52 protein-coding genes and 2 pseudogenes (1 of these 54 only partly in view) are annotated in these 56073 nt (G+C 71.8%); 24 read left to right on the top strand and 30 right to left on the bottom strand.

Features of this window, described 5'->3' with window-relative positions:
• Window positions 1-1615, bottom strand: partial view of an MFS transporter gene (locus ABD901_RS49210; RefSeq protein WP_345139835.1) — the 5' portion only. It extends 941 nt beyond the left edge of the window; 1615 of the gene's 2556 nt are visible here — the first part of the coding sequence; its start codon is at window positions 1613-1615; its stop codon lies beyond the left edge, outside the window.
• A gap of 1 nt (window position 1616) precedes the next feature.
• Window positions 1617-3014 carry an FAD-dependent oxidoreductase gene (locus tag ABD901_RS49205; protein ID WP_345139832.1) on the bottom strand — a complete coding sequence of 466 codons (1398 nt, stop codon included), beginning with the start codon at window positions 3012-3014 and terminating at the stop codon, window positions 1617-1619.
• Between the two features lie 94 nt (window positions 3015-3108).
• On the opposite strand from ABD901_RS49205, the gene ABD901_RS49200 reads away from it, so the two are divergent.
• The gene (locus tag ABD901_RS49200; protein ID WP_345139829.1) at window positions 3109-6102 is read left to right on the top strand and encodes an ATP-binding protein; all 2994 of its coding nucleotides are present in this window, start codon (window positions 3109-3111) and stop codon (window positions 6100-6102) included.
• On the opposite strand, the gene ABD901_RS49195 is transcribed toward ABD901_RS49200, so the two are convergent.
• Window positions 6073-6579: a Clp protease N-terminal domain-containing protein gene (locus tag ABD901_RS49195; RefSeq protein WP_345139827.1), complete on the bottom strand. Its 507-nt coding sequence runs from the start codon at window positions 6577-6579 to the stop codon at window positions 6073-6075. The two genes, ABD901_RS49200 and ABD901_RS49195, sit on opposite strands and share 30 nt — an antisense overlap.
• A 104-nt stretch (window positions 6580-6683) precedes the next feature.
• Between ABD901_RS49195 and ABD901_RS49190 the strand changes: the two genes are divergently transcribed.
• Complete coding sequence (locus ABD901_RS49190; RefSeq protein ID WP_345139822.1) at window positions 6684-7823, top strand: FAD-dependent monooxygenase; 1140 nt, start codon at window positions 6684-6686, stop codon at window positions 7821-7823.
• On the opposite strand, the gene ABD901_RS49185 is transcribed toward ABD901_RS49190, so the two are convergent.
• The 4 genes from ABD901_RS49185 to ABD901_RS49170 all read right to left on the bottom strand — a co-directional run bounded on the left by ABD901_RS49185 (window position 7820) and on the right by ABD901_RS49170 (window position 10884).
• Window positions 7820-8260 (bottom strand): TIGR03618 family F420-dependent PPOX class oxidoreductase, encoded by a 441-nt coding sequence (locus tag ABD901_RS49185; RefSeq protein WP_345139819.1) that lies wholly within the window; start codon window positions 8258-8260, stop codon window positions 7820-7822. The two genes, ABD901_RS49190 and ABD901_RS49185, sit on opposite strands and share 4 nt — an antisense overlap.
• Before the next feature lie 190 nt (window positions 8261-8450).
• Window positions 8451-8942 carry a GNAT family N-acetyltransferase gene (locus tag ABD901_RS49180; RefSeq protein ID WP_345139815.1) on the bottom strand — a complete coding sequence of 164 codons (492 nt, stop codon included), beginning with the start codon at window positions 8940-8942 and terminating at the stop codon, window positions 8451-8453.
• 221 nt (window positions 8943-9163) lie between these two features.
• Window positions 9164-10348 (bottom strand): hypothetical protein, encoded by a 1185-nt coding sequence (locus ABD901_RS49175; protein WP_345139813.1) that lies wholly within the window; start codon window positions 10346-10348, stop codon window positions 9164-9166.
• Complete coding sequence (locus ABD901_RS49170) at window positions 10345-10884, bottom strand: SigE family RNA polymerase sigma factor (protein ID WP_345139810.1); 540 nt, start codon at window positions 10882-10884, stop codon at window positions 10345-10347. Before ABD901_RS49170 ends, ABD901_RS49175 begins: the two co-directional genes overlap by 4 nt.
• 274 nt (window positions 10885-11158) lie before the next feature.
• Between ABD901_RS49170 and ABD901_RS49165 the strand changes: the two genes are divergently transcribed.
• The 4 genes from ABD901_RS49165 (at window position 11159) to ABD901_RS49150 (ending at window position 15233) form a co-directional block, all read left to right on the top strand.
• A complete protein-coding gene (locus tag ABD901_RS49165) occupies window positions 11159-12337 on the top strand; it encodes a flippase-like domain-containing protein (RefSeq protein WP_345139807.1) in 1179 nt (392 codons plus the stop codon).
• 462 nt (window positions 12338-12799) lie between these two features.
• The gene (locus ABD901_RS49160; RefSeq protein ID WP_345139804.1) at window positions 12800-13783 is read left to right on the top strand and encodes an RNA polymerase subunit sigma-70; all 984 of its coding nucleotides are present in this window, start codon (window positions 12800-12802) and stop codon (window positions 13781-13783) included.
• Window positions 13776-14474 (top strand): SDR family NAD(P)-dependent oxidoreductase, encoded by a 699-nt coding sequence (locus tag ABD901_RS49155; RefSeq protein ID WP_345139801.1) that lies wholly within the window; start codon window positions 13776-13778, stop codon window positions 14472-14474. The genes ABD901_RS49160 and ABD901_RS49155 overlap by 8 nt, the downstream gene beginning before the upstream one ends.
• A 165-nt stretch (window positions 14475-14639) precedes the next feature.
• Entirely contained in the window at window positions 14640-15233 is a 594-nt protein-coding gene (locus tag ABD901_RS49150; protein ID WP_345139798.1) for a hypothetical protein, read from the top strand.
• Window positions 15234-15346: 113 nt separating this feature from the next.
• Here ABD901_RS49150 and ABD901_RS49145 read toward each other — a convergent pair whose 3' ends face one another.
• On the bottom strand, window positions 15347-16744 hold the full coding sequence (locus ABD901_RS49145) for a DHA2 family efflux MFS transporter permease subunit (protein ID WP_345139796.1): 1398 nt from the start codon (window positions 16742-16744) through the stop codon (window positions 15347-15349).
• Window positions 16745-16803: 59 nt separating this feature from the next.
• On the opposite strand from ABD901_RS49145, the gene ABD901_RS49140 reads away from it, so the two are divergent.
• Window positions 16804-17787 carry an RNA polymerase subunit sigma-70 gene (locus ABD901_RS49140; protein WP_345139791.1) on the top strand — a complete coding sequence of 328 codons (984 nt, stop codon included), beginning with the start codon at window positions 16804-16806 and terminating at the stop codon, window positions 17785-17787.
• 453 nt (window positions 17788-18240) lie between these two features.
• On the opposite strand, the gene ABD901_RS49135 is transcribed toward ABD901_RS49140, so the two are convergent.
• From ABD901_RS49135 to ABD901_RS49110, 6 genes are read right to left on the bottom strand one after another with little or no spacing between them, the layout of a single operon-like run.
• Window positions 18241-19017 carry an alpha/beta fold hydrolase gene (locus ABD901_RS49135; protein WP_345139788.1) on the bottom strand — a complete coding sequence of 259 codons (777 nt, stop codon included), beginning with the start codon at window positions 19015-19017 and terminating at the stop codon, window positions 18241-18243.
• 39 nt (window positions 19018-19056) lie between these two features.
• Window positions 19057-19290 (bottom strand): sigma-70 family RNA polymerase sigma factor, encoded by a 234-nt coding sequence (locus tag ABD901_RS49130; RefSeq protein WP_345139785.1) that lies wholly within the window; start codon window positions 19288-19290, stop codon window positions 19057-19059.
• 53 nt (window positions 19291-19343) lie between these two features.
• Complete coding sequence (locus ABD901_RS49125; RefSeq protein ID WP_345139782.1) at window positions 19344-20519, bottom strand: RNA polymerase sigma factor; 1176 nt, start codon at window positions 20517-20519, stop codon at window positions 19344-19346.
• Between the two features lie 4 nt (window positions 20520-20523).
• Window positions 20524-20880, bottom strand: coding sequence for a YciI family protein (locus tag ABD901_RS49120; RefSeq protein WP_345139779.1), 357 nt, complete (start codon window positions 20878-20880; stop codon window positions 20524-20526).
• Between the two features lie 28 nt (window positions 20881-20908).
• The gene (locus ABD901_RS49115) at window positions 20909-22207 is read right to left on the bottom strand and encodes a condensation domain-containing protein (RefSeq protein WP_345139776.1); all 1299 of its coding nucleotides are present in this window, start codon (window positions 22205-22207) and stop codon (window positions 20909-20911) included.
• A 35-nt stretch (window positions 22208-22242) separates the two neighbouring features.
• Window positions 22243-22653 (bottom strand): DUF2000 family protein, encoded by a 411-nt coding sequence (locus ABD901_RS49110; RefSeq protein ID WP_345139773.1) that lies wholly within the window; start codon window positions 22651-22653, stop codon window positions 22243-22245.
• 48 nt (window positions 22654-22701) lie between these two features.
• On the opposite strand from ABD901_RS49110, the gene ABD901_RS49105 reads away from it, so the two are divergent.
• A complete protein-coding gene (locus ABD901_RS49105; protein ID WP_345139770.1) occupies window positions 22702-23526 on the top strand; it encodes a helix-turn-helix transcriptional regulator in 825 nt (274 codons plus the stop codon).
• Here ABD901_RS49105 and ABD901_RS49100 read toward each other — a convergent pair.
• Window positions 23481-23852: a cupin domain-containing protein gene (locus ABD901_RS49100; protein WP_345139765.1), complete on the bottom strand. Its 372-nt coding sequence runs from the start codon at window positions 23850-23852 to the stop codon at window positions 23481-23483. The genes ABD901_RS49105 and ABD901_RS49100 overlap by 46 nt on opposite strands.
• 80 nt (window positions 23853-23932) lie before the next feature.
• Here ABD901_RS49100 and ABD901_RS49095 point away from each other — a divergent pair, with 80 nt between their 5' ends.
• On the top strand, window positions 23933-24379 hold the full coding sequence (locus ABD901_RS49095) for a MarR family winged helix-turn-helix transcriptional regulator (protein WP_345139762.1): 447 nt from the start codon (window positions 23933-23935) through the stop codon (window positions 24377-24379).
• Between the two features lie 456 nt (window positions 24380-24835).
• Window positions 24836-25513, top strand: a complete 678-nt coding sequence (locus tag ABD901_RS49090; protein ID WP_345139759.1) for an HIT family protein — start codon at window positions 24836-24838, stop codon at window positions 25511-25513.
• Window positions 25514-25519: 6 nt separating this feature from the next.
• Here ABD901_RS49090 and ABD901_RS49085 read toward each other — a convergent pair whose 3' ends face one another.
• The 5 genes from ABD901_RS49085 to ABD901_RS49065 all read right to left on the bottom strand — a co-directional run bounded on the left by ABD901_RS49085 (window position 25520) and on the right by ABD901_RS49065 (window position 33158).
• Window positions 25520-26581: a thiamine-phosphate kinase gene (locus ABD901_RS49085; RefSeq protein ID WP_345139754.1), complete on the bottom strand. Its 1062-nt coding sequence runs from the start codon at window positions 26579-26581 to the stop codon at window positions 25520-25522.
• 87 nt (window positions 26582-26668) lie between these two features.
• Window positions 26669-27778 carry a hypothetical protein gene (locus ABD901_RS49080; protein WP_345139751.1) on the bottom strand — a complete coding sequence of 370 codons (1110 nt, stop codon included), beginning with the start codon at window positions 27776-27778 and terminating at the stop codon, window positions 26669-26671.
• Window positions 27771-31121 (bottom strand): P-loop NTPase fold protein, encoded by a 3351-nt coding sequence (locus ABD901_RS49075; RefSeq protein ID WP_345139748.1) that lies wholly within the window; start codon window positions 31119-31121, stop codon window positions 27771-27773. The genes ABD901_RS49080 and ABD901_RS49075 overlap by 8 nt, the downstream gene beginning before the upstream one ends.
• A 108-nt stretch (window positions 31122-31229) precedes the next feature.
• Window positions 31230-31565, bottom strand: a complete 336-nt coding sequence (locus tag ABD901_RS49070; protein WP_345139745.1) for a PadR family transcriptional regulator — start codon at window positions 31563-31565, stop codon at window positions 31230-31232.
• A 333-nt stretch (window positions 31566-31898) separates the two neighbouring features.
• A complete protein-coding gene (locus tag ABD901_RS49065; RefSeq protein ID WP_345139742.1) occupies window positions 31899-33158 on the bottom strand; it encodes an ArgE/DapE family deacylase in 1260 nt (419 codons plus the stop codon).
• Between the two features lie 66 nt (window positions 33159-33224).
• Between ABD901_RS49065 and ABD901_RS49060 the strand changes: the two are divergent.
• The 3 genes and pseudogenes from ABD901_RS49060 (at window position 33225) to ABD901_RS49050 (ending at window position 35485) form a co-directional block, all read left to right on the top strand.
• Window positions 33225-33693, top strand: a pseudogene (locus ABD901_RS49060) (IS607 family transposase).
• On the top strand, window positions 33690-34736 hold the full coding sequence (locus ABD901_RS49055; RefSeq protein ID WP_345139739.1) for a zinc ribbon domain-containing protein: 1047 nt from the start codon (window positions 33690-33692) through the stop codon (window positions 34734-34736). The pseudogene ABD901_RS49060 and the gene ABD901_RS49055 overlap by 4 nt, the downstream one beginning before the upstream one ends.
• Before the next feature lie 11 nt (window positions 34737-34747).
• Window positions 34748-35485, top strand: a complete 738-nt coding sequence (locus tag ABD901_RS49050) for an endonuclease/exonuclease/phosphatase family protein (protein WP_345139736.1) — start codon at window positions 34748-34750, stop codon at window positions 35483-35485.
• Here the strand turns inward: ABD901_RS49050 and ABD901_RS49045 are convergent.
• From ABD901_RS49045 to ABD901_RS49035, 3 genes are read right to left on the bottom strand one after another with little or no spacing between them, the layout of a single operon-like run.
• Window positions 35406-35840 (bottom strand): hypothetical protein, encoded by a 435-nt coding sequence (locus ABD901_RS49045; protein ID WP_345139731.1) that lies wholly within the window; start codon window positions 35838-35840, stop codon window positions 35406-35408. The genes ABD901_RS49050 and ABD901_RS49045 overlap by 80 nt on opposite strands.
• The gene (locus ABD901_RS49040; RefSeq protein ID WP_345139728.1) at window positions 35837-36040 is read right to left on the bottom strand and encodes a hypothetical protein; all 204 of its coding nucleotides are present in this window, start codon (window positions 36038-36040) and stop codon (window positions 35837-35839) included. Before ABD901_RS49040 ends, ABD901_RS49045 begins: the two co-directional genes overlap by 4 nt.
• Before the next feature lie 10 nt (window positions 36041-36050).
• Window positions 36051-36767, bottom strand: coding sequence for a GGDEF domain-containing protein (locus tag ABD901_RS49035; RefSeq protein WP_345139724.1), 717 nt, complete (start codon window positions 36765-36767; stop codon window positions 36051-36053).
• 207 nt (window positions 36768-36974) lie between these two features.
• On the opposite strand from ABD901_RS49035, the gene ABD901_RS49030 reads away from it, so the two are divergent.
• The 3 genes from ABD901_RS49030 (at window position 36975) to ABD901_RS49020 (ending at window position 38923) form a co-directional block, all read left to right on the top strand.
• Complete coding sequence (locus ABD901_RS49030; protein ID WP_345139901.1) at window positions 36975-37217, top strand: DUF397 domain-containing protein; 243 nt, start codon at window positions 36975-36977, stop codon at window positions 37215-37217.
• A gap of 202 nt (window positions 37218-37419) precedes the next feature.
• A complete protein-coding gene (locus ABD901_RS49025) occupies window positions 37420-38250 on the top strand; it encodes a helix-turn-helix domain-containing protein (RefSeq protein ID WP_345139719.1) in 831 nt (276 codons plus the stop codon).
• 217 nt (window positions 38251-38467) lie between these two features.
• On the top strand, window positions 38468-38923 hold the full coding sequence (locus ABD901_RS49020; protein WP_345139717.1) for a DUF1203 domain-containing protein: 456 nt from the start codon (window positions 38468-38470) through the stop codon (window positions 38921-38923).
• A 343-nt stretch (window positions 38924-39266) separates the two neighbouring features.
• Here the strand turns inward: ABD901_RS49020 and ABD901_RS49015 are convergent, their stop codons facing one another.
• From ABD901_RS49015 to ABD901_RS49005, 3 genes are all read right to left on the bottom strand, one after another.
• Window positions 39267-41276, bottom strand: coding sequence for a ThuA domain-containing protein (locus ABD901_RS49015; RefSeq protein ID WP_345139714.1), 2010 nt, complete (start codon window positions 41274-41276; stop codon window positions 39267-39269).
• Between the two features lie 889 nt (window positions 41277-42165).
• Window positions 42166-43578: a glycoside hydrolase family 10 protein gene (locus ABD901_RS49010; protein ID WP_345139711.1), complete on the bottom strand. Its 1413-nt coding sequence runs from the start codon at window positions 43576-43578 to the stop codon at window positions 42166-42168.
• The gene (locus ABD901_RS49005; protein WP_345139707.1) at window positions 43575-45095 is read right to left on the bottom strand and encodes a cellulase family glycosylhydrolase; all 1521 of its coding nucleotides are present in this window, start codon (window positions 45093-45095) and stop codon (window positions 43575-43577) included. The genes ABD901_RS49010 and ABD901_RS49005 overlap by 4 nt, the downstream gene beginning before the upstream one ends.
• A 162-nt stretch (window positions 45096-45257) precedes the next feature.
• Here ABD901_RS49005 and ABD901_RS49000 point away from each other — a divergent pair, with 162 nt between their 5' ends.
• Complete coding sequence (locus ABD901_RS49000; RefSeq protein WP_345139704.1) at window positions 45258-45692, top strand: nuclear transport factor 2 family protein; 435 nt, start codon at window positions 45258-45260, stop codon at window positions 45690-45692.
• On the opposite strand, the gene ABD901_RS48995 is transcribed toward ABD901_RS49000, so the two are convergent.
• The 4 genes from ABD901_RS48995 to ABD901_RS48980 form a co-directional block, all read right to left on the bottom strand.
• A complete protein-coding gene (locus ABD901_RS48995; protein ID WP_345139702.1) occupies window positions 45676-46044 on the bottom strand; it encodes a hypothetical protein in 369 nt (122 codons plus the stop codon). The two genes, ABD901_RS49000 and ABD901_RS48995, sit on opposite strands and share 17 nt — an antisense overlap.
• Before the next feature lie 63 nt (window positions 46045-46107).
• Window positions 46108-46866: a hypothetical protein gene (locus tag ABD901_RS48990; protein ID WP_345139699.1), complete on the bottom strand. Its 759-nt coding sequence runs from the start codon at window positions 46864-46866 to the stop codon at window positions 46108-46110.
• Window positions 46764-47363 (bottom strand): hypothetical protein, encoded by a 600-nt coding sequence (locus ABD901_RS48985; RefSeq protein WP_345139696.1) that lies wholly within the window; start codon window positions 47361-47363, stop codon window positions 46764-46766. Before ABD901_RS48985 ends, ABD901_RS48990 begins: the two co-directional genes overlap by 103 nt.
• Before the next feature lie 375 nt (window positions 47364-47738).
• Window positions 47739-48209 carry a hypothetical protein gene (locus tag ABD901_RS48980; protein WP_345139693.1) on the bottom strand — a complete coding sequence of 157 codons (471 nt, stop codon included), beginning with the start codon at window positions 48207-48209 and terminating at the stop codon, window positions 47739-47741.
• Between the two features lie 847 nt (window positions 48210-49056).
• Between ABD901_RS48980 and ABD901_RS59320 the strand changes: the two are divergent.
• The 7 genes and pseudogenes from ABD901_RS59320 to ABD901_RS48955 all read left to right on the top strand — a co-directional run.
• A pseudogene (locus tag ABD901_RS59320) lies at window positions 49057-49236 on the top strand (cytochrome P450); the annotation flags it as partial.
• Window positions 49237-49605: 369 nt separating this feature from the next.
• Complete coding sequence (locus ABD901_RS48975; RefSeq protein ID WP_345139690.1) at window positions 49606-51741, top strand: sensor histidine kinase; 2136 nt, start codon at window positions 49606-49608, stop codon at window positions 51739-51741.
• Complete coding sequence (locus ABD901_RS48970; protein ID WP_345139687.1) at window positions 51726-52124, top strand: roadblock/LC7 domain-containing protein; 399 nt, start codon at window positions 51726-51728, stop codon at window positions 52122-52124. Before ABD901_RS48975 ends, ABD901_RS48970 begins: the two co-directional genes overlap by 16 nt.
• On the top strand, window positions 52121-52489 hold the full coding sequence (locus ABD901_RS48965) for a DUF742 domain-containing protein (protein ID WP_345139684.1): 369 nt from the start codon (window positions 52121-52123) through the stop codon (window positions 52487-52489). The genes ABD901_RS48970 and ABD901_RS48965 overlap by 4 nt, the downstream gene beginning before the upstream one ends.
• 539 nt (window positions 52490-53028) lie before the next feature.
• The gene (locus ABD901_RS59315) at window positions 53029-53286 is read left to right on the top strand and encodes a helix-turn-helix domain-containing protein (protein ID WP_380135994.1); all 258 of its coding nucleotides are present in this window, start codon (window positions 53029-53031) and stop codon (window positions 53284-53286) included.
• 230 nt (window positions 53287-53516) lie between these two features.
• Window positions 53517-54122 (top strand): transposase, encoded by a 606-nt coding sequence (locus ABD901_RS48960; protein WP_345139681.1) that lies wholly within the window; start codon window positions 53517-53519, stop codon window positions 54120-54122.
• A 1503-nt stretch (window positions 54123-55625) separates the two neighbouring features.
• Window positions 55626-55958: a hypothetical protein gene (locus ABD901_RS48955; RefSeq protein ID WP_345139678.1), complete on the top strand. Its 333-nt coding sequence runs from the start codon at window positions 55626-55628 to the stop codon at window positions 55956-55958.
• Window positions 55959-56073 lie beyond the last annotated feature (115 nt).

Genomic DNA, 56073 nt, shown 5'->3' with positions numbered 1-56073 from the left:
CGAAGCGGTCGACGAGCCGGCCCGCGCCCATCTGCCCGGCGATCGCACCGGCGGCCAGGCCCAGCAGCGCGACGCTGAGGTGGAAGTCGTCGACGCCGAGGTGGTGCTTGACCGCCGGCACCCGCGCGGTCCACGCCCCGAGGGCGGCGCCGAAGAGCAGGAACAGCAGGCACCCGGCGAACCGCGCGCGCCGAAGGTCAACTGGCACACCGCACCGTACCCCGCACGGCGCTACACGGGCAGCCCGCAAGCCTCCGCGATGCGCAGCGCGCCCGGCAGGTCGCCGGCGCGGGCGAACCGGGCGGCGGCCTTGCGCGCGACGGCATGGCGGGCGGTGACATCGGGCGCCGCGGCGAGGACGGCGGCAAGGAGATCGTCGTCGACCGCCTCTTTCGACAGTGCCGACGCCGGCGTCGACGAGGATGGGCGGGTTCCAGGACAGGCGCCCGCGCAGCGCCGGGACGCGCGCGCCGGCGAGCTCGGCCCGCAGCGCCGGGTCGGCGAGCCGGTGGAGCAGCAGCAGCGCCTCGGTGACGACGGCGGCGAGCTCCTGCGCGATGACGGCAGGCCCGGCGAGGACGTCGGCGATCGCCCGCAGCCGCTCGGGGGTCGCCTCGGCCGGCCGGTCGGCGAGCCACCGCAGGATCTCCAGTGCGAGAGGTGCGGGGCCGTGGTCGACGATGCGGCAGTCCTTCATCCCCGTCGCCGTGGCGATGGCGTCGTCGGCGAGGCCGCGGCGCAGCGCCAGCGACGCGAGCCGGTGCTTCCACACCATCTGGGCGTCGCGGCTGCGGTCGGCCTTCGGCGCCTTGCGGAAGGCGGCGTGCACCTTGGCCAGCCCGGCGTCGTCGGCGATGTCCGCCAGGCCGAGCAGGGCCCGCTGCCGCTGCCACGGCCCGATCCGGGTCGTGAGCTCGAGGGCTTCGCCGAGCCGGCCGGCGCGGGCGAGGGCCGCCGCCAGCCGCGGGCCGTCGTAGTCCTCGACCCGGTCGCAGCGCCGGTCGACCTCGGCGAGGCCGAGCGGGGCGAGCAGCGCGGCGGCGGCGGCGAGGCGGTGCCCGTCGGCGTACTCGCTCTCGGCGAGGACCGCCGCCCACCGGTCGAGGGTCTCGCCAGCGTCGCGCCCCAAGTCGGCGGCGACCGTCTCGGCCAGGCCCGCCAGGACGGCGGAGACGCGGACCGGGCGGTACCCGCCGCCGCGGTAGGTGCGCTCGTGGTCGGTGGGCGCGAGGGCGGCGCGCAGCATCGCCTCCTCGTCGTCCGGCCCGCCGGTCACGCAGCGCGCGAACACGCCCGCCACGATGTCGTCGGGGTGGTCGCCGAGCTGGTCGCGGAACCTGGCGTACACGTGCGGGCTCTTGAGCAGGCCCTCGAGCACCTCCGCCGGCGGCAGCACGGCCAGGATCCGCGGCCCGTCCTCGGCCAGGCCCGGCGGCGGGCGCTCGGCCCCGCCGAGGTCGCCCAGCAGGGCCCGCGCCGCGCCCTCGCGGTCCCCGGCGTCGGAGCGGGCGGCGAGCCAGCGGATGCGGTCGTCGGGGTCGAAGTACGGCCGCTCGGGCAGGGTGCCGGACAGCGCCGCGACGATCGCACCCGCCGTCAGGGTTTGCAACCTCACCTCAGATCCGCCCGAGCAGGCGCAGGCGCAGGGCACGCAGGACCACGCCCGGCTTCGCCAGCGACGACGGGTGCGCCTCCATCGCCGTGACGCTGTTGAGGCGCCGGCACGTCGGCTCGTCGGTCATCGAGGCGCGCAGCAGCAGCTCGCTCGCCCAGCGGATCACCTTGTAGCCCGGCGGGTGGCCCTCGGTGATGTGCGGCAGGCCGAGGTCGGCGAACGTCGAGACCTGCCACGCGGCGTCGACGATGACGCGGACCCGGTCGAAGTACGCCTGGGCGGGCTCCTCGGCCACGTCCGGCCCGGTCTGCAGCCAGGCCGACAGGCACGAGGCGTGCAGCATCGCCGACGTCATGCCCTGCCCGTACACCGGGTTGAACGACGCCACCGCGTCACCGGCGGCGACGAGCCCCGCCGGCAGCCGGTCCACGGCATGGAAGTCGCGGCGCCGGCTGTCGGCCTGGTGATAGGTGATGACGCCGCCGATCATCCGGCCCCGCTCGGCGATGTCGCCGAAGACCTTCGGGAAGTGCTCGCGGCAGCGGGCCGCGTACTCGTCGGCGTCGCGCGACGGGCGGTCCTCGTCGTAGCCGGCGACGAGCATCAGCCACCGGTCGCCCTCCACGCCCAGCACGCCGCCGATGCGCGCCACCCGACCCTCGCCCGGCGTGATCTGCGCGATGGAGGCCCACGCGTCGCTCACGGACTCGTCGCGCTCGTACAGCGCGGAGGCGTAGTTGAGCTTGATCGGCATCCGCTGCATGGGCGCGCGCGGCCAGCCGTGCTCCTCGAGCCAGTCGTTGAGCCGGCTCGAGCGGCCCATCGCGTCGACGACGAGCCCGGCCTCGACGTCGACGGCCTCCTCCTCGCCGTCGGGCACGTAGCGGGCGCCGCGCACGCCGTCCTCGCCGAACAGCAGGCCCTCGGCCCGGCCGAACGCCATGCGCACGTTGTCGATCGCGAGGACCCGGCGGCGTACCTGCGACTCCAGGAACGGCCGCGTGGTGATGAGCATCGGGCGCTCCCGCGCCGGGTCGGGGACCTGGCGCAGCTCGTCGTTGATGAACACCTGCCCGTCGTTGCGCCCGAAGTCCGGCGCGCCGGCGGCGACCGCCTCGAGCGTGAACCCGGGGAACCACCGCTCCAGCTGCGTCTGCCCGGCCGGCAGCAGCGCGTGCACCTGGGTGCCCTGCGGCACGCCCGGCCGCGGCCCGGCCCCTTCGGTCGGGTCGCGCTCGACGATCAGCACCTCCTCCGCGTGGTCGCTGAGCACCCGTGCCGCCATCAGCCCGGCCATGCTGCCGCCGAGCACGACGGCCCGGCGCATGAGGATCCGGGGCGGTCCGGGCGGCTCCGGCGTGCTGATCCGGGCAAAGACCTGCGATGCGGAAGGCGCCATGTGATCGATACTAACTGTGTAAATATTCACCGATGGAACTGTGTCGTCCGACCGGCGCGGACGTGCGCGAACCGCGGCTGTGCACAATGGCCTGATGCGCTTCGCGATCCTGGGCCCGCTCGAGGTCCGCGACGACGCGGGGCGGCCCGTGGCGGTCGGCGGCCCGAAGCCGCGGGCGCTGCTCGTGCGGCTGCTGCTCGCCGCCGGACACGTCGTGCCCGCCGACGGCCTGGGCGGCGACACCGCCAACGCGGTGCAGGCGCAGGTGTCGCGGCTGCGGCGGGCGCTGCCGTACGAGGCGATCGAGTTCACCGGCGGCGGCTACCGCATCGTCGTCGACCCGCAGGACGTCGACGTCCACCGCTTCGACGCCCTCGCGCGGGACGGCCACCGCCTGCTCGCGGCGGGCGATTTCAAGACCGCGGCATTGGTACTCCACGAGGCGCTGAACCTCTGGCGCGGACCCGCCCTGGCGGACCTGCCGGACGCCGGCGCGCAGGTCGCGCGGCTGGAGGAGGCCCGGCTCGCGGCCGCCGAGGACCTCGCCGAGGCCGAGCTGGCGCTGCCCGAGGGCACCCCCATCGGTGCGCTGCGCCGCCTCGTCGCCGAGCACCCGTTCCGGGAGCGCCTGCGCGGGCAGCTCATGCGCGCGTTGCACGCGGCCGGGCGCACCGCCGAGGCCCTCGCCGAGTTCGACGACGCCCGCCGCCTGCTCGCCGCCGAGCTGGGCGCGGACCCGTCGGCGGAGCTGGCCGCGCTGCACCTGAGCATCCTGCGCGCGCAGGCTCCCCCGCCCGCCCGCAGTACCCTGCCCGCGCCGCTGACCCGGCTCATCGGGCGGGAGGCGGAGCTCGACCGGCTCGCCGGCCTGCGCGGCGCCCGGCTCGTCACGCTGCTCGGCCCGGGCGGCGCCGGCAAGACCCGCCTCGCGCTCGAGGCCGCCGCCCGCGACGGCCGGGAGGCCGGCCTCGTGGACCTGTCGCGGGTCGAGGACGGCGCCCTCGTGCCGCACGCCGTGGCCGGCGCCCTCGGGCTGCGCGCGGCCGGCCTCGCACCCGCCGGCGGCGACGCCGACCCGGTGCGTCCCCTCGCCGCCGCCCTCGCCGACCGGGAGCTGCTGCTCGTCGTCGACAACTGCGAGCAGGTCCTCGACGCCGTCGCCGGCCTGCTGCGCACCCTGCTCGCCGAGTGCCCGGGCCTCGCCGCGCTCGCCACCAGCCGCGAGCCGCTCGGCCTCACCGGCGAGGTCCTCGTCCCGCTCGGGCCGCTGCCGCCCGAGCCCGCGGTGCGGCTCTTCGCCGAGCGGGCCGCCGCCGTGCGCGCCGGGTTCACCGTCGACGACACCAACGCCGAGGCGGTACGCCGCATCTGCGACCTGCTCGACGGCCTGCCGCTGGCCATCGAGCTCGCCGCGGCCCGGCTGCGCCAGCTCACCGTCGCCGAGCTCGCCGAGCGCCTCGCCGGCCACGAGCACTTCGCCGTGCTGTCCCGCGGCGACCGCACCGCCGCCGGCCGGCACCGCACCCTGCGCGCCGTCGTCGACTGGAGCTGGCAGCTGCTCGGCGACGACGAGCGCGCCCTGGCGCGGCGCTTCGCGGTCTTCGGCGGCGGCGCCACCCGCGCATCCGTCGAGGAGGTCTGCGGCGCTGGCGAGGATCTCCTGGCCGACCTCGTCGACCGGTCGCTGCTGTCGGTGCGCGACGGGCGGTACCGGATGCTGGAAACGATCTTGCTCTTCTGCCGCGAGCGGCTGGCCGAGGCCGGCGAGGAGCCCGCGCTGCGCGCCGCACACGCGGCCTGGTGCCTGGCGCTGGCCCGCCGCGCCGACCCGCACCTGCGCCGCGCCGAGCAGCTGGAGTGGCTCGCCCTGCTCTCGGCCGAGCACGAGAACCTCATGTCGGCGCTGCGCTGGAGCGCCGCCAACGACCGCGACACCGCGCTGCGCCTCATCGCCGCCCTGGCCGCGTACTGGTGGCTCGGCGGCCGCCGCGGCGAGGTCCCCTCCCTGGCCGCCCGCGTCCTCGACTCGGTGCCGGACGGCCCGCCGGAGGGCCTGGAGGAGGAGTACGTCAGCTGCGTCGTGCACGCCGAGTCGTTCGCATCGCCGCAGGCCCGCCGCCGCGCCGACGCCGTCATGACGACGCTGGACCGCCCGCTGCGCCACCCCTTCGGCGCCGCCGTATGGGGCATGTCCCGCGAGGCCGGCGTAGACGACGAGCCGTCACCGGCCCTGCTCGGCACCGACCCGTGGAACGCGGCCCTGCAACGCCTCGGCGCCGCGCTGCTCGCCGTGCTCGGCGGCCGCCCCGGCGACGCGGAGCTGAGCGCCGTCCTGGTCGAGTTCCGCGCCCTCGGCGAACGCTGGGGCAGCGCGCAGGCCCTCGACTGGCTGGCACACCTGGCCGGCTGGCGCGGCGAGTGGTCGCGCGCGCACGAGCTGTGGGCGGAGGCGCTGGCCGCCCTCGACGAGCTCGGCGCCGCGCAGGAGACCGCCGACGTGCTGTGCCGCCGCGGCGACTGCCGCACCCGCCAGGGCGACCTCGCCGGCGCCGAGACCGACTACGTTTGCGCTGCGTACCTCGGCCGCCGGGCGGGCCGCCCCGGCACCGCGCTCGCCGAGCTGGGCCTTGCCGAGGTGGCCCGGCACCGCGGCGACCTGGACGCCGCCGCCGGCCACCTGGCCCTCGCCCTGTCCCACGCGAACGAGGGCGACCTCGGCGCCTTCTACATCCGCTCGTCCATCCTCACCGCACACGCCCGCCTCGCCGAGGCCCGCGGCCGCCCGGACGAGGCACTGCGCCGGCACGAGCAGGCCCTGGAGGCCGCGCGGGCCGCGCCGCTGAGCGCCGGCCTGGCCGACGCCACCGACGGCCTGGCCGGCTACCACGCCCTGACCGGCGACGGCACCGAGGCCGCCCGCCTGCTCGGCGCCGCCACGGCGTTGCGCGGCACCGCGGTGGCCGGCGACCCGAACGTGGCCGCGACGGCCGCCCGTGCGCGGGACCTCATCGGCGGGCCCGCCTTCGCCGAGGCCTACTCGGCCGGCCTCCGCGCCGGTTCAGGGACCCCAGACGCAGAACACGAATAGGACCGCGACGAGCAGCACCAGCAGGGCGATCGCGACCGGCCGCGGCATCTTCGGCTTCGGCTTCGCCGCGGGCCGCTCGATCCCGATCCCTCCGTGCAGCCCGGCGAGGAGGTCGTCGACGGACTCGGCGGTGGCGCCGCGCTCGGCGAGCCGCGCCACGATGTCCTGCGGCCCGGTGCGCACCAGCGCGGCGAGCAGGTGCTCGGTCCCGACGTGCTCGGCGCCCTCCCGCTGCGCGAGGGCCGCCGCCTCCTCCAGCAGCGCCCGCGACGCGTCGTCGAACGGCACGTGCTGGTCCCCGGGCACCAGGGTCTTCTCGGCCGGCGGGCCGTGCCACAGCGGCGCGGTGTTGCCCGGCGCGTCCTGCACCGCCGCCGCCATGTCCTCGAGGGTCATCCGCGCGCGGCCCCCCGCCCGGGCCAGGCCCGGCAGCTGCTGGAGCACGTCGCGGGCCTCGATCGTGGTGCGCTCGAACACGACCGCCTTTCTACCCCACCGGCACGAGCGCCCGAGCGGCGCCCCGGCGGCGTTGTCAGCCGATTGGTCGTGGGCTGTCAGCGGTACCCCCGAGTGTTCAGGCCATGAAGAACACGACGGTCCTCATCTCCGGCGCCAGCATCGCCGGCCCCGCTCTCGCCTTCTGGCTCGCCCGGTACGGCTGCACCGTCACCGTCGTCGAGCGCGCCACCGAGCTGCGCGGCGGCGGCCAGGCGGTCGACTTCAAGGGCGAGACCCACCGCACCGTCCTGTCCCGGATGGGCATCCTCGACGACGTGCGCGCCCTGCAGACCGGCGGCCACGACCAGACCATCATCGACGCCACGGGCCGCGGCCTCGCCGTCATCCCCGGCGAGTTCACCGGCGGCGAGATCGAGATCCGCCGCGGCGACCTGTCCCGCCTGCTCTACGAGCGCACCGCGGCCGACTGCGAGTACCTCTTCGGCGACACCATCACGTCGCTGACCGACACCCCGGGCGGCGTCCACGTGACGTTCGCCGGGTCGGCCCCGCGCACGTTCGACATCGTCGTCGGCGCCGACGGCATCCACTCCAACGTCCGCCGCCTCGCCTACGGCCCCGAGCCCGACTACGTCAAGTTCCTCGGCCACTACTACGCCCTCGTCGAGCTCGGCGCCGAGGGCGAGCCGGTCATGTACAACGAGCCCGGCCGCATGGTCGCGCTCGGCGGCCCGAAGGCCCCCGCGTTCTTCGTGTTCGCCTCGCCGGAGCTGCGGTACGACCGCTACGACCCCGACGCCCAGAAGGCCGTCCTGCGCGAGGCCTACCGCGGCGGCAACTGGCGCATCCCCGAGCTCATGTCCGGCCTGGACACCGCGACCGACATCTACCTGGACTCCCTCAGCCGCTCGGAGGTCCCCACGTACGCCAAGGGCCGCGTCGCCCTGCTCGGCGACTCGGCCTACGGCAACACCCTGGGCGGCTTCGGCACCGGCCTGGCCGTCGTCGGCGCCTACGTGCTCGCGGGCGAGCTCCACGCCGCCGGCGGCGAGCACCGCGCCGGTTTCGCCGCGTACGAGGCCGCCTTCCGCGGCTACGCGAAGATCGCCCGCCAGGGCAGCGCCGGCCCTTTCCTGGCCCCCGGCACCCGGGCCCGCATCGCGATGCGCAACTGGACGTTCCGCTCCCCGTGGCTGCTGAAGATGCTGCTCAAGGCCACGGACAAGTTCGCAACGGGCATCGACCTGAGGACGTACCCCTAGACCCCGGCAACCCGCTCGGGCCGCACGAGGATCGCCACTCGCCCTTCGGCGGCCATCACCCGGTCGTACTCCTCGAGATCGGGATGCACCCCGCCGGCCGCGTGGTAGATCTCCCGCAACAGCAGCCGCAGCTGCTCCGCGTCGACGTCCCCGGGCCCGATCACCTCGGCGGCCCCGCTCACCGACACCCACTCCCACCCACCGCGGAACACGAGCGTCGCGCGGCTCCGATGCCTCAGGTTGGCCAGCCGCGCGGCGCTCGGCTGCGAGACGATCCCGAGCACCGGCTCCCCGTCCCGCGGATGGGGGAGGATGCCGGCGTTGACCACGGACGTGGACGGCTCCCCATCGCCGCGCACGGTCACGACAACGGCAAGCCAGTGCTCCCGCTCGGCAATCTCTCTGACCCTGCGCAGCCCGTCCTCAATCGACGCCATGTAGCGGAGCCTATCCCGCTAGGCTTTCCGGTCCCGGCTGATGCTGAACATTCGCGTCGCACCTGATGTCTCACGTGTCCACCGCGACCCGCTGGAGCCGGCATCGGTCGGTGACGGTGGGCGCGCCCTCGTCGCGGCCAGAAGCGTGCTCGGCAATGATGGTGACGTAGCGTTCGCCTCCGGCCGGCATTCAGCCAAGCGTCTTTTCCATGACGTCTTCGTGGCGAACTCCATCGGGCATGACGTCACCCAGGACTCCGGTGCCGACGAACCCACAACGCCGGTAGAGCCTCTCGGCAGCCTCGTTGCCTTGCATGACGGACAGCCGCAGAACCTTGGCCTGCCCCTGCCTAGCCCATTCCTCGACCCCTTGGATCAACCGATCGCCGACGCCGCGGCCCCGAGCCGGCGGACTGACCCACATCGAGATCAGCTCGACCACGCCCGGCTCATCGGCGGGCACACCGCTTGCCATCCCAACAGGCTGTTCGTCCAGCAGGGCGACGACGTTATACGAACCGGGCAGCGCCAGCCGGTCGCGCCACCGCTCGGCACGGTCGCCCTCGCCCTGCCAGTCAGCCAACCGCGAACCGAATGCGTACGGCGCCTCCGCCAAGGCCGCAAGCCTCAACCTCCGCCAGACCTGCCAATCGTCGGGGCTGAGCACACGTAGCTTGATCACAGCGCGAAATCTGCCGCACCCTCCCTCCGCCCGCCACCGCATTCCCGGCTACCGGCCCCCGGGCGCCATCACTGCCACCGGCGAGATCGGGCATAGCGCGCACGCGACGCGCGCTGTGCGGCATGTGCGCGCACGTGATCTCGGTCGGCTGTTGCGGTCGTACGATCCGTTCGACGGACTCCCGGTTTGCCGGCCCCGCATTGCCGCCACCTTGGCGCCGGTCAGCAGCCACGCCAGACGACCGGCACCGTCCGGTCGCTGGCCACCGGGTCGCCGGCTGGCCCCGACGTGGAGATGGCGCCTGCCGATACTTCGACGCCGCCGACCAGGCTGTGCCCGTCAGCGGTGATGCCGGACACGGAACTGCTGTACGGGGTGCCGCCCGGCGGCAGGGGCAGCGCGAAGATCCGGCCGTTGCGCCACAGCGCCGGCGCATCGGTGCTGGTGGTGCCGGCGACCGTTCCGGACGCACTGACTCGGCGTCCGCCGATGCCGGAGATCAGCTCGACGGCGCCGGTCCGCAGGTTCCACCGCACCGCCGCCCGGGCCATCAGGTCATCCTTGTTGCCGGTCGGGGGCAGCTCTGCGTCGCCGACCGCCCAGTCACCCGCGGCAGCCAACGCGGTGGCGGAGTCCGCCCCGGTCGGTACCGGCAGCGCGGTCGTGACGCCGTCCGCGGACCAGCGCAGCGCGTGGGGGAGCGGCACGCCGAAACCGACAGCCACGCCGTCGTCGTTGAGACCTAGTCCGGATGCCCCCGCGACGGTCGAGACGATCGCGACGGTTCCGGTGGTGCGCCAGCGAACCGCTGCCGACGACCCGTCCGCGCGGACCACGGTACCGAGCACGTCACCGTGGGTGTTCACCGCGTACGCGACGCCGCCGAGCCCGCCGTCGGGCAGCGGCAGCGGGACAAGCCGGGTGCCGTCGTACACGGCAGGGCGCTGGTGCTTCTCGTCGCCATATTGAACCCGAGTCGGGCCGGTGAAGCCGACGACCAGCCCGGCAGCGTTGACCGCCTGGGGAGCGAACGCCCCCGGCAGTACTCTCACCGTTCCGCCGGTCCACAGCACCGCCTGCGGCGCGGCCCGGGTTCCGGCCAGCCCGATCACGTACCGGCCGGACGGGTCGATCCCGTTGGCCACCACTCCACCGGTGGTACCGGCCGGGATGTCCAGCTGTTCGACCACGCAGCCTGTCCCGGCAGCCGTGATCGGCGTGGTGGCGACCGTCCGCACCACCGCGGCGGCGCCGAACGTGGCCAGCACCGCCGCGCCCGCCGCGGCACCCACGAGCCGGGCCCTGCGTCGATTCCGGCGTCGAGCCTCGACCAGCACATCTGCGGCCTGGAGCCCGGACGGAGGTAGGTCCTGCCGGGCGTAGCGGCGCAAAGTGTCCTCGATCATGCCTGTCCCCTTAGGTGCGCTGCGATGGTGGCGGGAACCGACGCGGGTGCGCGCTCGCCGAGGACAGCCCGCAGGGCCCGCAGCCCGTGATGGCTGCGACTCTTGACGGTCCCCTCGGAACAGCCGAGCACCTGGGCGACGTCGGAGACCGGCAGGTCGCACAGGTACCGCAGGATCACCGTCATCCTTTGCCGTACCGGCAGACGGCCCAGTGCTTCCCGGATCACCAGCCGATCGTCGACCCGGCCGCTGCCCGACTCGACCACCGAGTCCGGCGGATCACCGCGAAGCAAAACCCGGGACCAACTACGCCGCTGGTACGTCAGGCAGGCTCTCACCACCATGGTGTGCACGTACGCATCCATGCTCGCCACGTCGGTGAGCCGCCCCCACCGCCGATACAGAACGGTCAGGGCGTCCTGCACCGCGTCGTCAGCCCGGTGGCCGTCGCCCAGCACCAGGTATGCGGTCCGCCGCAGCGACGACAACCGGGACTGGACATACTCGACGTACTCGTGCTCCTGCTCGGTGCGCAACAGCCGCCTCCCTCGTGGGCTCCACCCAGGTGATGCGCCCAGCACCGGCACAGGTTCAAAATCGGCACCAGGCCGACCGCCAAGGTCGAAGAGCCGGCGACGCGCCACCCACCACGACGTCGGCAAAACGACCACACGAGACAAGACCCTCAAGGCCCGCAAGCAGCGCGAAGGTTCTCGTCACGCACCAGCAATTGAGGCAGGACGGTGTGTCGTCCTCCACCGGCCGTACAGCGTTCAGCGGGTTCTCATGTCGCTGCCGCACCCTACGTGTATGCACAGTGACCTCGTTCGCTCGCTGGCCGTGACGCCCGCGTCGGCGTCGCGCGCACCGGCCGTGCGGATGTGGCGTCGCTGGGTGGCTTTCGCCGTCACCGTCGCAGCGGTGACGCTCGCGTTGGTACTGCTGCGCCGGTCGCTGCCGGATCCGGGCATCGTGCTGGAGATGCTGACGGCCGCCCGGTGGTGGTGGCTGGCGCTGGCGGTGCTGTTCGAAGTCGGCTCGGTCGTGATGTATGCCCTGCAGCAGCGCCGGCTGCTCACCGCGCTCGGCGGCGCCATGAGCCGGTCCCGCGCGGTCGGGCTGTCCCTCGCGCGTACCACGCTGTCCACGGCGATGCCGGCCGGCGGGGCAGTGTCTACGACATTCGCGGTGCGCCAGTTCCTGGCCCACGGCGCGACCAACGCGGCGGCCCTCGCCACCGCCGCGCTGACGAGCCTGCAGGCCAGCGCCGCGGTCGTGCTGGTCTACCTCGGCTGGATCGCCGTGGCCGGACTGGACCGCCTGGACACCGCCGACCTGCCGTTACTGGCCGTCGCTCTGGCGGTGCTGTGTGTGACCGTTGTGCTGGCCGGCCGTCGGACGCTCGTCTCACGCAATGTCACCGTGCTCACCGCGCCGGTTGAACCCCGGCCGCACGCCGACGAACAGCACACTGCAGGTTCGTCGGGTCGATGGAGGCGCCTCATCGTCGCCTTCGGCTGGGACACGACCCGGGCATGCGTTTCGCTGCCGAGGCGAGATTGGGTGTTCTCGGCTGGCGCGGCGGTCGCCCGCCGGATGTTCGACCTGGCCTGCCTGGCCGCGGTCGCCGCCGCATACCGACTCGACACCGGCATCGTCGCCATGATCGGCGCCTACCTCGCGGGCCTGCTCGTCCGCCAGATCCCTCTCGTCGCCGGCGGCGCCGGCCTGGTCGAGGCAAGCCTGCTGGCATCCTTGGTGGCCGTCGGCGCCGACGGCACAGCAGCCGCCGCGGTCGTCGTGGTCTACCGCCTGCTGTCCTGCTGGCTGGTCGCACTCGCCGGCCTACCGGCCGTGCTCACCCTCGGCGCCACCTGGCCCGGCACGACCCGAAGCGCTCGCCTACGTACCCAAGCGGGTGTGAGCGGCCGGGACCTTCGTGATCCCGTCGGCGGCCATGCCCCACTCGATGTCCGCCGGCGTCGGTGAGGATGCGCATCTGACTTTGATAGGCAGATGTGGCTCCAGCCGGTGCACCGTGTGGGCACCCCGGCGAGCCGGGCGAACTGCAGACGACCGCCGGCGGCGTCGAGGCGACTCAGGTGGAGTACCTCACCCGCCTTGGGACGGCGCCGGGCGAGCACCTTGATCGCCGCGTGCAGGTCGGGGGCGTGGGTGCCGAGCGGCTCGCCGGCCGGATGACCCGCGGCCCGCCGCCGTGCCTCGTCGCCGGCCGCGTGCCGGGCCGCGAGCCAGTCCTCCCGCCGCTCGGCCGCAACCTGGCCGTGCCGAACGACGTAGGCGCTGAGCAGGTCGGTGACGGTATCCCGGTCGGCGGCCGACGTGCGCGCGATGATCTCGAGCGCGTAGATGCCGCCGAGGCGCGCGTTCGCCGTCGCCGAATGCTGGCGCCCGCGACGACTTTCGGCGGTGCGCGGGGTCTACACGTGGGTGACCGTTGTTGGCCGGGCCGAGCGCCTGGTAACCGATGAGGACGAGTTCGCCCGGCTCACCGAGCCCTTCCGGCGCGAGCTCACCGTGCACTGCTACCGCATGTCCGGCTCCGCCCAGGATGCCAAGGATCTCGTGCAGGAGGCCTACCTGCGCGCCTGGCGCGGGTTCCGGGACTTCGCCGGGCGCTCGTCGGTGCGCGTCTGGCTGTACCGGATCGCCACCAACGTGTGTCTCACGGCGCTGGCCCGGCGGCGGCGGGACCTGCCGGCGGGGCTCGGGGCGCCCGGCGGGGACACCTGGCGGCCGCCGCCGCTGGCCGGGCCTGAGGTGGCGTGGGTGACGCCGTTCGCCGGCGGGGTCGCCGGGGAGGGCGAGGACCCCGCCGCCGTGGTCGCGGGGCGGGGGAGCGTGCGACTGGCGCTCGTCGCGGCGCTGCAGCACCTGCCGGCGACGCAGCGCGCGGTGCTGCTGCTGCGCGACGTCCTCGGCTGGCGCGCGAGCGAGGTCGCCGACCTGCTGGACACCTCGACGGACGCGGTGCACAGCCTGCTCGCGAGGGCGCGGGAGCGGCTGCGGCGCGCCGAGCCCGACGAGGACTCGCTGCGCGAGCCGCCGCCGGGGCAGGCGCAGCGGCGCCTGCTCGACGGGTACGCCCGCGCCTTCGCCGACGCCGACGTGGACGGGCTGCTCAAGGTCCTGCGCGCCGACGTCGCCCTGGAGATGCCGCCGCACCTGTCGTGGTTCGCCGGGCGGGACACGGTCGGGGAGTTCCTGACCCGTGTCGTGTTCCCCGCGCTCGGTCGCACCCGCCTCGAGGCCGTCACCGTCAACGGCGGGCCGGGCTTCGCGGTGTACCACGGCGAAATCCCGCATGCCGTGCAGGCCGTCACCGTCACCGGGCAAGGCATCGCGCGGATCGTGTCGTTCAACGATCCGGCGCTGTTCACCACCTTCAACCTGAGCAGGGGGAGTCATGTCTGAGCGCACAGCCGTCGTCACCGGGGGCACCCGCGGGTTCGGGCGCGGCATCGCCGGCGCGCTCGGCGCCGCCGGGTACCGCGTCGTCACCGTCGCGCGCGGCGAACAGGCCGACGTCGTCGCGGACGCGGCTGAGCCGGGGGTGGCCGAGAAGGTCATCGCCGAGCACGTGCCTTCGGTCCTCGTGTTGAACGCGGGCGCGGTACCGCACACCGCCGCCCTGCCCGAGCAGACCTGGGAGACGTTCACGCGGCCGTGGGAGGTCGACGCCCGGCAGGCGTTCGAGTGGTGCCGGGCGGCGCTGCGCCAACCGCTGCGCCCCGGCAGCCTGGTGGTGGCCGTGTCCAGCGGCGCCGCGCTCGGCGGGTCGCCACTGAGCGGCGGCTACGCGGGTGCGAAGGCGATGGTGCGCTTCCTGGCGCGCTACGCCGACGAGGAGGCCGCCCGCGCCGGCCTCGGCATCCGGTTCGTGGCCCTGCTGCCGGGCCTGTCGCCGGGCACCGCGGTCGGCAACGCCGGCGCGGCGGCGTACGCGGGGCGGCAGGGCATCGACCTCGCCGAGTTCACGGCCAAGCTGGGACCCGTGGTGACCCCGGAGGTGATCGGCGCGGCCGTCGCCGGGCTCGCCCGGGACCCCGCCGCCGCGGAGATCGCCTACACCGTGTCGGCGGAGGGGCTCAGCGGGCTCAAGTAGCGGTACAGCACCGGCGTCGGCATGGCCCTGGCCGTCGTTGTCGACGCCACCCTCATCCGCGGCGTGCTCGCCCCGGCCCTGATGCGCCTGGCGGGCCGTGCTAACCGGTGGGCGCCCCGGCCCCCTGCGTCGCGCGCCGAAGATCATCGGCGAGAATGTCTCGCCATGACGGGGACGCCGATCACGCAGCTCGACCTCAACGGTTTCCAGCAGGTGGACCAGCTCGCCTGGCTCGACGACAACGGCATCGGGCTCACGCTGCACTACTTCGACCTCCCGCCGGACCTGCCCGCGCCGCTGGAGCGGTTGCCGGAACTGCAGGCGGCGCTGGCCCGGCAAGCCGCGGAGGCCGGCGCCGGGCTCATCGAGGCCGTCGTCGAGCCGGTCGACGGCCTGCCCGCCGTGCGCCAGATTGTGAAGGTCCCGCACTGGCAGGGCCACGGCCAGGTCTTCCTCGGCTCGTACACCGTGCCCCGGGCGACCTGCAGCACCGTGCTGAAGCTGCAGGCGCCCGAGCAGGGCATGACCGGCCTGCGGGAGGCGGTCGTCGCGGACCGGCTCGGCCCCGACCGGTACTTCGTCCCGTCCCCGTACGCGCCGGACGCCACGGGTGGGCTGCCGTTCCACATGGGCGACGACCCGCAGTACGACGCCATGTTCCCCGACCACCCGCTGAGCCTGCTCCGCCAGGCGCTGCGCCGCCTGCTGCCCACCGTGCGCCTCGACCCGCGGTTCAAGGCGGAGCCGGCCTTCGCGTAGCGGGTTTCAGGCCGTCACCCGCTGCGCGGGCTGGTGCGCGGTCTCAGGCCGGGGCCGGCCCTGCAGCGACAGCGCGCCCACGGCGCTCGCCACCGGCCTTCGCGTAGCGGGTTTCAGGCCGTCACCCGCTGCGCCGACTGGTGCGCGGTCTCGGGCCGGGGCCGGCCCTGCAGCGACAGCGCGCCCGCGGCGCTCGCCACCAGCGCGAGCGCCGCGGCGACGAGCATCGCCGAGCGGAACCCGCCGCCGAACGTGCCGCCCGCCGCCGAGAAGACGGCGCCGAGCACCGCCACCCCGAACGCCCCGCCCAGCTGCCGCAGCGTGCTGAACGTCCCGCCGGCCTTCGCCATCTCCGCCGGCGCGACCCGGCTGACGACGGCCCGCGTCGCCGCCGGGATCGTCAGCGCGATCCCGAGCCCGCCGAGCGTCAGCGGCACGACCAGCGCCAGGTAGGAGCCGCCGCCGGCGGCCACCACCCCGGTCCACCCCATCCCCGCGGCGAGGCACAGCGCCCCGACGACGATGAGCGACCGCTCGCCGAACCGGTCCGCCAGGGCACCCGCCCGCGGCCCGACCAGCAACGGCGCCACCCCGAAGGGCAGCAGCCACAGGCCCGCGACGAAGGCGCCGTGGTGGTACGACACCTGGAAACACTGCGCCGTGAAGAAGATGGCCCCGAGCAGCGCCGCGTTGGCAAAGAAGATGACGACGTTCCCCCCGGCGAACGGCCGGGACCGGAACAGCCGCAACGGCAGCATCGCCGCCGTCGCCACCCGCTCCCGCAGGACGAACCCGACGCCCGCCGCGATCCCGGCGCCGAGCGGCACCAGCGTCTGCGCGGACCCCCACCCGGCCGCGTTCCCGCGGACCAGCGCCCACACGATCCCGAGCGCCGCAACGCCCGACAGCAGCAGCCCCGGCAGGTCCAGCGGCGCCCGGACCCCACGGCTCTCCGGCGTGCGCGCCAGCAGCGGCGGAATCGCCAGCAGCCCGATCGGCACGTTGATCCAGAAGATCCACTGCCACGCGATCCCCTGCGTGATCGCCCCGCCGACCACCGGCCCGACGGTCGCGGCGAGCCCGGTGACCCCGCCGTACACGCCCAGCGCCCACCCGCGCCGCTCGGGCGGGAACGCCGCGTTCAGCAGCGCCAGCGCCAGCGGCATGACGAGCGCCGCCCCGGCCCCTTGGACGGCGCGCGCCGCGATCAGCGTCCCCACCGAGGGCGCCAGCGCACACGCCACCGAGGCCAGACTGAACATCGCCAGCCCAGCCGCGAACACCGCCCGCCGCCCGAGCCGGTCCCCGAGCGCCGCCCCGGTGAGGATGAGACAGGCGAAGCTCAACGTGTAGGCGTTGACGGTCCACTCGAGGTCCTCGAGCGAGGCCCCGAGATCGCGCTGAATCGTGCTCAACGCCGTCGCCACGACCAGCATGTCCAGAATGACCATGAACGACGCGGCCGCCGACAACCCCAGCACCCAGCGCTGCGTAACGGAAGTTTGACTCATGCCCCGGTTAGACACGGCCGCGACCGTTTTCTGGTCGCGCCGGTGTCACCATGGACGTGATGACCGCATTGTCGAGGGCCCGCGAGGGCGACAACACCGCGTTCGCCGAGCTGGTCGAGCCGTTCCGCCGCGAGCTGTACGTGCACTGCTACCGGATGCTCGGCTCCGTCCAGGACGCCGAGGACGTCCTGCAGGAGACCCTGACCGCCGCGTGGCGCGGCCTGTCCGGTTTCGGCGAGCGCGCTTCGCTGCGCACGTGGCTGTACCGCATCGCCACGAACCGCTGCCTGAACTGGCTGCGCGACGGCGAGCGCCGCCCCCGGACGGTCACAACGTTCCCACCGGGCGTGGAGCCGCCCGAGCCGACGCGCCGCGTCGACCCGATCTGGCTCCAGCCGATCCCGGACACCCTGCTGTCCGGCCTGCCCGACGACACCCCCGGTCCCGAGGCCCGCTACGAACGCCGCGAGGCTGTGTCTTTGGCGTTCGTCGCCGCGGTGCAGTCCCTCCCACCCCGCCAGCGCGCCGTGCTCCTGCTACGCGACGTCCTCGGCTACCGCGCCGCCGAGGCGGCGTCGCTGCTGGACATGACGGAAGACGCCGCAAACGCCCTGCTCCGCCGCGCGAGGTCCGCCGACTTCCCGCAGCCCGGCTCCCCACCCCCTTCGCCACGCCAGCGCCAGGCAGCGGCCGCTTTCGCCACGGCCATCGAGGCCGGCGACGTGGACGCCATGGTCCAGCTCCTGACCGATGACGCCTGGCTGACGATGCCCCCCGCCGAGCTGGAGTACCAGGGCCACGAGGCCATCGCGACCTTCATGCGCAACATCGGCTTCCGCTCCGGCCACCGCCGCTACAGCCTGATCCCGACGTCGGCCAACTACCAGCCCGCCTACGGCTGCTACGTCAGCGACGACGGCGCCCCGATCGCCCACGCCCACGGCGTGCTGGTCCTGACCGTCACCGACACGAAGGTGAGCGCCTTCACCCGCTTCATCGACAACGCCCTGCTCCCGTACTTCGGCCTCCCTCGCCGCCTGTAAACCCACCACCGCGACCCCGCCCCGCCCGCCTCGCCAACACCGCACGGCACCGCCCGCCTCGTCGGCGCGGCATCGCACTGCGCCGGCCAGCGTCGCCTGCGTTGCACCCACCGCGTCGCGTCGCCTGCCTCGCGAGCACCACCCCGCACCACCCGCCTCGCGAGCGCGCCGGACTTCGCCCTCCTCGACGCGGACCCAGGGGCCGAGGCGGGCCCAACGGAGCCAGGGGCGAGGCGGGCCGACCGCCGCAGCTGCAAGGCCGTCGACCGCGCGGGCGAACGCCGCAACTGCAAGGCCGGCTCCGCTGATTGGCGAACGGCTCGTGCGCCATCGTCGAGCAGCGAACGGGACGCCTCGGCCGTGGCGGACCGCTTATCCACGACGCTACACGACCCGACCAAATCCCCGGCCAGGACGATCGCGCAGAGTCAACCATCGTTGCGGCGGGTAATCTCAGGACGTCACGCAGCGCTCCAACCAGTCGATGAACAGGGCGTCGAACAGTGGCGGCCGTTCGATCTGCAGGTTGTGGCCGGCCGCGTCCAGGATCGCGTACGTGGCCCGCGGATAGTGCGGCAACAACGCGTACTGGTCCTCGTAGCCCACCGTCGCATCCTGGCGGCCGGTCAGGATCAACGTCGGGCGATCGAACGCCGGCCCGGTCTCCGGCGCCGTCGACAGCACCCACCGCTGCCGGATCCGCGCCATCGCATCCACATCGGCCGCCTCCAGCCCGGGCTGGATCTCCTCCTCGAACCGCCGCAGCGTCTCCCGAGTCCGCACGACCGCCATCTCCAGGAACTCGGGATCGGCAGACTCCAGCCCGGGCTCGACGACCAGGGCCGCGTGGCCGGGCACGGTGCGCGTCGCATGCTCGACGGCGACGCCGGTCGGGCAGATCAGCGCCAGCCCGAGGACCTGCGAGCGGCGAAGCCGAGCCAGTCCCCGGGCCATGTACCCGCCATAGGACTCGCCGATCAGCAGAAACGGCGCGGACCCGATGTGCTCGGCGATGAAGGCGTCCAGCGCCGCCAGCATGTCGTCCGACGACGCGACCTCCGGCCCGGCGGGGGAGCGTCCCATCCCGGGCAGGTCCGGATAGAACCGCCGGTAGTCGTCGGAGAGGCGGGAGAACAACGGCTCCAGGCACCCGAGCATGAGCCGGTGGTCCGGCGTCCAACCATGGATCGCGAGGACGGGCGTCCCGCTGCCGTGCGACACGAAGAACATGCCGGCATCTTCGCAGCAGGGTACGACAAAAAACCGCCCCTACAACCCGGCGTGGACGAGCCGATCACGCAGGGTGGCCAAGGCGCGGGCGGACTGCGATTTCACCGTGCCGGTGCTGCAGCCCAGGGCGCGCGCGGTCTGCTCGATCGACATGTCGCAGCAGTAGCGCAGCACCAGGACCGCGCGGCGGCGGGGTGGGAGCTGGTTGAGCAGGTCCAGGACCGGCAGGCGGTCGACGATCGCGTCCGGCGGTTGTAACGCTGAGGGAGCCATGACATGCACGATGATGATCGCCGCTGACGCGGCGCTGAAACGGCCCTGACGTGCTACAGCTCGGCCAGGCGCGACTCGAGGTGCGAGCGCTGGGGCGCGCTGAGCTCCAGGGCGAGGGCCGCGCAGTACGCCGCGCGCGCCGCGGGCACGTCACCGAGACGGGACAGGAGCTCGGCCCGGGTCGCGTGCCACCACGGGTACGACTCAAGGCCCGAAAGCCGGGAAACCAGCGCCAGCCCGGCCGACGGGCCGTCCCGCTCCGCGACGGCGGCGGCCCGGTTGAGGCGCACGACGGGGGTGTCCTGGACGGTCAGCAGCACGTCGTACCACGAGATCACCGCATCCCAGGCGGTCTCCGCGTAGGTCGGCGCCAGCGCGTGGCAGGCCGCGATCGCCGCCTGCACGGCGTAGCGGTCCGGGCGGACGGGGCTGCGGCGCAGGGCGGTGCCGAGAATCGTCACGCCCTCCCGGATCGCGGCCCGGTCCCAGCGGGAGCGGTCCTGGTCGGGCAGGAGCACGAGGCGGCCGGAGGCGTCCAGGCGGGCGGCGCGGCGCGAGTCCTGCAACAGCAGTAACGCCAGGAGGCCGAGCGCGGTCGGCTCGTCGGGCATGAGCCCGGCCAGCATCCGGCCGAGGCGGACCGCCTCGCCGGCCAGGCGCGCACCCCGCAGGTCGTCGTAGGCCTTGTTGAAGATCAGGTACACCGTCGCCGCCACCCCGTTCAGGCGTTCCGGCAGGTCGGCGTCGGGCGGCACGCGGTACGGTATCCGCGCATTCTGGATCTTCTGCCGCGCCCTGGTCAGGCGCTTGGCCATCGTGGGCTCGGGCACGAGCAGCGCCCGGGCGACCTCGTCCGTGGCGAGGCCGCCGAGGGTGCGCAGCGCGAGCGCCACCTGCGCGTCCAGGGACAGCGCGGGGTGGCAGCAGGTGAAGATCAGGCTCAGCAGGTCGGTGTCGGGGGCGACCTGGTCCTCGGGCAGCATGGCCAGGGCCTCCTTCGCCGGGCGCTGGGCCTCGCGGCGGATCAGGTCGACGGCGCGGTGCCTCGCGGTGACGATCAGCCAGGCGCGCGGGTTGTACGGCACGCCGTCGCGCGGCCACGTCAGCAGGGCGCGCTCGATCGCGTCCTGGGTGGCGTCCTCGGCCAGTTCGAGGCTGCCGGTGAGGCGGACGAGGGTGGCGAGGACCCGCGCACCCTCGTCGCGCACCAGCCGGGCGAGCTCGTCCAACGCGCTACTGCTGGAAGACGATCACCGGGCGGATCTCGACGGCGCCGTTCCACGCGGCCGGGATCCGCGCGGCGAGCGCCACGGCCTCGTCGAGGTCGGCGCACTCCAGCAGGTAGAAGCCGGTCAGCGCCTCCTTCGTCTCGGCGTACGGCCCGTCGCTGGTCAGCACGTCGCCGCCCTTGCCGCCGTTGACGCGCACGGTGGTGGCGGTGGCGGTGGGGTACAGCGCGTGCCCGCCCTTGATGACCGCCGCCGCGGCCTGCCCGAACGCGTTGTACTCGCGCATCTCCTCGGCGTGCTCGGGCCCGGGCCGGGACCAGTCGACGTCGTCGGTGTAGGTGAGTGCGACATACAGAGCCATGGTGTTCCTCCTGAAGGGAAGTACGACTTCACCCTAAGGACGAACGGGCCGGGTGCGCGAAGGACACCGCGAGCGACTCCATATTCCACAGGACCCGCTCGGCCTCGCGCGGTGCGATCAGCGCGGTGTCGGCGTCGGCGGTGCAGCGCACGGCGCCGGGCACCTCCGGCAGGTCCTCGACGTCGAGCAGGAACGGCGCGAACGCGGGGCGGTCCTGCCGGCGCACCCACGACAGCCGCGACGCCGGCAGCGCCGCCTCGACGTCCTCGGCGCTCGGGGCGTCCATCGGCACCGGGCCGCGCCGGTCGCCCAGCAGGCAGCCGATCTCCAGCGGCTCGCCGCGCTCCGCCGACACCCGCTCCACCAGGGCCCGCAGGTCGCGCCGGTCGTAGTACCCGTGCTTGAACGCGCCCAGCGCCGCCCGCCGCGCCCGGTCCACCAGGTCGGCGAGGTCGGTCTCGCAGTCGACGAGGCACAGCGACGCCTGCACCGCCGGGCACACCACGTCGGCGAGCCCGGCGCGGAAGCGGTTGCCGACCAGCGGCCGCACCACGACCGGGTTGAGGCCGAACGTCTCGTGCACCGCCGCCGCGAACAGCGCCAGCAGCGTCACCGCCGGGTCGACGTCGAGGCGCGCGGTGATCGCCCGCAGCGCCAGGGGCAGCGCCGCCGAGTCGAACCGCGCCCGCCAGTACCGCGGCGAGCGCGGCACCACGGGCGTCGCGAAGCGCTGCGCCGGCATCGCCCGCAGCACCGACTCGAAGTGGCGCATCGCGCCGCCGTTCTGCCGCCGCCCGGCCGGCGAGGCCTGCCAGGCCGCCTGCGCGAGCGGCGCGAGGCCGGCGACGGGCTCCGCCGGACGCTCGGCGACCTCGCGCCGCATCGTCCGTGCGCCCGCGGCGTCCGTGGCGAAGCGCGACACGAGCACCACGAGGTGGGCGGGGACGCCGTCGCGGGTCACGACCGCGGCGCGGATCGGCCATTCGCCGGCAAGATCCAAGGGCCGCATCCGGTACCGCTCAGCCACCGCCTCCGGGTCGACGCCCTCGACGACCTCGACCCTGAGCTCGCCGGACGCGAAGACCTCCTGCTCGGGCGCGGCGCCGCCGGTGCGCGGGCGCAGCCGGGTGCGCAACGTGACGTACCGCTGCATGAGAAACCGCAGCCGCTCGGCGACGTCGTCGATCGTGGTGCCCGCCGGCACCGCCCGCGCACCGCCCAGCGGCATCCAGTGCCCGAGCTCCCGCACCGCGTGCCAGGCCTCGAGCTGCCCCCACGACAGCGCGCCGCGACCCGCACCCGGCCCCTCGAACGGGATGACGATCATGCATGCTCCTCGATCCGGCGCGCATCCGCCGGAATCTAACCATGCAGGCGGGCCCCCTTGAGAATCCTGTCCACGGCGTTCTTCGGCCCGTGCAGCGCGATCCCGACGAGGTTCAGGCCGGCCCTGGCCACGGCGCGTACCGCGGCCCGGTTGTCCTCGTCGTTGCCGGTCTTGAACAGCTCCTCGGTGAAAACTGCACAGGCGACGCCGCGCTCGACGGCCCGGCCGTGCGCGGCCGACAGCACCGCCGCGTCGCCCTCGAAGACGAGCACCGGCTGGCCGAACATCGGCAGGTACCGCGTGCCGTCCGCGTCGGCGTAGTCCGCACCCAGCAGCTCCGGCTGCGTGCCCGCGACCCCGCTGACGAGGAACGCGGTCACGTTGAGCCGCTGCCACACGGCCAGGTCGTCGCGCAGCAGGACGGCGATCTTCGTAGGAAAGGTCATGCCAGCACCATGTGCCGTGCCGCGCCGGTTGGCTTGTACGTTGTGAACATGGCGTCCGAGCTCGTCACGGCGTGGCGCCCGCGGGTGCCGGGCGTCGCCGAGGTCTTCCACGCGCACTTCGTCGACCACGCGTACCCCTTGCATGTGCACGACGCGTGGACGCTGCTCATCGTCGACGACGGCGCGATCCGCTTCGACCTGGACCGCCACCACCGCGGCGCGGCCGGCGCCGCCAGCGTGACGATCCTGCCGCCCGACGTCCCGCACGACGGCCGCGCCGCGACGCACCACGGTTTTCGCAAGCGCGTGGTGTACCTCGACGCGGCCGTCCTGCCCCCGTCCCTGTCCGGCGCCGCGGTGGACCGCCCCGGCTTCGACGATGTCGTGTTGCGCCTGCGCATCCACCAGCTGCACCAGGCCCTGCACCGCCCCGGCGACGAGCTCGAGGCGGAGAGCAGGCTGGCGCTGATCCGGTCCCGCCTGCGCGAGCACCTGGACCGCCATTACCTGGGAGAGGATGCGGTACCGCAGCCGCGGCGCCTGGCCGACGGACTGCGCGACCTGCTCGACGCCCGCACCGCGACGGGCATCACCCTGAAGGAGGCCGGCGCCCTGCTGGGCAGCCACCCCGGACATCTGGTTCGAGCGTTCACGACGGCTTTCGGACTACCGCCGCATCGGTACCTCATGAGCCGGCGCATCGAACAGGCCCGCCGCCTGCTGCTGGCGGGCCGGCGACCGGCCGACGTGGCCGCCGAGGTGGGTTTCCACGACCAGGCCCACCTGCACCGGCACTTTCGCCGGCACGTGGGCGCGACGCCGGGCGCCTACGCGGCCCAGGGCGGCGTCCCGAACAGGCTGCCGTCCATGTGATAGGCCGTGACCCCCGCCTTCAACGCCACCTGCACCTCGGCCGGCTCGTCGCTGGGGTTCCCCAGCTCGATCCGCTCGCCCGCGGGCACCACCGCCGAGTCCCCGCCGGTGAGCACCTCTCCGTCGGGCGTGATCCGGATCGCCCCGGACAGCACCACGAACACTTCGTCCCGGTCGAGCGTGTGCGGAATCGACTGGCTCCCGCCCGGCACGGTGAGCCGCCAGGTGCAGATCTCCTTCGACCCGTGGCTGGGCCCCGCGTACACCACGAACTGCGCCCCGTTGAGCTCGAATCGCGGCGCATCGGCCGCACGGACGATACTCATGTCTTCGCAACTTCCCTTCGTCGTTCGCTCCTGCCGTTAGAAACTAAACCAGGTTTCGCACTTTGTAAACGGGGTTTCGCATGTCCGACCTCACCGACGCCGAACTGCGCGCGCTCCCGCTGGGCCGCCTCCTGCTGCAGGCCCACCGCCGCGCCCAGGCGGCGTCGCTGGCCAAGCTCCAGGCCAGCGGCCACGCCGAGATCCGCCTGGGCCACGTCCCGGTCCTGACGAACCTGGACCCGGACGGCACCCGCATCACGGACCTGGCCGCGCGGGCGGGCATGACCCGCCAGATGACCGGCCGCCTGGTGAAGGAGCTCGAGTCCCTGGACTACGTGCGTTCCCGCCCGCACGAGACCGACCAGCGCGCGGTCGTGGTTTCGCTGACGGAACGCGGCGAGCGCTTCCTGGTCGAGGCCCCTTCGGCAATGGCGGCCGTGGACCGCGACTTCGCGTCCCTCCTGGGCCCCGCGGACCTGACCCACCTCCGCGAGATGCTCCTGCGCATAGCCGAGGCTGATTCGTAGCTCGCTGCGCTCGCGGTGGGGGAGCTCCGCTCCACCCACACCCCCTCAAGACCTGCAGCGGCGTGCTCGTACGCGCCTGTCGGGGCACCGGTGTCCCAGCCCCGTCGGTGGCGCGTTTCTCAACCCGCGCTGGGCAGCCGCCTCGCGCCGCAGTGCCAAATAGTCCGGAATATCGGTTTTTCGGTTATTCGACGACTTGATCGCCGGTGCGCCAACGGCCCGACCAGCCACGACGCGACGGGAGCGCCCGTCGCCGGGAATCGCGGCCGCAGGCACCCCAAAGGCACTCGCGCCCAGCGCTACGTGCTGTGCTGACGGCGGCCGCACGCGCGGCGTCGGCGGTGACCGTTGCACGCCGCGCCGGGCGCAGGGCGGGTGACCGAACGGGCGACGTCCCGCCGACGCGCCGGATCATCCTCCTGGTGGCGCCGCCCGCCGCGAGTAAAGTCTGCACGCATGGCCCAGCCCGACGGCCCGTGCCCGTTCTGCGACAAGGTGATCGCAGGCCGCAACCGCACCGCCTTCGACGTCCCGCTCGCGGATCTCGGCGCCTTCCTCTTGGCGCCGGCGCTGGGCATGTTCGTGCCCGGCTACCTGCTCCTCGTCGCCCGCGACCACGTGCCATCGTTCGCCCATCTGGGCGCCGAAGGGCTCGCGGCGGTCGAAGCCTGGCGGCGGCGCCGGCTGCCGGGGCTGGGGGAGCGGTTCGGCGAGTACTTCGCGTTCGAGCACGGGATGGGCGCGCCCGCCGACGGGCGGACCGGCGCCTGCCTCGACCACGCGCACCTGCACCTCGTCCCATCGGCCGCCGGCGCAAAGGTGATCGCCGACGCGCTGCCCTGGGAGGAGATCCCCTCCTACGAGGCGCTCGCTGACGCGCGTGGCGTGCGCTACTCGTACTTCGGGCGCGGCGACCGGCACCTCGTCGTCCGCGACGTCGACCTGCCCAGCCAATGGGTGCGTCGGCAGACCGCGTGCGCGCTCGGGCTCGACACCTGGGACTGGGCGGCCTACGCCGGCGAGCTGGAGCTGGCCGTCACGCTGGCGAAGGTCGAAGGACACGAGCTCGGGAGCGCCGCGCCTTCCTCCCCAACGCTACACCCCACCCTAAAATCGACGCACCTCGTGTCGTGAGCGGCGTTAACTCTTCGTGATCGGGCCCTCGAGCAGGCGCTTGCGGTAGCCGTCCAGGCCGCCGGTGAACTGGGACTCGTATGTGAATCGCTCGTTGTCCAGGTTCAGCAGCTCCACCGGGCCCGCCTCACCCTCCAGGTGGAAGCCGGGGCGGTCGGTGACCGTGCCGACGCGGAACACGCCCCAGCCCTCGGCCGAGCACAGCTCCAGCAGCTCCGCGACCCGCTCGGGCGCGACCGCGCACACCAGCTGGAGGTCGCCGAATCCGAGGGCCAGGCGCAGTGGGTCGTGGCCGTAGCGTTCCGCGATTCTCGTGACGATTCCCTGGTACTGCATGTGCTCCGGCTCCACGATCACGCCGAGCCCGTTGGACTGGGTCAGGCACCACAGCGAGCCGTACAGGCCGTCGGAGTTGTCGGTGCAGGCGGCGACCAGCCCGCGTGACTGCAGCGCGCGGCCCACGGCTACGCGCGGGACGGGCTTGAGCAGCGCGTCGAACAGCGCCGCCCGCTCGTCGCCGGGCAGGGTCAGGCTGTTGTCGAAGGCAAGCATGCCGGCCCAGAAGTACCCGGTGTCGCCGATCGCGAAGATCGTGTGGCCGGGCGCGGCGCCGTGGCGGGAGAGGGGCTCGCCGCTCGGGACGACGCCGAACGCGGTCGCCGAGCAGTGGGTGTCGCCCTCCTTGAGGTTGCCGCCGAGGACCTTGGTGCCGACCGAGGCGCAGCAGTCGTCGACGCCGTCGAGGAGGCGCTCGAACTTCGCCACGGACAGGTCGGACGACAGCACGAACGAGGTGAGCAGGCCGGCGGGGACCGCGCCGGCGGCCGCGATGTCGCTGAGGTTGAGCGCCGCCGTCAGCCAGCCGAAGTAGTACCAGTCGAAACCGCCGTGCGCCCACGCGGCGGGCTCGGGCGCCGGGTCGGTGGTGGCGACGAGCCGGCCGCCGCCGAGGCGCTCGCCGTCGAGCACGACGGCGGTGTCGTCGCCGAAGCGCCAGGTGTTGGCGGCGTAACGGGTGCGCAGCAGGTCCGAGATCAGGCGTCGTTCGCCGATGTCGATCAGACGCATCTTCACAACCTACCGCTCTGTCCCAGAGTCTGGACTCACAATTGGATGATGGCTACCTGTGGGTGATGCGACCGTGAAGCGCGCCGACTACCGACGCAGATTGTCGAGGAACCGACCCTTCGGCCGCCACTGCTCGAACTGGTGCAGCAGCCGGTAGATCCACAGGTGTTCGACGCTCGACACGAGGGTACGCCCGGCCGCGACGAACGAGCCGTGGGTATGGATGCGTTCCGCGACGACCCAGACCACCTCGACGACGAAGCGCTCGACCTTGCGCGACAGCGGCAGCCCGGAGCGGATGAGCGCGAGCGCGGCGAGGCAGTGCGGGGAGTACAGCACGAAGGTGAACTCGTGGTCGGCCAGCGGAGTGCGCTGGTTGCGCTGCGGCACGAGGTACTCCAGCGCCTCGAGCGTCCGCAGCACGTCCTGCGGCGCCGTGCGCTCCGCCCAGTCGACGATGCTGCGCAGGCAGGCCGCGCGCGCGTCGGCCTCGTCGTCCGAGATCCCCGCGGGCCGCTCGTCGCCGGACCACAGCGCCAGATGGCAGATCGACAGCGTCGCGATGCTCTGCACTTCGGGGTCGAGGTGCTGCACCAGCCAGCCGGCCGCCTCGCGCCAGGCGGTGCCGGCCCGCACATCGGGAAAGCGGGCCAGGGCGAGCAGCGCGCACGCGGTCGCGTGCACCTTCGAGTCGGTGAACTGGTCCAGCCCGCCGTTGCCGCGGAAGTCCGGCCACCCGGCGTTCACCCGGCGCATGGCGAGCAGCAGCTGCACGGCCCGGAACTCAGTACCCGGCACGCTGTCCAGGTGCGCCTCGACCACGTCGACGAGCGCCGCCACCTTGTACAGGACCTCGAGGTCGTGCTTCTCCCGGAAGTACGTGCGGATCTCGCTCGCCTGCCGCTCGAACATCTCCTGCGCCGCGTGATCGAGCGGCAGGATCATCCCCGCCATCCCGCACAGCCCGGCGTGCCGCGCCGCGTCGTGCCGCAGCAGCACCTGAATCCCGGCCGACGTGCCGTAGATCCCGAACTGGTTGCTGATCTCCCGCCTGCCCAGGTCGAGATACTGCCCCCACGCCACAAGGTTCCCGTGCCCGTTCGGCGCCACGATGGCCTCGAGGAACAGGGTCTCGATGACGTTGCGCGCGTGCGCACTGCGCTGCCGCACGGCCGCGAGGTCCCGCCCGCTAGGCATCGTCGCCGCCCATCAACTCGGGTGGAATTTGATCCGGCGGTACATCATGAAGCAGCGCCCTCGCAGCCTCCAAGTGCTCCCGCGCCGCATCCTCCCGCCCCGTCATCCGTTCAGCCCGGGCCAGCAGGAACAGCGCATGCGCCCGCCCGATGACGTCGTCGAGCGCCATCGCGATCGGGTACAGCCGTTCGGCCCACCGCAGAGCATCCGCTCCGTGGCCCTCGTCCAGCAGGTACTGGATGACCCGGCGCTGCAGCTCGGCCGTCGGCCCGGCGGCCACCTCGTACTTCTCGGCGTGCACGAGGAACGCGTTCAGGTTCGGCCACAGCAGCGGATCGTGCATTCGTGCGAGTGCGTCGCGGATCTGTTCGAGGATGAGCTTGGCCTTGGAGAAGTCCAGCCGGTCACCGACGAGCCGGTGCACGAGCGGCTGGACGGTGACGACCGCGTCCTCGATCGCGATGAGGTTGGCCTGGGCGAGCGCGCCGAGCGCGCGGTTGAACTCCAGGTCGTCGGTCCGGGATGCCGCCAGGAGCAGCAAGTTCCGTGGCACCGCCGCCGAGTCCAGCAGTGCCAGCGTCTGCAGGAGGCGCTCGGCGCCCGTGTCCGGGTCACGCACCCACGCCAGCGCCGCGTCGAGCGCCTCGCTGACCGGTGCGGCGCCGTCCGCACCGCGCAGTGCGTCCTCGGGCCGGCGGCGGTAGAGCGTGAGGTAGTCCGCGACGGGCATCGAGGTCGCCCGGATCACCCCGGCCGCGGCAACGAGCGCGAGCGGCAGGAAACCCAGCCCGCGCGCCAGGTCCCCGATGGTGCTGGAGTCGCCGCGCCCTGCCAGGTGAGCACGCAGGATCTCCACCGCCTGCTCGCTCTGCGGCACCGGCACGTCGACGACCGTCCCCAGCGTTCGAGGCCGGCGCCGGGTGGTGACCAGCACGTGCCCGGGCGTCGACGGCAGCTGGGTCAGCAGGCGGTCCGGGTCCGTGGCGTTGTCGAACAGCAGCAGCCACTGCCCGCCGTCGGCCAGCGCGGTCAGTGCGGCCCGGGCGTCGACCGCCGGCCGTCCGGTGCCGCGCCCGCCGAGGGCGTAGCTCAGCTCGACCAGCGAGGCCTCGATCGTCTCCGCGGAGCGCGCGTCGACCCACCACACGACGTCGTAGTCGCTCGCGTGGCTGCTCGCGTACTGGCGCGCCGTCGTCGACTTGCCCACGCCGAACAGGCCGTTCAGGGCGCATACCGTCGGGCCGCTGGTCTGCGGGGCCTCCAGTGCGGCCTCGATGCCGGCGATGAGATCGGGGCGAGGTACGAGGGCGCTCGGCGGTGGGCGCAGGTTCGTGATCCGGGCGCCGCGGCCGGGGAAGATGACCCGGGCGCCGTCGTCGCCGGACTCGGTGGTGACGCGGTGCTCGGCCAGGACGAGGCTCAGCAGCCCGACGGCGGCCTCGGCGGCGTCGAGACCGCCCATCGCGAGCATCCGGGACTCGGGGAGGTGGGCCGGGAGGTCCGTCTGGTCGATGCGGATGCCGATGAGCCGCGCACCGGCCGCGCCCGCCGCGATGACGGCCTTGCGCGCCGCGTCCGAGCCGATCGCGGCGGCGGAGACGGCCATCACGAGGTACACCGGGAACTCATCGTCGGTGATGAGCTCCGGCAGGCGGGCGGCGTCCTCGCCGAGACGGGACATGGACACGATGTAGCCGGCGTCGGCGAGCACCCGGTTGGCCCAGTGCGCCCAGCGCACGTCGTCGCGCAGGTAGGCCACGACGAAACGGGCCGGCCCGTCGCGCTCGGGCGCCTCGCTGGCGGGCGGCGCGGCCGAGGCGATGTCGACGGCGTCGACCGTCACCTCCTGCACCAGCGTCAGGTACTCGGCCACCGGCGCCAGCTCGAACGAGTCGCCCGCGCCGACGCTCTTGCACAGCAGGCCGGGCAGGTCGGGGTGGCGTTCGATGTACGGCTGCACCCGGGCCTCGACGACGGCGTCGACCGGCGCCGGCGGCGCCTCGCCGGGCGGTGGGGCGGGCCGGCGGGCGTGGCGCTCCAGCTGCGCGAGCAGCGACGGGTCGCGGATCGCCTCGCGGTACACATCCTTGAACTGCGACTGGATGACGACGAGCTTGGCGAGGACACCGACCACCAGCCGGGCGCCGCCGAGCTCGGCCGGTGCGAGGCTCTTGAGCAGCGTCAGCATCTGCACGTGGCGCTTGATCCGTCGCGGGTTGTACGGCTTGGCACCCCGCAGCACGATGTGGCAGTCGCGCACGTCGGCGTCGGCGGTGAGGCCGCGGATGTACTCCTCGACCCGGTGCTCGTCCGGCGGCGGCAGCGAGAACGGCAGCTGGACGATCTTCTCGAAGTACGTCTCGCCGAGGGCGCGCAGGGCGGTCTTGTCGCCGAGGTCCTTGTACTTCACGGCGACCGCGTGCTCGACGATGTCGCGGTCGGCGGCGAGCAGGAACACGCAGCCGGGCACGTCGAGGAAGAGCTTGACGGTCTCGAGGATCTGCAGCGTCTGCTCGGGCAGGCAGCGGTCGAGGTCGTCGATGGCCACGACGAGGGGCCGGTCCGGGCAGGCGAGCGCGACGATGTCGTGGAAGTCGTCGGCGAACTCCTCGATCATGGCGATGCGCCCACGGTACGTCCGGGGCCGCTTGAACCGCGAGAAGTCCACGCCGACCTTGGTGTCGAACACCTTGAGCAGCGCCATCGGGTTGGACGCGATGAGCGCGACGGCGCCGACCACCAAAGCGATCCACGGCCCACTCGTCTGCGGCTGGGGCAGCCCGATGCCGTGCGCGGCGTTGGTGAGCAGGTCGTGGAGGTCCTTGTTCTCCGATACGAGGCTGGCCGCGATCGCGATGAAGGACAGCAGGATGACGATGCGGACGAGGAACCCGAGGGTCTTGCGTGCCACCTCGGTGATGCCGGCGACCAGGCGCACCGAGCGCAGCCAGATCCGCGTCCGGAGCACGGCGCGCCGGACCGGGCCGCCCGTGTGCAGGCCGTCGAGTATGACGTCGATGAGCGTCGGCCACAGGTCCTCCTCGCGGGCGTACCGCCACGCGTCGAACCGGATCACCGTGGTCACGCCGCGGTCCCGCAACGCCTCCTGGAGCAGGTTGAGGAATGTCGTCTTGCCGCTGCCCCAGGCGCCGTAGATGCCCACCGTCCACGGCGTGCTGCTGCGGGGGATGCCGGCGATCGCATCCGCCAGGGGCACGACGAAGCGATCGAACCCGAGTTTGTCCTCAGTGGACGCCTGGTCCGCCACGGCGTGCGAGACGGGCGCGCTCGACCGGCCGCGGCGCGGCTTCCACTCGCTGCGCCGGTTGCGGCGACGGCGCATATGCCCTCCGTCGATGATGACCAAGTGGTCACAATTTGCCACTCACCGTGTTGACTGGCAAGTGGCCGACCATCGGACCTCATTCCGCGTCGGCATCGACCTCCGTAGTTATGCGGCCGGCACGTGCGCCGCCCGCAGCCGGCGTTCGGCGGCCGCGGCGTTTCGGTGCAGGCGATCGGTCTCGTTGCTCAGCAGCTCGCGGCCGACCTCGGTGAGGCGGTAGTAGCGGCGCAGGCGCGACGCGACGACCTCCTCGCGATCCACCTCGATCAGGCCGTCGGCGCGCAGCCGGTCCAGGATGCCGTACAGCGTCCCCGCCTGCAGCCGGACCCGGCCCTCCGAGATGCGGCGCACGTCGTCCAGGACGCTGTACCCGTGCTGCGCCTCGGCGGCCAGGGCGGTCAGCACCAGGAAGGTCGGTTCGCGTAACGGTAAGCCAGTCATGCGCGTCACTTTATTAAGACGATCGATATATGACATCCACCGATCGGTTGGCCGGGCCACTGTCCAAATAGTTAACTGTCTTAACAGCAGTGGGTCAATGCCCGCCGACCCTCGACCACATCGAGTAACTTTACTACTACACTGAGTCTCCCGCGAGTGCCGCCTCGACCCCGAGGTGCGGTGTGTGAAGACGAACCCGGCGCCAGCCCCACGCGCACGACACGCCCACCACACGCTCGCCGCGCTGCGCGGGCGTGGGGCCGTTCGAGGCCAACGCCCTGCAGGTCGCCGTCGTGCACCGCTGAGACCTGCAGGGCGCGGACGCGTGGCCGTTCAGGAGTCGTTGACCGCCAGGTGGAGCAGGGTCTCGGCGCAGGCGTGTACCTGGTCCAGCGAGACGCGCTCATCGGGGCAGTGGCCGTAGCCGACGCCGGGGCCGTACTGTACGGCGGGGATGCCGGCCGCCGTCAGGAGGCGCAGGTCGGAGCCGTACGGGGCGCCGACGACCTCCGGGGCGGGGCCGCCGTGGACGCGGGCGTGGGTCGACACGACGCGCTGGACCAGGTCGGTGCCCGAAGGGCAGCGGCCCGACGCGAACTGGCCGCCCCACCACTCGACGGTGACCGGGTGCTCCTTCAGCCACGGGTCGGCGGCGCAGGCCTCGGCGACGGTGGACTCGAACGCGGCGCGAGCCTCGGCGACCGGCTCGTCCAAGGCCACGCCGAAGCGGCCCTCGGCGATGAGCAGGTCGGGGACCGTGGAGGCCCAGTCGCCGGAGCGGACCGTTCCTACTTCCAGTGGGTAGGCGATGTCCCAGCGGCGCATCATCGGGTCGACGGTGCGGTTGCGCGACGCCTCGAGGGCGCGCAGTACCGGGAAGATGAGCTGGAACTTCTCCACGGCGCTGACGCCGGACGTGCGGGCGCAGGCGTGCGCGGCCAGGCCGGGCACGCGCAGGCGGAACGTCAGGGCGCCGCCGTTCGCGGCCAGGACGTCCTGGGCGGTGGGCTCGGTGATGACGCAGGCGCCGGCGCGCCAGCCGCGAGCCAGGGTGGCGTAGGTGCCGAGGCCGCCGTCCTCCTCGCCGACGACCGCGGCCAGCAGCAGGTCGCCGCGGGGGCGGGTGCCGGTGCGGTGCAGGGCCAGGAACGCCGACAGCGCGGCGACGAAGCCGCCCTTCATGTCGCAGGCGCCGCGGCCGTAGGCGTGGCCGTCGCGGATCTCTCCGGACCACGGGTCGACGGACCAGGTGGCGGGGTCTCCGGGGGGTACCACATCCAGATGCCCGTTGAACATGAGCGCCGGGGCCTCGGGGTCGACCCCGGGCAGGCGCGCCACCAGGCCCCACGCCTCGTCGCGGCCGACCTCCATGCCGGGGAAGTCGGGGCGGGCGGACAGCTCGGCGACGGGGATCGGCCACAGGTCGATCTCGACGCCCTCGGCGCGCAGCAGCCCGGCGACGTGGTGGACGATCTCGCTTTCCGCTGCGGTTCCGCCCACACTGGGTATCCGGATCAGGTCGCGCAGCGTGCCGGTCGCCTCGGCGCGGGCGTGCCGCAGGGCGTCGAGTGCGGGCTGTACATCATGGTTCACGAGGGTCTCCAACAGCTTGCTCTTGGGTGGGCAAGCGTACTCATCCAAGAGCGCTAACATCACCCTGTGAAGCTCGCCGAGTGGGCGCGCCACAACGGTGTGCGTCCGCAAACCGCGTACCGCTGGTTCCGGCAGGGAACCTTGCCGGTGTCTGCTCGGCGGCTCCCGTCCGGCACGACTGTGGTTGATGTGGCCGACGACGTCCCACAGGGCCAAGTGGTCGCCTACGCCCGGGTATCGTCGGCCGGCCAACGAACCGACCTGGACCGCCAGGTCGGCCGGGTGACCGCCTGGGCCACTGGGCAGGACATGCTTGTCTCGCGTGGTAACTGAGGTCGGCTCGGCGCTGAACGGCCGGTGCAAGAAGTTCTCGCGTTGCTACGCGACCCGGCCGTGGCGACGATAGTGGTGGAGTATCGGGACCGGTTCGCCCGGTTGTTCCGAGGCCGCGCTCGCCGGGCTGTACGGGCGCCACGCCGCCGCGAACCGTGCCAGCCGTGCCGTAGCCGCCGCTACCGCCGAGGATGACGCATGAAGCGCTACGAACCGCCGGCCGGCTGGACCATGCAGGCGTACAAATTCGCCCTCGACCCGAGCGACGCGCAGGTGCTCGGGTTGCGCCGCAATACCGGTGCGGCCCGGTTCGCCTACAACCACATGCTGCGGCGGGTCTGCGCGGTGCAGGCGCAGCGCGCTGCGGAGGCCAGCTTCGGGGTGTCCGAGGCGGACCTGACGCCGTGGCAGGGTTGGTCCCTGCCGGACCTGCGCCGCACCTGGAACGAGATCAAGGCGTGGGTGGCGCCGTGGTGGGCGGAGTGTTCCAAGGAGGCGTTCAACACCGGCCTGGCGAACCTGTCCGCCGCACTGGGCAACTGGCAAGCCTCCCGCACCGGTGCCCGCAAGGGCCGCCGGATGGGCTGGCCCCGCGCCAGGAAGAAACACGGCCGCAGGTCGGCCCGGTTCACCACCGGCGCGATCCGGGTCGACCCTGACTATCGGCATGTGGTGCTGCCCCGGCTGGGCCGCATCCGCACCCACGAGTCGGCCCGCAAGCTGGCCCGCCGGGTGCAGGCAGGTCCAGATCCTGTCCGCCACCGTCAGCGAGACGGCCGGCCGGTGGTTCTGCTCGTTCCAGGTCGCCGTGCGCCGCGACCACAACCGTCCGGCGCACGCGCCGAGGCTCGGCCGGGTCGTCGGCATCGACGCCGGGATCAAACACCTGGCGGTGCTGTCCACTGGCGACCTCGTGCCCAACCATGCTCCGCCTGTAAGACGGCGAAACCCAAGCTGTCGCTGGCCGAGCGTACCTTCAAGTGCACCACCTGCGGGTTGTCCCTGGATCGGGACGTCAACGCCGCACGGAATCTTGCCGCGCTCGTGCGGCACGTCGACCTGGAGTTGCCGGGCGACGCAAAATCAGGACGTGGAGCCCACGGAAGACCCGTTAGACCTGCACCCGCAGGCGGGGCAGCGGGCCGTGAAGCGTCAAGACCGGATCGTCCGGTCAACGTCGCCCGGCAACGGACGACTGCCGATCGTGAGTCACGTTACTCACTGAGAGGTAACGGCAATCTATGACGTTGAAGCTCATGACGTACAACATCAAAAATGGCGGCGGCGACCGCCTCGACGCCATCGGGCGGGTGATCGCCGGGGAGGCGCCGGACGTGGTCGCCGTGCAGGAGATGCGCGGCGAGCCGGCGCTCGGGGCGGCGACCGGGATGCGCCAGCTGGTCGCGCGGTCGTGGCGGGGGCAGCCGGTCGGGCTGCTGGTGGCGCGGCACCTGCGGGTGATCGCCGCGGGGCGGGTGGCCCGGCCGTTCTTCCACGCTGCGGTCTGGGCCCGGCTGGCCACGCCGCTCGGGCCGCTGACGGTCGTCGGCGCGCACCTGTATCCCTACTGGGGGCGGGCCCGGCGGGCGGAGGCGGGATGGCTCGCCGCTTTCATCAAGAGCCAGGGGGAGTCGGTACTCCTGGCCGACCTCAACACCCTCGACCCGTACTCGGATCACGCGGTGGAGCTGGCCACGCTGCCCATGCCGTACCGCCGCCGGCACCTGCGCCGGCTCGGCGGGGGGCCCGACGTGGGGGCTACGGCGCTGCTCGCGCGGCGCGGGCTCGTCGACGTGTTCCGCCGCTGCGGCACCGGCCAGGCGTGGACCGTGCCAACGACGCGCGGCGGGGGAGCGGAGTTCACCGAGCTGCGCCTGGACTACGTGCTGGCCACGCCGGGGGTGGCCGGGCGGTTCACCGGCTGCTGCGTCGTGACCGGCGGGGAGGCGGAATCCGCTTCGGACCATTACCCGTTGGTGGCCCGGGCAGCGTAGAGATCTGCGCGGCGGCGGCCTGCGCGACGGTGCCCGAGGTGCGCGGGTCGATCTGCTCGCGCGGCGGTGGCTGGCGGCGGTTCCCGCCGAGCGGCGGGTTGGCCACCCAGCGGATGATCGGGCCCTGGCCGGGGTGCGGCAGCCAGCCGAGGAAGCGGTTCCACAGCTGCTCCGCGCCGAACTGGCGCAGGTCCTCGGCCGCGTCGGCGACCCGTAACGCCATGAGCATGCGCAGCTCGGCCGGGTTCTCGATGTACTCGTCGACCAGGTGGGCGCGCTTCGCCGCGCACGGCCACGGCTCGGCACAGCCCGTGCACCGCCACGTCGGCCGGGCCGGGATGTGCGCCTCGCTCACCCAAGGCTCCCCGGACGGGCGACCTCAAGACGTCGCAGGGCGTAGACGAGCACCGAGTTACGGGCCGTCACGTACTGGTCACACGGCCACGGCCGGCCGCAGTCGCGGCACTGCTCGCCGCGCTTGAGCTTGGCGGAAAGCCACGAGCGGGGGCGCGGCTGGTGCCGGCGGCGCTGGCGGACGAGGTCTGGCAGCTCCATAGCGGGTCCTTCAGGTCGCCGTGGTCGGACGGGGGAACGACTCCTTCTCCGCCGGAAGCCGGGGCTTACCGAGCCGGAGGGAGGCGTGCACGACGTGCTGGTGCTGAGTGAACGCGGTGTAGCCGGCCAGGTGCGGGCGGCGACGGGTGCCCTTGGTGCGGTACATGGCCGCGTCGGCCCGGTGCACCGCATCGGCAAGGTGTGCGTCGGGCTCGACGGGGACGAGCCCGACGGACACGCTCACGGTGACGACCTGGCCGCCCAGCGGCATCGGCGCGGCGAGCGCCTCCGCGAGCCGGTCGGCCTGCTCCTCAGGACTGTCGTGGCGGCGGGCGAGCAGGCCGGCGAACTCGTCGCCGCCCAGCCGCGCCACCAGCCCCGATCCGGCGTACTCGGCTAGGCGGCGGGCGGTCGTCACGAGCACCTCGTCGCCGGCCGAGTGGCCGAACATGTCGTTGATCTGCTTGAACCCGTCGACGTCGAGCACGACGGCGACCAGCGGGTGCACGGCGGGGTCGCCGACGAGCGCGGCGCCGCGCTGGTAGAAGGCCCGCCGGTTCGGCAGGCCCGTGAGCGGGTCGTGACAGGCCGCGTGCCGCTCGACGGCGAGCTCCTCGGATAGCCGGTCGGCGAGCCGCTCCGCGCGTCGCGCACGCACATACAGAGGAAGGGCCGCGCACACCCCAGCCGCCGCGGCCGCACCGGCCAGGAAGGCGAGGGGATCCATGCGCGCGTCCCTTCCATAGATCGCAGCTGGGGAAGCCACCCGATCATTTGGGTCCGAACGTCCGGTTTTGATCACAAACTGTGACCGACCCCTGACATCCGCACATGCGCTAGCATGCGCTTTATCGGCTGCAGAAGCAAGAGCCGATGCACGTGCAGATGCCGATCGCTTGGTGAACTCTCAACCAAGGTCCTCAGAAAGATGTCGATGGAGCAGACGTACAACGGGATGCCGGCCGGCCACATCGCGGATGTGACCTGGCAGAAGAGCCGCCGCAGCAACCCCAGCGGCAACTGTGTCGAGCTGGCCCGCCTGCCCGACGGGACCGGCTTCGCCATGCGCAACTCGCGCGACCCCGAGGGGCCCGCGCTCATCTATACGTACGAGGAGATCGCGGCCTTCGTGGGCGGCGCCCGCGACGGCGACTTCGACAATCTGTTAGCTGAGTAACCAGACCGTGAGAACGAGCAGGCTCGCACCCCGCCCGTAGACGCGAGCCCACTCCCGCTTACTGTCCGGTCATGGCATGCTTACTCCGGCGTCGCGCGGGAAGGCACGTGGCGCGGCTGTTCGTTCACGACAGTCCGGAGGCAGCGCGGTGACGACCGGTCTACCTGAAGGTGGAGCGTCCGGAGGCCCTACGGTCCTCCGGATGCTGCTGGGCGCGCATTTACGGCGCCTACGTGAGGCACAGGGCGTCACCCGCGAGGACGCCGGCTGGGAGATCCGCTCCTCGGAGTCGAAGATCAGCCGGATGGAGCTCGGCCGCGTCGGCTTCAAGGAGCGCGACGTGGCGGACCTGCTCACCCTGTACGGCGTCGACGACGGCGAGGAGCGCACGCGCCTGCTGGCCCTGGCCCGCGACGCGAACAACCCGGGCTGGTGGCACCGTTTCGGCGACGTACTGCCCAACTGGTTCCAGTCCTACTTGGGCCTGGAGGCCGCCGCGGCCCTCATCCGCACCTACGAGGTGCAGTTCGTGCCGGGCCTGTTGCAGACCCGCGAGTACGCGCGATCGGTCGTCCTGCTCGGCCACGGCCGTGCCAAGGAGGAGGAGATCGAGCGCCGGGTGGAGCTGCGCATGCAGCGCCAGCAGATCCTGACCCGCCCCGACGCTCCCCGCCTGTGGGTGGTCGTCGACGAGGCGGCCCTGCGCCGCCCGATCGGCGGCCTGGACGTGATGCGCGGCCAGGTCGACGCCCTGCTGGAGGCCAACACCAGCCTCCCGAACGTCCGCCTCCAGGTCATCCCCTTCAACGCCGGCGGCCACGCCGCTGCGGGTGGAGCTTTCACGATCCTGCGCTTCCCCGACGAGGACCTGCCCGACGTCGTCTACATCGAGCAGCTCACGTCGGCCCTGTACCTGGACAAGCGCGACGACGTGGACCACTACGCCGAGGCGATGGAGCGCCTGTGCGTCGAGGCCCGTCCGCCGACGGAGACGTCGAAGGTCCTGGAGGAGTTCCGCAAGGACCTGAACTGAGCTGTGTTGCTGTTTTCCTAGCTCGCTGCGCTCGCCCGGGGGAGCTCCGCTCCACCCGAACCCCCTCAAAACCTGCGGCTTCGTGCCCAGTGGCGAAGGGGTTCTCTGTGCGCATTTGATGGCAGGTGTACCCGGGGCAGGACGGCAGCGGTTGCGGTGCGAACGCGACGACCGATTCCCGCCAGCATCCACGGCCCGCGACGGCGACGCTGGATGCATGTTCACCGTTCACGCCATCGACCCGGGCCACCTCGAGTCCGTGCGGTCCACCGGCACCGACGTCTCCGGAAACCCGGTCGAGCCCGTAACCGCCGGTGGCGGCGAGCCACTGCGCTGCTGCCTGCGCGACGCCGCCGACGGCGAGCGCCTGATCCTGTTCGGCTACGAGCCCAAGCTCCCAACCAGCCCGTACCGCGAGATCGGCGCCGTCTTCGCCCACGCCGACCCCTGCCCCGGCCCCGAGGCCTCCGGCTACCCGCCGCAGTGGCGCGGCCGCCCACAGGTGCTGCGCGCGTACGACGAGCGCGGCTGGATCCACCCGGCGACGCGCACCCACGACGGCTCCGACCCGGAGTCCCAGCTCGCCGACATCCTGTCCGACCCGGCGGTGGTCCGCATCGACAGCCGCAACATCGCGTACGGCTGCTTCATGTTCACCATCACCCGCGCCTGACCTCATCGCCCGCGCCCGATCTCGGCCATCCACACCTGAGCCCCATCACCCGGCTGTTCGTCGCCGCCCACCAGCCCCGCCTCCGCCACCGAACGCGTTCGTGACAATCGCGTTCGGCAGGCGGCCCGCCGCGGGCGTCCGGCACCATGGGCGCGATCGCCTCGTCGAGCGACGCTTCTTCCTCCACGACCACTCCTGACGGAAACCCGCCGCCTAGCGGCGCACCTTGAACCTGAGGTGCAGCACCCGGTCGCCGAAGAGGGTCCGGTTCGCGCCGGCTACCACGATCGGCCGCCGTGTGCTCCGCCGGCCCACGTGGTGGGCCGGCGGAGGACAGGTCGGACTACTTCAGGGACAACATCCAGCTCCGCAGTTGGCGGGCCTGGCGGTCGAGCTCGTCACGCGCATCCTTGGTGCCGGCGGCCGGGGAGCCGGTGATCGCGGTGATCTTGTTGAGCGAGTTGGTCGCGGCGTTGTAGTCCTGTCGCAGGTAGGCCGCCTGGGCGTCGTCGAGCAGCGCCGCCGCGGCCGTGGCGGACTCCGGCGTCAGGGTGCCGGCGGCAGAGCTCGCCGTGATGAGCGTGCGGGTCTGCCGGAAGGTCGAGCAGTTGGCCTCGGTCTGCCCCGCCGTCCAGTTGATGCCGGCCAGCAGGATCTGGGTGAACGGGTCGCGGTAGTACTGCGCCCGGTCGTGACCGAGGATGAGGGAGAACTCGCGGCCACCGTCGTACTCCTGGCACCACGCGATCGGGTGGTCGCCGCCCATCAGCGGCAGCGGGCTGGTCGCGGCGTTGCCGCTGTTGAGGCTGCGCCGGTAGGACGCCTCGTCCAGGCTCAGCAGCGTGTGTACCTCGGCCCGGGGGTTGTGGTCGAAGTTGTACAGCTCGTCGATGGTCAGCCAGGACTTCGGCAGGTGCGCCGTGGCCGGGTTCGTGGCGTCCTCGGTGTTGACCCGCACGTTGATGCAGCTGCCGCAGGTGCCTTCGCCGTTCTGGCCGCCCGGGTGGTTGGTGAACCAGGCTCCGACCAGGTCGCGGTACCAGGGCACGTTGTGGATCGCGTCGGACGCACCGTGCAGCGCGACGTACCCGCCGCCGGCCCGGATGTACTCCTGGAACGCGGCCAACTCGGCGGCGTTGAGCGCGTCCGCGCTCGCCGGGCTGTTCGCGTTCGTCCCGTCGACCGGGGAGGAGAAGATCACGGTCTTGTACTTCGCCAGGTCGGCGCCGGAGGTGAACGGCGTGCTCGCCAGCGACGCCGGGGCGAGCCTCGGGTCCCAGATGTCGACGTCGAAGCCGTACTGCTGACCCCACTGCTCGACGAGCAGGGCGGTGTCCGGGATGTGGTCGTGCCGGAAGCCCTTGGTGGCCGAGAAGTACAGGACCCGGAACTTGGCGCCGGGGAAATTCGTCGAGGCCGCGAGCGGAACCGCCGCCGGGATCGGGTTGGGCCCGGCGGTCGGCGTGACCGTCATCCCGGTCACCGGATCGCCCGGCAGCTCACCAGCGGCCTGCTGCTGCAGGTAGCGAGCATCGCCGACGAGCGTGTCCCGGACCTGACCGGAGTGCGTCCCGCCCTGCGCGGCGGCAACGAACTGGTTGAAGGCCCGCTTCGCCTGGTTGGCGTTGCCCGAGGTCACCAGGCTCGCCGCCTCTGCCAGCCTGGCGTGCAGGTCGGCCGCGAGGCCGGCGCTGATCGCGCCGCTGCCGGCGAAGCCGTCGATGAGGGTACCGAGATCGGCGAACGACGTGGTCACCACGAACGTCTGGTCGAAACGCGCCGCGTTGCCTGCCGCGTCGCTGGCGATCACGCTGATCGTGTGCGCCCCGGTGGACAGGGTCGAGGTGCTCACCGGCAGCGGGGTTGTCTCGGTCCGGTCGATCCACATCCGGTGGATGAAGACGCCGCCGGAGCCGGGCGCGGGATCGGTCCGGGTCGGGATCAGCGTGGCGGTGTGGCCGACCCGCCCGTCGACGATGCCGGGCCAGCTGACGACCGGCGCCACGGTGTCGATCCGGACGGTGATGGTGCGCGTGGATTCGACCGAACCGTCACCGCTGACGGCGCGGTAGCCGACGGTCGTGGAGCCTTGCTGGGTGATATCCACCGAGCCGCTCAGCGTGCCGGGGAACGGGGTGGTCGCGGACACCACCGTCTGGAAGGGTGCGGTGTTGCCGAGGCGGTACTCCAGGCGTTGTACGCCGCCGGCGCCGTCGGTCGCGGACAGGTTCAGGGTGACCGGGCCCCGGTACCAGCTGTTGGTACCGGTGGCAACCGCCGGGGTGAGCGTGGCCGTCGCGCTGGTCGGCGCGGCCCAGGCCGGGGCGGCGATGACGAGCGACCCGACGGACATCGACGCGGCCGGTAAGGAGGCGGCGACCAGGCAGCGGACCAGACGTCGGCGGGAGTCCCCGGCCGTCTGGCCGGAGGGGTGTGACCGCAGAGATCCGGCGGTCGGAGGTCGACTGGGCATGCGATTCCTTTCCACTTCCGCGGCGGGACGCGGAGGCAGACCTCGACGAGCGATGCGCGCACGGCGAGCGGCCGAACCCGCCTCAGGCGGGGTCAGGGTGTGGCCGGCTCACTGATGACACGTCTGCCGCCGAACGTCCCGGGGCGTAGGGCCGGAGAACGATCAGCTCGAACTGATCACTCACGTGCCCGAACACTACCGCACCAATAAAAGTTAGGTCAGTTTCGAGCTAACTTTTGTATGTTTCAGTAAAAGATTGTGCTGGGCGGGCCGCTGATGACTGGGACCGGTAGACGCACCAAGACCGGTCTGCGGTCGGGCCTGTCAGCTGGCAGTCGCGACGTCGCAGCGGCCGCGACTCGACGCCCGGTGAGCGTCCATCGGGTGTCTTCGCGTCCGCCCTCGGCGAAGGCCGGGTGTCGGTCGTGGCCAGGGAGGACCTTGCGGACTGTCCGCGGTGGCGCTGCCGAACGTGTTCGTACCGAGCGGGCCCGTGGTGGCGCTGCCGAACGTGTTCGTGCCGAGCGGGCCCGTGGTGGCGCTGCCGAACGCGTTCGTGCCGAACGGGCCAGTGGCCAAAGCGCGGTTCGTGCCGAACATGTTCGTGAGGAACGCGTCCGGCGGGTGGTCTCGTTGGTGCAGGCGAACGCGCGTCGGGGCTGCCGATCGGGGTGCGTGCAGGCCGTGGCCGGGCACGGCCGCGGCGACCTGCTGCTGCAGGTCGCCGCGGCCCTCGAACCGGACTTTGTGACGAGCTAGGAGCTAGGAGCTAGGAGCAAGTGACGGCCGGCACGGCGTTTGTGCCGCTCCAGTCGGCCAGGAAGCCGAACGTGGCCGGCGGTGACGCGTTGTACGACACGTTCTTCACCGTCACCGCGGCACCGGACTGGGTGTAAGTGCCGCTCCACATCTGGGTGATCTTCTGGCCGTTGGCGAAGGTCCAGGAGACCGTCCAGCCGCTCTTGCCGGCCGGGGCGGCCACGCTGACCTCGCCCTGGAAGCCGCCGGGCCACTGGTTGACGATCCGGTACGTCGCAGTGCAGGAACCGGACGGGGGCGGGCTCGAAGAAGCCGAGGGCGACACCGAAGCCGAAGCCGAGGCTGAAGCCGAACGTGAAACCGAGGCCGAGGCCGACGGAGACTCGACGGTGCCGCCGAGGCCGGTCACGATCGCGTTGTACGCCGTGGGTTTCTTCGCAAGGTTCTCGTCCCAGGGCAGCGCCGCGCCCTGGCCCGAGAAGGTGTTGGGCACCCACGAGTACTTGTCGGTGTAGTCCCAGATGGTGATGCCCACGCAGCGGGTGACCGCCGCGCACGCCTTGACCACGTTGTTGTAGTAGGTCGCCTGGGTGGCGTCCTTCGTGGCGTCGCGCGGCAGGACCATCCGCACGTCCAGCTCCGTGATCGCCACGTCGAGGCCGAGGTCGGCGAAGCGCTGCAGGTTCTGCTGCATCTGCGACGGGAAGCCGTACTGGATGGCGAGGTGGCCCTGGAAGCCCACCCCGTCGATCGGCACGCCCTGCGACTGCAGCGACTTCACCAGGTTGTACATGGCGTCGCTCTTCGCGCCCATGCCGTCGGTGTTGTAGTCGTTGATGTACAGCTTGGCGTCCGGGTCGGCGGCGCGTGCCGTGCGCAGCGCGTCGGCGATGTACGCCGAGCCCATCGCGTTGTAGAACGGCGAGGTGCGGAACGTGCCGTCGTCGTTGAAGGGCTCGTTGACGACGTCCCAGGCGAAGACCTTGCCCTTGTAGTGGGTGGCCTCCTGGGTGATGTGGTTCTCCATCGCCGCCTGCAGCTGGGCGGCCGGCAGGGACGAGACCCAGCCGGGTAGCTGGCTGTGCCAGACCAGCGTGTGGCCGCGGACCTTCAGGTTGTGCTGCTGGGCGAAGGTCACGATCGCGTCGCCCTTGGTGTAGTTGAACGTGCCCTGGGTGGGCTCGATCGTGTCCCACTTCATCGAGTTGCCCGGCGTGGTCTGGCCGAACTCGCCGCCGCCGAGGATCGCGGTGTATGCCGTGTCGGACAGCTCCCCGTTGTCGGTGGCGGATCCGAAGTACCGCCCGTGCGCCGCGGCCAGACCGTTCAGCGTCTGCGTCGCCGCGTCGGCGTTGACCATGACCACGGCGGTGGAGACCGCGGCGACGAGGGCCGCGGCGCCGGCAAGCAGTGCGCGCCTCATGACGACACCGCCGCGAGGTGGTCCTTGATGCCCTGACCGAACGCGGTCGCGGTGCCGTTGTAGTTGCTGATCAGCGACGGGCCGCTGCTGCAGTCCCACGTGTTCCAGGTCCAGCCGAGGTACCCGACCCCGTGCGCGTCGGCCCAGTTCATGACGGTGTCGACGAAGCCGTGCGCGCAGTCGTTCTCGCCGATCTCGGTCAGCGACAGCGGCACCTGCGCCGCGACCGGCGCCAGCTGGCTGTCGAAGCACGAGGTGTTGGAGCAGGTGTTGAAGTTGTACAGGTGCGCGAACGCCGCGATGTTGTTCTGCGGGTCGGTCGGCTTGTACTGCAGCCACTGCGTGAGGTCGTTCGAGTACGCCAGGCCGCCGATCATGATGACGTTCGTGGCGCCGGTCGCGCGCACCGCGTTGACCAGCGACTGGAAGCCGGCCACCTGGTAGGAGATGCCGTTGCAGGTGCCGCCGTCGCGCCAGCAGGCCCAGCCGGTGCTCGCGCTGCCGGTGGCCCGCTCCGGGTAGGGCTCGTTGAACAGGTCGAAGATCACCGCGTCGTTGCCCTTGAACGCGTTCGCGACGCCGGTCCAGAACGACGGGGCGTACTGCGCGTCGGGCATCGGCTTCTGGCACGTCGCCTTGACGTCCGAGCAGCCGGCGGACGGGCCGGTGTACTGCCCGTAGTTCCAGTGCATCTCGACGATCGGCGTGATACCGCTGCTGACCAGCAGGTTCACGTACGTCTTGACCGCGTTCTGGTAGTTGGCGCCGCCGTAGGCGGCCTGGACGTCGCTGGTGCCGAGCCAGCACTCCTCGTTCAGCGGTACGCGGACGGTGCGGATCTTCCACGTGCGCATCGCGTTGACGGAGGCCTGGTCCATGGGCCCGTCCCAGATGCCGTTGCCCTGGATGCAGGCGAACTCGCCGCCGGAGCGGTTCACACCCAGCAGCCGGTACGTCGACCCGCTGCTCGTCACGAGCTTGTTCCCGCTGACCTTGAGCTTCGGCGCGGCGCCCGAGGGCGGCGGCTGCGAGGTCGACGGCGAGGTCGATACGGAGGGCGAGCCCGACGGCGACTTCGAGGGCGACGGCGAGGTCGTGGTCCCGTTGCAGGTGACGCCGTTGAGCGTGAACACCGCGGGCTTGGGGTTGCTGCCGGTCCACGTGCCGTTGAAGCCGATCGTGGTGCTGGCGTTCGTGCCGAGCGAGCCGTTGTACGACATGTTCGCGGCCGTCACGTTGGCGCCGCTCTGCGACCAGGTGGCCGACCAGCCCTGCTGCAGCTGCTGCCCGCCCGGGAACGTGAAGCCCAGGGTCCACGAGCTCAGCGGGTCGCCGAGGTTCTTGATCGTGACGTTGGCGGTGAAGCCGCCCTGGCCGGGGCTGCTGGTCCAGTCGTTGGTGGCGTAGGTGACCTGACAGCCCGCGGCGGCCTGTGCCGAGGTCGGCAACAGGACCGCCCCGGCCGCGGCGAGCAGCAGGCCGCCGGCCACCGCAAGGGTGGTTGTGCGGTACCGCATGGGGCTCCTTCGATTGGCGGAAGCGCTTGGCGGAGCGCTGGAAGCGCTCCCATCCTTCGCCGAGCCCCGGGGCAGTCAAGCGCTTCGAGAGGTTTGTCCCTGTTGCGCGAGGTGGCCGCGTGAAATTTCCACCCTCGTCGATTCGGAGTATATACTCCGTTTATGGTCGCTCCCCGGGCGCTCGTCGAGCGCTTCCTGCAGTCCGTCACCGCCCCCGACCCCGGCGACCTCGCCGACTGCTTCGCCGACCGGGTCGTCATCGAGATGCCCTTCGCCCCGCCGGGCCTGGTCCCGTCCCGCCTGGAGGCGACCCGCGAGGAGCTGCGAGCCCGCTACGCCGCCGGCGCGTCCGTGCGCCGCTACACGGAGGTGACCGATGCGAGCATCCACGAGACCGCCGACCCGTCAACGGTGATCGTCGAGTTCTCGGTCCGCGGCACGATGCTCGCAACGGAGGAGGAGTTCGCGCTGCGCTTCGTCATGGTGATGACGATCCGCGACGGCCAAATCGCGCACACCCGCGACTACGCCGACCCGATCGCCGGCGCCCGCGCGCTGGGCCGCCTGCCGGAGCTGGTCGCTAGCCTTTCCGGCTGATGCGGTACTCCAGCGTCAGGAACGGCAGCCCGAAGACCGAGAAGGCGTGGTCGGCGCGCAGCCGCCCGTCCTCGACGTAGACGTCGAGCTCCTCGCTGAAGCCGTGCACCGCGAGGGTCGACAGGTTGCGGCTGTCGGCGTCGATGTAGCTCAGGTAGTGCCCGGTCTGCCCGTCGCCGCCGCGGCTGGTCAGCGCCAGCCCGCCGCCGTCGCGCTGGCGTGGTGCCAGGGTGGCGGTGAAGTTGGCTTGCGGCAGTGGGAAGCCGACGCTGACGTAGCCGCGCCCTTCGCGCCGGTAGGTGGTGTAGATGCCGACATAAATCGGCTCACCGCTGTCTGTGCAGCGCGCCAAAGTGCCTCATTGACTCTTACAGGCTGATCTGTACTCGTCAAGCAGCGAGGCGGGTGGGCGTGACTACACCACCTTCCGGCTGATGCGGTACTCCAGCGTCAGGAACGGCAGCCCGAAGACCGAGAAGGCGTGGTCGGCGCGCAGCCGGCCGTCCTCGACGTAGACGTCGAGCTCCTCGCTGAAGCCGTGCACCGCGAGGGTCGAGAGGTTGCGACTCTCGGGGTCAATGAAACTCAGGTAGTGCCCGGTCTGCCCGTCGCCGCCGCGGCTGGTCAGCCTTAGCCCGCCGCCTGCGCGCTGGCGCGGTGCCAGGGTGGCGGTGAAGTTGGCCTGCGGCAGCGGGAAGCCGACGCTGACGTAGCCGCGCCCTTCGCGCCGGTAGGTGGTGTAGATGCCGACGTAAATCGGGTCCCCTGTGCTGGCGTAGCTGCGGATCCACCCGCGCGTGGAGATCGCGCCGTCGACGCCGCTGATCGTGTCGATGCGGCTGTGCATGCCGCGCTGCGCCTCGCGCAGGTTCCACGGGACGTTGGCCTGTCCCAGGGGCCGGGCGACGAGGGTGCGGTACAGCAGGTAGCCCGGCCGCACCCAGGTCCGCCAGTGCGGCACGATGTCGAGCGCGAACCGGGTGGTGTGCTCGTAGAACTCCCGCACGAGCGGGTCGACGGCGGCCGGGTCGAAGTCGGGGCCGGACAGCGCGTCGAGGCTCGCCACGATCCCTACGTCCTCGGCGGCCTCGGTGTAGGCGCCGCCGATGGTGTCGGCGAGCGCCTTGACGTAGCCGGTGCCGACATAGCGGGTTCGGGCTTCCAGGGGTACCACACAAAAGGCAAACGGTCGGCGGGCGCGCTCTCGGCGACGAGGGACACCTGCGGCTCGCGGAACACCAGCTGCGACACCGTCCGGAACGCGACCACGCCGGCCGCGGCGACCTGCGCGGGCGGCCGGTCGCGCATGGCGGCCCCGACGGCCAGCCCGACGACGGGCCCGAGCGCCACCTTGTGCGGCCGCACGCCCATGGCCCCGGCGATCGCGCCGCTGGCGACGCCGACGGCGAGGGGGCTCGCACCGGCCCGCCCGGCCACCCACCCGATCGGCGCGGCGATCGCACCGCTGGCGGCGATGCGCGCCCACACGGCCGGGATCTCGTCGGGCTTCTGCCGGGCCCGGGCCGCGCCGTCGACGGCGGCGAGCGCGGCGCCGCCGAGCACCGCCCCGGTGATCGCCGCCCGCGGCCCGCGGTGCGCGGTCAGCGCCGCCCCGGCGAGGGCCCCCATGGCCGCGGAGAACCCGATCGACTGTGCGCGCTTGGAATCCACGGGCCCAGTCTCACACGGCTGCGCCGTCGCGCGCGGACCGCCGCGGACGTCGCACGCGAACCGGACCCTCGTCGACCAGACTGAGCCATGGAGTACGTGAGCCGGGTTCCCGCCCCGGCAATCGGATTGAACGGTCCGTTGGCGGTCACAACGGACGAAACCTACCGTGCTACCCCGACTGCGACAGCCGGGGGGTCGCGTTCTGACCTGTACTGGCCCAGCGCTGACCAGGCGTCCCGACCGCAGCTCGGCACCGGCGCACCTCGGACGGACGGTTCGTCTGGTGCCGATTGCACGGGCGCGCTCACTCGGCCGTGCAATCGGCCGAGCCAAGCGTCGAGTTGGCTGAGCAGACTTAAACCGAGACTCATTGGTCTACTGTTCGCTCGATGCGGCGAAGTATTCCCGCGCAGTCGGCGCGAGTAGCAGCCCGACGAGCACAATGTTCAGCGCGACGCCGAAGAATGCCTGTGGCACGCCCGCGCCGTCGCTGAGCAGCGGCGGCACGATCGCGGACAGGGCGTTCAGCATCCCCAACACCACCGCGGTGGTACGTGCCCAGGCCCGCCCGCGCAGGACGGCCCGGGCGAGCAACATGTTGACTATCCCGGCGATCATGGCGACGAAGCCGGCGATCTTGAGCGGATAGCCCAACGCGGAGCCCTCGCCGACGATGGACGCGACACAACCGAGCGCGACGGCAGCAACCCCGCCGATGTACAGCATCGCGGCGGCGCCGGTGACCGTGCCGGGTCGGACCGGGGACGCCGGCCCGATTGGTGAAAACCCATCGACCGGTGTCTGCGGCTCGTCGTATTCGTCGTATCCCTGGCGGGGCTCCGTCACCGCATCCACGGTAGCGGATCAACGCGACTCACCAGACACTGCTCTGGTGCCGGGCGGCGTCGTCGATCGAGGCGATGCCGTCCAGCCTGCGCACCAGCGGGAGGCGCCAACAGCCACGGACTCATGATCACGCCAGCCTTTCGGGACGCTGCGCAACGCGTCCACACGCGCACGCTCATCGCGCGATCACGCGCCGTCCCCAGGCTGAGGCTGCGTACACGGTCGGACTGGGTCAGCAGCACGCGGCCACGATAGATCCCACGTTATCGCTGCGTGAGCCGGGCGAGGCGCCCTTGCCCATTGGCCGGGTACGCGAGGCTGGCTTCCGTCGCTACTGGTTGGCCGAGGGGGTCTCGATCCCCGGCCCCAGGGTGTCGCCGACACACCCGGCGCGGCCGTCGTGAAGTTGGCACGGATCGTCAAGAAGCTTGGCGTCGTTGGTCAAATTCCTGGTCGCTGACCGTGTCAGGGTATCGACGTACCTCGTGGTAGCCGACGCGCAGGCACTCTGCCGGCAGCAGCGCTTGCGGCGGCGGTGTCGTGCGGCGTCCGTACAGGTTCGCCTACGGACGTTGCTCGCGCCAGCGAACCCGTCCACCGAGCAAGCGGGAGCGCATCCGATGAGATCGACGTCCGTGCCCTCCGTCCCGGTGTATCGCAACCCTCGGGTGCTGCGTGATCCTGTCGGTCTGGTGGAGGAGCTTGGCCGCAGGTACGCAGCTCGACGAGGTCCTGCGCCTCCATCCAAGGGCGTGGATGCTGCCACGCGGCGTTGTACAGGACCCCCGGCTCGGCGACATCCAGGTAGGTCCGGGCGACACGGTCATCTCGCCGGTACCTCACGCACCGGCTGAGCGCTCTGTGGCCCGATCCACTGCGGTTCGACCCCGAGCGGTGGGCGTCGGGCGCACGCCCGGTTCACGGCTTCGCCTACTACCCCTTCGGCGGAGGCATCCATCGCTGCCTCGGCGCGTACCTGTTCGAGGCCGAGGCGCAGCTGGCGCTCGCGGCGCTACACACCGCGTTCCGGTTACGGGTCCGGGCGCCGCGCGGCACCGGCCGGAGGGCTCGATCGCGCTCCAGCCCCGCTATGACGTCCTGCTCGACCTGGCGTTGCGGGACTCCCAACCAAGCTGACCCGTCCCTACGCACGCTCCAGCGGACCGCAGCAGGTTGGCTGACGGCCCAGGGGCGACTGACGGCCCTCCTGTCCACGTCCCAAGGAGCTCCAAGGAGCTGTGTGGTGATATCGCGGCGGTCCCGCTGGCGCACAACCTCGCTGCAGCGCAGGCTCTACGTCCAAGTTGGCGTGTTGGTCGCGCTGTGGTCGTTCGCGGCCTGGGTAACCGTCAATGCCGGCCTGACTTTGGCCTGGGCCGGGACGCTCAACTCGACCATGGCTGAACCCGCTGAGCCGCTCGAGGTGGCGCTGCAGGCAGAGCGCAAGGCAAGCGTGCGGTTTCTGTCCGCGCCCAGCGCACACAGCCGCCAACCGCTGTTGACAAGCCGGCAGGAGGCCGAGACGCGGGCCGCCACGTTCGTCCGGGCAGCGCACAGCCGGCTGGCCAATCTCGCCGCCGGCGACGAACTGGAGCACCGCGTCGACGACCTTACGGCCGCCCTCGCCAGCCTCGCCCAGACCAGGGCCGCAATCGACGCCCACCAGATCCAACCGGCGGCCGCGGCGGAGGCGTTCACCGGCACCCTCAACCAGTTGCGAGCCGCCTACAAGATCATGGCGCGTCTCGACGACGTAGAGGTCATGCAACACGCCGAGACCCTGATCGCCCTTTCGCGGGCCTGGGAGCTCATGTCCCAAGAGGACGCGCTAATGGCCGGAGTCCTGGCGACGGGGCAACTCACCGACGCCGACCAGACGCAGATCACCTACCTGGTGGGCGCCTGGCGCGCCGCCGCTGCTGACGCCATCGCCGAGCTCCCTCAACCGATCCAGGCCGAGGCAATCCAGGTCACCACCAGCGACGTGGTCGGCCGACTGCGCGCACTCGAGGAACGGGTGGTCACCGCGCGCCCTGGCGGGCCAGCCCCGGTCACCGCCGAAGAGTGGTCCGCGGCGATGGACCCGGCGCGCACGCAGGTGCGCGCCGTAGTGGTGACCGCCGGCAACGAGCAGGTGGTCGCACAGACCACCGTGATCGCCGCCGGAATCGGCGTGCGGCTCTTGCTCGTCGTCGTCATCGGTCTCGTGTTGGTGCTCATGCTTGTTCGCGGCTGGCGCGACCAGGCCCGCCGACTGACCGGGCTGCAGCTCGCGGCGCGTCAACTCGCCGACGAGCGGCTGCCCTCGTTGGTGGCACGTCTCGGCCGCGGCGAGACGGTCGACGTTGCGGCGGAAGCGCCCCCGCTGGACTTCGGCGCGGACGAAATCGGTCAGGTCGGTGACGCATTCGCCGCTGCCCAACGCACCGCAGTCGACGCCGCGGTGCAGCAAGCGGAACTTCGGCGTGACGTCCGTGAGATGTTCCTCAACATCGCCCGCCGTTCGCAGTCGTTGCTGCACCGGCAGATCACCGCACTCACCGACATGGAGCAGCACGAGAAGGACGAAGACGTCCTGGCCAAGTTCTACGTCCTGGACCACCTCGCCACGCGCATGCGCCGCCACGCGGAGAACCTGATCGTGCTGTCCGGGGCCAACCCGGCCCGGACCTGGAAGCAACCACAGCCGGTCCTCGATGTGATCCGGGCCGCGCTCGGTGAGGTCGAGGGCTACCAGCGGGTACGACTGGGGTTGGTCGGCGATGCCAACGTTGCCGGCCGGGCCGTCCGCGACGTCGCCCACCTGCTGGCCGAGCTCATCGAGAACGCGCTGGCGTTCTCACCGCCCACCGCTCCGGTCGAGGTCAGCGGGCAGACCGTCGGCACGGGTTACGGCATCGACATCGAGGACCGCGGCCTGGGCATGGCCGCCGACGATCTCGACGACATCAACAGCCGCCTCGCCGCCCCCGCCGAGATCAAACTGTCGCAGACCACCCAGCTCGGCCTGGCCGTGGTCAGTCACCTCGCCGACCGGCACGGCATCCGAGTCCGGCTCAAGCCCTCGCCCTACGGCGGCATCACCGCTGTCGTCGTCGTCCAGGCGAGCCTGATGACCGGCCCGGCCGAGGACGCCGACGACCTGCAGCATGCCGCACGGGCGGCCACCGCGCCGGGCTCCCCGCCCACGCAGTGGCCGGTGGCGGTCCCGTCCGCTCCGGCACCAGGTGAGCGGGCCGCACACCGATTGGATGAGAAGACGTCCGCACCATCCGCCAGCACCGGCACGGTGCAGGCATTGCCGAACCGCCGCCGGCAGGCACACCTGCACGAGCGGCTGCGCGGCGACGCAGATGACTCAGCGAGCTCGACCGACCAGGGTCGGCTCGACCCCGACGACGCGGGGCAGCGAATGGCCGCCTTCCAGGCCGGAACCCGGTCCGCTCGGGCGGCGATCGCCGGACCGGACCGGCCGCGCGCCGTGAATTCGCATGACGACCGAGAGGGACATACGTCGTGGAACGTGACCTGACCTGGCTGCTGGAAGATCTCGTACATCGCGTTGGCGGCATCGACCACGCTGTGGTCCTGTCGGCTGACGGCCTCGTCCTTACCGCGTCGACCCAGCTGCACCGGGACGGGGCTGAACACCTGGCGGCGATCGCGTCGGCCGTACACAGCCTCGCCAAAGGGCTTAGCGCTCAGTTTCCGGTGGGGTCACCGAAACAGGCCCTCCTCGAGCTGGAGGATGCGTACTTCCTCGTCACTGCGGCTGGGCCGCGCGCATATCTGGCGGTACTGGCCGGCCGTGACGCCGAACTCGGCATGATCACCTATGAGATGGTCACCCTGGTTGACCGGGCCGGGTCGTTCCTGGCGGCCGCACAGCGTGAGCCCGTCACCACGACACCGTGAGCGGCGCAGACGAGGAGTGGGCGGACGGGGACCCGGGCCCCCTCGTCCGCCCCTACACACTCACCCAGGGCCGCACCCGCACAAACGGCACAGTCGACCTCGTCGCGCTGGTGACGGCGACCGGCATCGTCCCCCCGATCACCTCTGGCCTCGGACCCGAGCATCAAACGATCTTGCGCCTGTGCCAGCACATGCCCTTGTCGGTCGCCGAGCTCAGCGCGCACATGCACGTGCCGCTCGGCGCCGTCCGCGTCTTGCTCGGCGATCTGCACGCGCAGCACCTCGTGCAGATCAGCGAGGCCGCCCCAGACGCTCTGAACACGCCAATGCTCGAAGCGGTGCTCGCCGGCCTACGACGGCTGTGATCCCCGGGCGACGACCACTGGCGCAGGCTATTTGTAGGCGGATGCACGCGAGAGGACACCTACGCGATGGTTAGCACGGAGCTCCCGGCCGTGATCAACGCCGACCGCAACAAGGTGATCGGGATGGCGCGGTGGTCGACCCGGTGCCGGGGAACGTTTTGTTGACCCGGTGGAGCTGACCGAGGAGGCGATGCCAGGTGCCGGTCAGCAGCCCGCCGGGATAGAGCTTAAGTCGACCTAGCTGGCTCGTCGGCCGCTCGCACTGTTACCGCGGTCTTGCTTGGTCGGTGCCGCCACTGGCAAAGGTGACCGGTGTGTCGGAGGCTCTGCCGTCGGCCGCACCGTGACCGCCGAGCATCGCCGTTCCCGTGGCGAGTTCGCTGGCGACGACCCAATGTCACGAACGCCGCGCAACTGTTTCCGCAGGGCGGGCGCTGAAAGGAAAGCTGGAGGTACCTGATGCAGATGTTGATCGGGGTAGTGTGCAGATCGCACGCCGGTGAGGTGCCGGTCATGACAGCGTGGCGTGCGGTGCATTGATGGGTCAGCAGCCAAACGTGTTGACCCCGGAAGTCTCGCCACGCCATTTGCTTGGTGCGGAACTGCGAAGGTGGCGGGTACAACGCCAGCTTTCAGCCGCCAAGCTGGCTTCATTGATCTATGTGAGTCCTGACCTTCTACTACGAATCGAGCGGGCAGAACGTCGGGCATCCCTAGAACTGATCGTGGCCTGCGATGCCGCGTTGAATACAGGCGGCGCGCTTTGCCAGCTACAGAGATTGAATCGTCTTGTTTAGAGTCAGGCCGGCGCGGCGTGTCGGCGTGACCGTGGCCGATGGGTGGCGTATCTGGTTCAGGTGCGCTATCCCGATGGTGGTGGGCTGACGGCCGAGGGCCGGGCCCGACGTGAGGCGGTCCGGTTGCAGGCGGCGGCGTTGTTTGCTCAGGACGTGCCGGTACCGATGCCTGGGCCGCCCCGCCCGAGGTTCGGGGTCTGCGAGAGGCTGTGCGCCACCGGTGCAAGCTGGTGGCGCTGCGCTCCGGGCTCAAAGCGCAGGTCCATTCCGTGCTCGCCAAGCAAGGCGTGCGGGTGGCTATGTCTGACCTGTTCGGCGTCGGCGGGCAGCAACTACTCGACGATCTGCAGCTCGACGCGCCGTTCAGCGCGCGGCTGTTGTCACTTCGCCGGCTCATCGATGCGGTCGCCCTCGAGATCGACATTGCGGCCAAGCGCACCGCCGCCCAGTTGAAAGACCCATCCGGGCTACCAGGCGATCCAGGCGTTGCCCGGCGTTGGGGCGGTGCTCGCCGCGGTGTTCGTGGCCGGGATGTCATCCGCTTCGCCCGGCCGCAACAGCTGTGCTCGTGGGCCGGCATGACCCCCAAGCGCCGGGAGTCCGACACCAAGGTCCACCGAGGGCCCATCACCAAGCAGGGCAACACCCTGGTCTGGTGGGCTGCGGTCGAGGCCGTCCAGCGCGTGCACAGCGGGCCCATCGCGCGGACCCGCACGCGCATCGGCGAACGCCGCGGCAACAACATCGCCAAGGTTGCCGGCGCCCGCGAACTGCTTACCCTGGTCTTCTACGGCCTACGCGACCGGCACATCCGTTGCCTGGCCCAAGCTGCGTGAGCCCCCAGCCCGGCGCGGCCAGGCGCGAGGTCGTGGAGGGTCTGACCCCCACCCCGGTGGCACGGTCGACCACAGTTGATTGACGCCGCCTGGTCGCGGCCGTAACACACTCCATGCCGCCCCCGGCCGCGGCGAAGGGATGACCGGCAACCGGACCCCCGGTTCCGCCAACCGTCCATTTCGGACGATGGAGAACGCGGCCCCTCACAACCCCACAGTCGTCGTTCCCGACGCGCCGATTCTGCGCCGCCCGGGGTCGGCGTCAAGACCGAGCCCGCTACGCGGGTCGACCTGTGGTCGAGTCTTGACCCCGACCCCCTGCCGGCGTTTGTCCGCACCGAGCCGGGAAACGGCCCAAACCGGTCATAGGCCAGCAGGCATCGAGGGGTTGTCCGTTCCTTCAGGGATGACACTCCTCCGGTGCTGGCGGGCGCCCTCTCTGCCGCGATCCGAACGTGGCCGCACTCCACCGATAACTCAGCGTGAGTGGCGGGACGGCGACCGTCGGGTCGGCGGTCGCCGCAGCATCGGCGGGCCAGGCGCCCGACATGTGCACGTCTGGCGTACTTGATTCTGCGTCGGCACCCGTACGCCGAAAACGCGCCACGGAGGGAATCCCCAGATGTCGGCAGGGCTTTGCGTGCGTCCGTCCACCAGTCCGTCCGGACGACCAGCAATCGCGCGATGTGGACAGATTGTCTGTCTGCATCGCCGGCATGGACGTACCCGGCCTCTCTCCTGCTCAATGAAACATGGGCGCCGTCTTCATGGCTCGGACGCTGTCTCTTTCGACTTCAAGGTGCAAGACTCGCAACACAGCCAACAACTTCGACCTGTAGGCGATGACCGTGAGACTTCCCCGGCGCCGCAAGCAGTCTCCTCCACGTAGGTACGCGTTGCTGAAGCCACCGGCCTGGACGGCGAATCTCCCGCCGGACACGCCGTGGTTCGAGGCGGATCTGCAGGTTTCTGGACCGGGCCTGACGCCTCAGGAGTTCGTCGACCTAATCAATGGAATCCTCATGGAGATTGAGAACCGTACCCGGGGGGCCACAGCTCACGCCTCAGCTAACTGGAGCGCCGCTCCGGGCTGCGGCGACATCAAGTCCCTAAACACGTAGCGCAGCGTCTTCGGAGACTAGATCGTGTGTAGCCCTGCTGAGGACTGGGCAAGCCTCGTGACATGAGTCGATCAGATACGCGTGGATGGAGCCACGGTAAGCGTGGACTGCGGATGGCAGGTCGATGGCGCTGCGGCGTGGCCGTAGCCGCTGTATCGCGTCGCGCACGGCGAGGATATCCACTGGTGTGCGACCGGCCAGGCTCATGCCTGCCGCCTGACCTACCCGACGTCGCTCCCCACCGGACGGCTGAGGCATCGGCGACATAAGATCTATTTTACCGAACTGCCGCTATTGGAAACGTCTCGCCCATGTCCCGCGCAGCATGATAACGGCCGTGCCCCGGGCGCCGGGATTGCCCGCGCAGTCGGCGAGTGCGCGAGTGTTGCTCCACCAGCTTGCCGATCGACGACCGGCTCCCGCGGCGGTCCACGACCTGCGAGATACTGCGCGACGCCTGATCCTGGGAGGGGCGGATTTGATGGTTGCGATCATGCCGGCGACGCCTACGCACGTTCCATTGATCCTGCGATTGCTACAGGAAATGGACACCTACTACGGCGATATCAGAATCGACAGCGACGAATCAGGATCGGCTCAAGTCAGCGAGCACCTGTTCGGTGGGACGCCATCCAGCCAAGCGATCGTCGCCATCGACGGCAACGACGTGATCGGACTAGCGAGCTTCTCATTCGTCTGGCCAGCTCAGCCCTGATCCACCGATGGGATTGATGTGAGCACGAGGGCCCGGATGCGATGATGCCCCCGCGAGCTGGAAAGATAGAGGTTCTTCAGGCTTCTATCGTCCAGTTCGAGAGGGCACCGTCAGG

Source organism: Dactylosporangium darangshiense (assembly GCF_039537565.1).
GTDB classification, from domain to species: Bacteria; Actinomycetota; Actinomycetes; order Mycobacteriales; family Micromonosporaceae; genus Dactylosporangium; species Dactylosporangium darangshiense.
This window is presented reverse-complemented; position numbering and strand designations above follow the sequence as displayed.

Excerpts from the sequence above, each read along its gene's own strand:
- ABD901_RS49205 (WP_345139832.1), bottom strand. The coding sequence starts at position 3,014 with ATGGCGCCTTCCGCATCGCAGGTCTTTGCCCGGATCAGCACGCCGGAG.
- ABD901_RS49200 (WP_345139829.1), top strand. The coding sequence starts at position 3,109 with ATGCGCTTCGCGATCCTGGGCCCGCTCGAGGTCCGCGACGACGCGGGG.
- ABD901_RS49190 (WP_345139822.1), top strand. The coding sequence starts at position 6,684 with ATGAAGAACACGACGGTCCTCATCTCCGGCGCCAGCATCGCCGGCCCC.
- ABD901_RS49185 (WP_345139819.1), bottom strand. The coding sequence starts at position 8,260 with ATGGCGTCGATTGAGGACGGGCTGCGCAGGGTCAGAGAGATTGCCGAG.
- ABD901_RS49175 (WP_345139813.1), bottom strand. The coding sequence starts at position 10,348 with ATGATCGAGGACACTTTGCGCCGCTACGCCCGGCAGGACCTACCTCCG.
- ABD901_RS49165 (WP_345139807.1), top strand. The coding sequence starts at position 11,159 with ATGCACAGTGACCTCGTTCGCTCGCTGGCCGTGACGCCCGCGTCGGCG.
- ABD901_RS49155 (WP_345139801.1), top strand. The coding sequence starts at position 13,776 with ATGTCTGAGCGCACAGCCGTCGTCACCGGGGGCACCCGCGGGTTCGGG.
- ABD901_RS49150 (WP_345139798.1), top strand. The coding sequence starts at position 14,640 with ATGACGGGGACGCCGATCACGCAGCTCGACCTCAACGGTTTCCAGCAG.
- ABD901_RS49145 (WP_345139796.1), bottom strand. The coding sequence starts at position 16,744 with ATGAGTCAAACTTCCGTTACGCAGCGCTGGGTGCTGGGGTTGTCGGCG.
- ABD901_RS49140 (WP_345139791.1), top strand. The coding sequence starts at position 16,804 with ATGACCGCATTGTCGAGGGCCCGCGAGGGCGACAACACCGCGTTCGCC.
- ABD901_RS49135 (WP_345139788.1), bottom strand. The coding sequence starts at position 19,017 with ATGTTCTTCGTGTCGCACGGCAGCGGGACGCCCGTCCTCGCGATCCAT.
- ABD901_RS49130 (WP_345139785.1), bottom strand. The coding sequence starts at position 19,290 with ATGGCTCCCTCAGCGTTACAACCGCCGGACGCGATCGTCGACCGCCTG.
- ABD901_RS49120 (WP_345139779.1), bottom strand. The coding sequence starts at position 20,880 with ATGGCTCTGTATGTCGCACTCACCTACACCGACGACGTCGACTGGTCC.
- ABD901_RS49115 (WP_345139776.1), bottom strand. The coding sequence starts at position 22,207 with ATGATCGTCATCCCGTTCGAGGGGCCGGGTGCGGGTCGCGGCGCGCTG.
- ABD901_RS49110 (WP_345139773.1), bottom strand. The coding sequence starts at position 22,653 with ATGACCTTTCCTACGAAGATCGCCGTCCTGCTGCGCGACGACCTGGCC.
- ABD901_RS49105 (WP_345139770.1), top strand. The coding sequence starts at position 22,702 with ATGGCGTCCGAGCTCGTCACGGCGTGGCGCCCGCGGGTGCCGGGCGTC.
- ABD901_RS49100 (WP_345139765.1), bottom strand. The coding sequence starts at position 23,852 with ATGAGTATCGTCCGTGCGGCCGATGCGCCGCGATTCGAGCTCAACGGG.
- ABD901_RS49095 (WP_345139762.1), top strand. The coding sequence starts at position 23,933 with ATGTCCGACCTCACCGACGCCGAACTGCGCGCGCTCCCGCTGGGCCGC.
- ABD901_RS49090 (WP_345139759.1), top strand. The coding sequence starts at position 24,836 with ATGGCCCAGCCCGACGGCCCGTGCCCGTTCTGCGACAAGGTGATCGCA.
- ABD901_RS49085 (WP_345139754.1), bottom strand. The coding sequence starts at position 26,581 with ATGCGTCTGATCGACATCGGCGAACGACGCCTGATCTCGGACCTGCTG.
- ABD901_RS49080 (WP_345139751.1), bottom strand. The coding sequence starts at position 27,778 with ATGCCTAGCGGGCGGGACCTCGCGGCCGTGCGGCAGCGCAGTGCGCAC.
- ABD901_RS49075 (WP_345139748.1), bottom strand. The coding sequence starts at position 31,121 with ATGCGCCGTCGCCGCAACCGGCGCAGCGAGTGGAAGCCGCGCCGCGGC.
- ABD901_RS49070 (WP_345139745.1), bottom strand. The coding sequence starts at position 31,565 with ATGACTGGCTTACCGTTACGCGAACCGACCTTCCTGGTGCTGACCGCC.
- ABD901_RS49055 (WP_345139739.1), top strand. The coding sequence starts at position 33,690 with ATGAAGCGCTACGAACCGCCGGCCGGCTGGACCATGCAGGCGTACAAA.
- ABD901_RS49050 (WP_345139736.1), top strand. The coding sequence starts at position 34,748 with ATGACGTACAACATCAAAAATGGCGGCGGCGACCGCCTCGACGCCATC.
- ABD901_RS49040 (WP_345139728.1), bottom strand. The coding sequence starts at position 36,040 with ATGGAGCTGCCAGACCTCGTCCGCCAGCGCCGCCGGCACCAGCCGCGC.
- ABD901_RS49035 (WP_345139724.1), bottom strand. The coding sequence starts at position 36,767 with ATGGATCCCCTCGCCTTCCTGGCCGGTGCGGCCGCGGCGGCTGGGGTG.
- ABD901_RS49030 (WP_345139901.1), top strand. The coding sequence starts at position 36,975 with ATGGAGCAGACGTACAACGGGATGCCGGCCGGCCACATCGCGGATGTG.
- ABD901_RS49025 (WP_345139719.1), top strand. The coding sequence starts at position 37,420 with ATGCTGCTGGGCGCGCATTTACGGCGCCTACGTGAGGCACAGGGCGTC.
- ABD901_RS49020 (WP_345139717.1), top strand. The coding sequence starts at position 38,468 with ATGTTCACCGTTCACGCCATCGACCCGGGCCACCTCGAGTCCGTGCGG.
- ABD901_RS49015 (WP_345139714.1), bottom strand. The coding sequence starts at position 41,276 with ATGTCCGTCGGGTCGCTCGTCATCGCCGCCCCGGCCTGGGCCGCGCCG.
- ABD901_RS49010 (WP_345139711.1), bottom strand. The coding sequence starts at position 43,578 with ATGAGGCGCGCACTGCTTGCCGGCGCCGCGGCCCTCGTCGCCGCGGTC.
- ABD901_RS49005 (WP_345139707.1), bottom strand. The coding sequence starts at position 45,095 with ATGCGGTACCGCACAACCACCCTTGCGGTGGCCGGCGGCCTGCTGCTC.
- ABD901_RS49000 (WP_345139704.1), top strand. The coding sequence starts at position 45,258 with ATGGTCGCTCCCCGGGCGCTCGTCGAGCGCTTCCTGCAGTCCGTCACC.
- ABD901_RS48975 (WP_345139690.1), top strand. The coding sequence starts at position 49,606 with ATGGCTGAACCCGCTGAGCCGCTCGAGGTGGCGCTGCAGGCAGAGCGC.
- ABD901_RS59315 (WP_380135994.1), top strand. The coding sequence starts at position 53,029 with ATGGGTCAGCAGCCAAACGTGTTGACCCCGGAAGTCTCGCCACGCCAT.